49 protein-coding genes and 1 pseudogene (2 of these 50 running past the window's edge) are annotated in these 57,671 nt (G+C 48.2%); 42 read left to right on the top strand and 8 right to left on the bottom strand.

All coding sequences use genetic code 11. The annotated features are described in order from the left end of the window. Positions 1–724 carry the 5' portion of a multidrug efflux RND transporter subunit MdtA gene (gene mdtA, locus A1WG_RS20365; RefSeq protein ID WP_000679018.1) on the bottom strand. Its footprint begins 524 nt before the window's first position, so 724 of the gene's 1,248 nt are visible here — the first part of the coding sequence; it begins with the start codon at positions 722–724; the stop codon falls past the left edge of the window. A gap of 279 nt (positions 725–1,003) precedes the next feature. Between mdtA and A1WG_RS24445 the strand changes: the two genes are divergently transcribed. From A1WG_RS24445 to A1WG_RS20380, 4 genes are all read left to right on the top strand, one after another. After that, positions 1,004–1,060, top strand: a complete 57-nt coding sequence (locus A1WG_RS24445) for a type I toxin-antitoxin system Ibs family toxin (protein ID WP_106907789.1) — start codon at positions 1,004–1,006, stop codon at positions 1,058–1,060. Between the two features lie 217 nt (positions 1,061–1,277). Further along, positions 1,278–1,937, top strand: coding sequence for a vWA domain-containing protein (locus tag A1WG_RS20370; RefSeq protein WP_000003146.1), 660 nt, complete (start codon positions 1,278–1,280; stop codon positions 1,935–1,937). Continuing rightward, the gene (locus tag A1WG_RS20375; protein ID WP_032159402.1) at positions 1,934–2,695 is read left to right on the top strand and encodes a PP2C family serine/threonine-protein phosphatase; all 762 of its coding nucleotides are present in this window, start codon (positions 1,934–1,936) and stop codon (positions 2,693–2,695) included. The genes A1WG_RS20370 and A1WG_RS20375 overlap by 4 nt, the downstream gene beginning before the upstream one ends. Continuing rightward, positions 2,692–4,632, top strand: coding sequence for a helix-hairpin-helix domain-containing protein (locus A1WG_RS20380; protein ID WP_001516643.1), 1,941 nt, complete (start codon positions 2,692–2,694; stop codon positions 4,630–4,632). The genes A1WG_RS20375 and A1WG_RS20380 overlap by 4 nt, the downstream gene beginning before the upstream one ends. 12 nt (positions 4,633–4,644) lie before the next feature. Here A1WG_RS20380 and yegD read toward each other — a convergent pair whose 3' ends face one another. Beyond that, positions 4,645–5,997: a molecular chaperone gene (yegD, locus tag A1WG_RS20385; protein ID WP_016242517.1), complete on the bottom strand. Its 1,353-nt coding sequence runs from the start codon at positions 5,995–5,997 to the stop codon at positions 4,645–4,647. Positions 5,998–6,130: 133 nt separating this feature from the next. On the opposite strand from yegD, the gene alkA reads away from it, so the two are divergent. Continuing rightward, entirely contained in the window at positions 6,131–6,979 is an 849-nt protein-coding gene (gene alkA, locus A1WG_RS20390) for a DNA-3-methyladenine glycosylase 2 (protein WP_001516641.1), read from the top strand. 70 nt (positions 6,980–7,049) lie between these two features. Here the strand turns inward: alkA and A1WG_RS20395 are convergent, their stop codons facing one another. Next, positions 7,050–10,367 (bottom strand): diguanylate cyclase, encoded by a 3,318-nt coding sequence (locus A1WG_RS20395; RefSeq protein WP_001516640.1) that lies wholly within the window; start codon positions 10,365–10,367, stop codon positions 7,050–7,052. Positions 10,368–10,685: 318 nt separating this feature from the next. Between A1WG_RS20395 and udk the strand changes: the two genes are divergently transcribed. From udk to asmA, 3 genes are all read left to right on the top strand, one after another. Then, positions 10,686–11,327, top strand: coding sequence for a uridine kinase (gene udk / locus A1WG_RS20400; RefSeq protein WP_000132077.1), 642 nt, complete (start codon positions 10,686–10,688; stop codon positions 11,325–11,327). A gap of 91 nt (positions 11,328–11,418) precedes the next feature. Then, positions 11,419–12,000: a dCTP deaminase gene (dcd, locus tag A1WG_RS20405; protein WP_001234771.1), complete on the top strand. Its 582-nt coding sequence runs from the start codon at positions 11,419–11,421 to the stop codon at positions 11,998–12,000. A 21-nt stretch (positions 12,001–12,021) separates the two neighbouring features. Beyond that, on the top strand, positions 12,022–13,875 hold the full coding sequence (gene asmA, locus A1WG_RS20410) for an outer membrane assembly protein AsmA (RefSeq protein WP_001252379.1): 1,854 nt from the start codon (positions 12,022–12,024) through the stop codon (positions 13,873–13,875). Between the two features lie 459 nt (positions 13,876–14,334). On the opposite strand, the gene A1WG_RS20415 is transcribed toward asmA, so the two are convergent. Continuing rightward, the gene (locus A1WG_RS20415; protein ID WP_001516639.1) at positions 14,335–15,918 is read right to left on the bottom strand and encodes a TerC family protein; all 1,584 of its coding nucleotides are present in this window, start codon (positions 15,916–15,918) and stop codon (positions 14,335–14,337) included. A 669-nt stretch (positions 15,919–16,587) separates the two neighbouring features. Between A1WG_RS20415 and wza the strand changes: the two genes are divergently transcribed. The 34 genes and pseudogenes from wza to wzzB all read left to right on the top strand — a co-directional run bounded on the left by wza (position 16,588) and on the right by wzzB (position 55,310). Further along, positions 16,588–17,727: a polysaccharide export protein Wza gene (gene wza, locus A1WG_RS20420; RefSeq protein WP_000978108.1), complete on the top strand. Its 1,140-nt coding sequence runs from the start codon at positions 16,588–16,590 to the stop codon at positions 17,725–17,727. A gap of 5 nt (positions 17,728–17,732) precedes the next feature. After that, positions 17,733–18,176, top strand: coding sequence for a low molecular weight protein-tyrosine-phosphatase Wzb (gene wzb, locus A1WG_RS20425; RefSeq protein WP_000482894.1), 444 nt, complete (start codon positions 17,733–17,735; stop codon positions 18,174–18,176). A 2-nt stretch (positions 18,177–18,178) separates the two neighbouring features. Continuing rightward, entirely contained in the window at positions 18,179–20,341 is a 2,163-nt protein-coding gene (wzc, locus tag A1WG_RS20430) for a tyrosine-protein kinase Wzc (RefSeq protein WP_001516638.1), read from the top strand. Between the two features lie 106 nt (positions 20,342–20,447). Continuing rightward, on the top strand, positions 20,448–21,287 hold the full coding sequence (gene wcaA / locus A1WG_RS20435; RefSeq protein WP_001516637.1) for a colanic acid biosynthesis glycosyltransferase WcaA: 840 nt from the start codon (positions 20,448–20,450) through the stop codon (positions 21,285–21,287). 2 nt (positions 21,288–21,289) lie between these two features. Next, complete coding sequence (gene wcaB / locus A1WG_RS20440; protein WP_000888754.1) at positions 21,290–21,778, top strand: colanic acid biosynthesis acetyltransferase WcaB; 489 nt, start codon at positions 21,290–21,292, stop codon at positions 21,776–21,778. Then, entirely contained in the window at positions 21,775–22,992 is a 1,218-nt protein-coding gene (gene wcaC / locus A1WG_RS20445) for a colanic acid biosynthesis glycosyltransferase WcaC (RefSeq protein WP_001023865.1), read from the top strand. Before wcaB ends, wcaC begins: the two co-directional genes overlap by 4 nt. Beyond that, positions 22,967–24,187 (top strand): colanic acid polymerase WcaD, encoded by a 1,221-nt coding sequence (gene wcaD, locus A1WG_RS20450; protein WP_001516636.1) that lies wholly within the window; start codon positions 22,967–22,969, stop codon positions 24,185–24,187. Before wcaC ends, wcaD begins: the two co-directional genes overlap by 26 nt. Before the next feature lie 125 nt (positions 24,188–24,312). Beyond that, on the top strand, positions 24,313–25,059 hold the full coding sequence (gene wcaE, locus A1WG_RS20455) for a colanic acid biosynthesis glycosyltransferase WcaE (protein ID WP_001516635.1): 747 nt from the start codon (positions 24,313–24,315) through the stop codon (positions 25,057–25,059). A gap of 15 nt (positions 25,060–25,074) precedes the next feature. Beyond that, positions 25,075–25,623, top strand: a complete 549-nt coding sequence (gene wcaF / locus A1WG_RS20460; RefSeq protein WP_001516634.1) for a colanic acid biosynthesis acetyltransferase WcaF — start codon at positions 25,075–25,077, stop codon at positions 25,621–25,623. Between the two features lie 26 nt (positions 25,624–25,649). Then, positions 25,650–26,771 (top strand): GDP-mannose 4,6-dehydratase, encoded by a 1,122-nt coding sequence (gene gmd, locus A1WG_RS20465; protein WP_000048206.1) that lies wholly within the window; start codon positions 25,650–25,652, stop codon positions 26,769–26,771. Between the two features lie 2 nt (positions 26,772–26,773). Then, positions 26,774–27,739 (top strand): GDP-L-fucose synthase, encoded by a 966-nt coding sequence (fcl, locus tag A1WG_RS20470; RefSeq protein ID WP_000043582.1) that lies wholly within the window; start codon positions 26,774–26,776, stop codon positions 27,737–27,739. 2 nt (positions 27,740–27,741) lie between these two features. Then, positions 27,742–28,221 (top strand): GDP-mannose mannosyl hydrolase, encoded by a 480-nt coding sequence (gmm, locus tag A1WG_RS20475; protein ID WP_000479830.1) that lies wholly within the window; start codon positions 27,742–27,744, stop codon positions 28,219–28,221. Further along, entirely contained in the window at positions 28,218–29,441 is a 1,224-nt protein-coding gene (gene wcaI / locus A1WG_RS20480; RefSeq protein WP_001516632.1) for a colanic acid biosynthesis fucosyltransferase WcaI, read from the top strand. The genes gmm and wcaI overlap by 4 nt, the downstream gene beginning before the upstream one ends. 2 nt (positions 29,442–29,443) lie before the next feature. Next, complete coding sequence (cpsB, locus tag A1WG_RS20485; protein WP_001516631.1) at positions 29,444–30,880, top strand: mannose-1-phosphate guanyltransferase; 1,437 nt, start codon at positions 29,444–29,446, stop codon at positions 30,878–30,880. A gap of 156 nt (positions 30,881–31,036) precedes the next feature. Then, positions 31,037–32,407 (top strand): colanic acid biosynthesis phosphomannomutase CpsG, encoded by a 1,371-nt coding sequence (cpsG, locus tag A1WG_RS20490; RefSeq protein WP_001516630.1) that lies wholly within the window; start codon positions 31,037–31,039, stop codon positions 32,405–32,407. 54 nt (positions 32,408–32,461) lie between these two features. Further along, positions 32,462–33,856, top strand: coding sequence for an undecaprenyl-phosphate glucose phosphotransferase (gene wcaJ, locus A1WG_RS20495; protein WP_000183151.1), 1,395 nt, complete (start codon positions 32,462–32,464; stop codon positions 33,854–33,856). Position 33,857: 1 nt separating this feature from the next. Next, a complete protein-coding gene (gene wzxC / locus A1WG_RS20500) occupies positions 33,858–35,336 on the top strand; it encodes a colanic acid undecaprenyl disphosphate flippase WzxC (RefSeq protein WP_001516629.1) in 1,479 nt (492 codons plus the stop codon). Positions 35,337–35,506: 170 nt separating this feature from the next. Next, positions 35,507–36,787: a colanic acid biosynthesis pyruvyl transferase WcaK gene (gene wcaK, locus A1WG_RS20505; RefSeq protein WP_001516628.1), complete on the top strand. Its 1,281-nt coding sequence runs from the start codon at positions 35,507–35,509 to the stop codon at positions 36,785–36,787. Next, positions 36,784–38,004, top strand: coding sequence for a colanic acid biosynthesis glycosyltransferase WcaL (gene wcaL / locus A1WG_RS20510; protein ID WP_001516627.1), 1,221 nt, complete (start codon positions 36,784–36,786; stop codon positions 38,002–38,004). Before wcaK ends, wcaL begins: the two co-directional genes overlap by 4 nt. Positions 38,005–38,014: 10 nt before the next feature. Beyond that, complete coding sequence (gene wcaM / locus A1WG_RS20515) at positions 38,015–39,409, top strand: colanic acid biosynthesis protein WcaM (protein ID WP_001516626.1); 1,395 nt, start codon at positions 38,015–38,017, stop codon at positions 39,407–39,409. A 174-nt stretch (positions 39,410–39,583) separates the two neighbouring features. Next, positions 39,584–40,477: a UTP--glucose-1-phosphate uridylyltransferase GalF gene (galF, locus tag A1WG_RS20520; protein ID WP_000183053.1), complete on the top strand. Its 894-nt coding sequence runs from the start codon at positions 39,584–39,586 to the stop codon at positions 40,475–40,477. Positions 40,478–40,800: 323 nt separating this feature from the next. Continuing rightward, entirely contained in the window at positions 40,801–42,051 is a 1,251-nt protein-coding gene (locus tag A1WG_RS20525; RefSeq protein WP_228029476.1) for an oligosaccharide flippase family protein, read from the top strand. Then, on the top strand, positions 42,038–43,057 hold the full coding sequence (locus A1WG_RS20530) for a polysaccharide pyruvyl transferase family protein (RefSeq protein ID WP_001516624.1): 1,020 nt from the start codon (positions 42,038–42,040) through the stop codon (positions 43,055–43,057). The genes A1WG_RS20525 and A1WG_RS20530 overlap by 14 nt, the downstream gene beginning before the upstream one ends. After that, on the top strand, positions 43,033–44,151 hold the full coding sequence (locus tag A1WG_RS20535) for a glycosyltransferase (RefSeq protein ID WP_233432057.1): 1,119 nt from the start codon (positions 43,033–43,035) through the stop codon (positions 44,149–44,151). The genes A1WG_RS20530 and A1WG_RS20535 overlap by 25 nt, the downstream gene beginning before the upstream one ends. Beyond that, complete coding sequence (locus tag A1WG_RS20540) at positions 44,148–45,263, top strand: EpsG family protein (protein WP_001516622.1); 1,116 nt, start codon at positions 44,148–44,150, stop codon at positions 45,261–45,263. The genes A1WG_RS20535 and A1WG_RS20540 overlap by 4 nt, the downstream gene beginning before the upstream one ends. Next, on the top strand, positions 45,264–46,394 hold the full coding sequence (locus tag A1WG_RS20545) for a glycosyltransferase (protein ID WP_001516621.1): 1,131 nt from the start codon (positions 45,264–45,266) through the stop codon (positions 46,392–46,394). Beyond that, positions 46,381–47,416: pseudogene (fnlA, locus tag A1WG_RS20550) on the top strand (UDP-N-acetylglucosamine 4,6-dehydratase/5-epimerase). Before A1WG_RS20545 ends, fnlA begins: the two are co-directional and overlap by 14 nt. Position 47,417: 1 nt before the next feature. Continuing rightward, positions 47,418–48,524: a UDP-2-acetamido-2,6-beta-L-arabino-hexul-4-ose reductase gene (gene wbjC / locus A1WG_RS20555; protein ID WP_001516619.1), complete on the top strand. Its 1,107-nt coding sequence runs from the start codon at positions 47,418–47,420 to the stop codon at positions 48,522–48,524. After that, positions 48,521–49,651 (top strand): non-hydrolyzing UDP-N-acetylglucosamine 2-epimerase, encoded by a 1,131-nt coding sequence (gene wecB / locus A1WG_RS20560; RefSeq protein ID WP_001516618.1) that lies wholly within the window; start codon positions 48,521–48,523, stop codon positions 49,649–49,651. Before wbjC ends, wecB begins: the two co-directional genes overlap by 4 nt. Further along, the gene (locus tag A1WG_RS20565) at positions 49,651–50,859 is read left to right on the top strand and encodes a glycosyltransferase family 4 protein (RefSeq protein WP_001516617.1); all 1,209 of its coding nucleotides are present in this window, start codon (positions 49,651–49,653) and stop codon (positions 50,857–50,859) included. Before wecB ends, A1WG_RS20565 begins: the two co-directional genes overlap by 1 nt. After that, complete coding sequence (locus A1WG_RS20570; RefSeq protein ID WP_001516616.1) at positions 50,850–51,257, top strand: WbuC family cupin fold metalloprotein; 408 nt, start codon at positions 50,850–50,852, stop codon at positions 51,255–51,257. Before A1WG_RS20565 ends, A1WG_RS20570 begins: the two co-directional genes overlap by 10 nt. A 109-nt stretch (positions 51,258–51,366) precedes the next feature. Then, positions 51,367–52,773 (top strand): NADP-dependent phosphogluconate dehydrogenase, encoded by a 1,407-nt coding sequence (gene gndA / locus A1WG_RS20575; protein WP_001516615.1) that lies wholly within the window; start codon positions 51,367–51,369, stop codon positions 52,771–52,773. A gap of 247 nt (positions 52,774–53,020) precedes the next feature. Then, positions 53,021–54,187 carry a UDP-glucose 6-dehydrogenase gene (gene ugd / locus A1WG_RS20580; protein ID WP_001516614.1) on the top strand — a complete coding sequence of 389 codons (1,167 nt, stop codon included), beginning with the start codon at positions 53,021–53,023 and terminating at the stop codon, positions 54,185–54,187. Positions 54,188–54,332: 145 nt separating this feature from the next. Beyond that, a complete protein-coding gene (wzzB, locus tag A1WG_RS20585) occupies positions 54,333–55,310 on the top strand; it encodes an LPS O-antigen chain length determinant protein WzzB (protein ID WP_001516613.1) in 978 nt (325 codons plus the stop codon). A gap of 182 nt (positions 55,311–55,492) precedes the next feature. On the opposite strand, the gene hisIE is transcribed toward wzzB, so the two are convergent. The 4 genes in view from hisIE to hisH are tightly spaced (each overlapping or abutting the next) and all read right to left on the bottom strand, a layout consistent with a single transcriptional unit that may run on beyond the window. Beyond that, a complete protein-coding gene (gene hisIE / locus A1WG_RS20590) occupies positions 55,493–56,104 on the bottom strand; it encodes a bifunctional phosphoribosyl-AMP cyclohydrolase/phosphoribosyl-ATP diphosphatase HisIE (RefSeq protein WP_000954922.1) in 612 nt (203 codons plus the stop codon). After that, positions 56,098–56,874 (bottom strand): imidazole glycerol phosphate synthase subunit HisF, encoded by a 777-nt coding sequence (gene hisF / locus A1WG_RS20595; protein WP_000880156.1) that lies wholly within the window; start codon positions 56,872–56,874, stop codon positions 56,098–56,100. The genes hisIE and hisF overlap by 7 nt, the downstream gene beginning before the upstream one ends. Further along, on the bottom strand, positions 56,856–57,593 hold the full coding sequence (gene hisA, locus A1WG_RS20600; RefSeq protein ID WP_001516612.1) for a 1-(5-phosphoribosyl)-5-[(5-phosphoribosylamino)methylideneamino]imidazole-4-carboxamide isomerase: 738 nt from the start codon (positions 57,591–57,593) through the stop codon (positions 56,856–56,858). The genes hisF and hisA overlap by 19 nt, the downstream gene beginning before the upstream one ends. Further along, positions 57,593–57,671 carry the end of an imidazole glycerol phosphate synthase subunit HisH gene (gene hisH / locus A1WG_RS20605; protein ID WP_001516611.1) on the bottom strand. 512 nt of this gene lie beyond the right edge of the window, so the window shows 79 of its 591 coding nt (coding positions 513–591); the start codon falls outside the window, past its right edge — the gene reads right to left on this strand; it ends in the stop codon at positions 57,593–57,595. The genes hisA and hisH overlap by 1 nt, the downstream gene beginning before the upstream one ends.

Raw genomic sequence — 57,671 nt, 5'->3', positions numbered from 1 at the left:
CCGGTAGAGTAAATACCAGATCGATAGGATGCGTCTGGGTGATCACCACAATGCCAGTGGTATCGCCGCTGGAGATTTGGTTACCGACATCAACCTGTTTCAGGCCAACCCGACCATCGACTGGTGCGGTGATGCGACTCCAGTCGAGTTGCAGTTGTGCGCTGGCAACGCTGGCTTCATCCGCCTTAATGGTGCCTTCGGTTTCACTGACCAGTGCCTGTTGGGCATCCAGTTCCTGACGGGAAACGAGGTTGGTTTTTGCCAGTTGTTGATAACGCGCCAAATCACGGCGGGCATTGGCAAGTGTGGCTTTATCTTTTGCCAGTTGTCCTTGTGCCTGGGCCAGTGCAACTTTGAACTGGCTGGGATCAATCTCAGCCAGTAAATCCCCCGCTTTTACCTGCTGACCTTCCTGAAAATGCAACGCCATCAACTGGCCGTCAACGCGACTGCGCACTGTGACGGTGTTTGCAGCGGTAATGGTGCCAAGCCCGGTGAGATAACGCGGAACTGCCTGTTCAACGGCAGTTGCTGCCTGCACGGGAGCCAGCGGTCCGGAGCGCATACCACGACGGCCACCGGCTGGCGGCTGCTGCGCTTGCTTCGTCGCACCTGGCGCTGCGCTCTGGGATTCATTGCGGCCTTGCCAGAACCAGAATGCGGCGATGGCGGCGATAACCACCACGATTACGATTACCCAACGGGATTTATAACTGCCTTTCATCGTTAAGAGTTTCTCTTCCTGAAACGTTTCGCGGAATGATACTAGTGTAGCCAGCTAATCAGGGAGAAAAATGGAGGAATTATGAAACAGTTTCGCGAATCGTCTGAATGGTTGTGCACTTTGCGAGCGCGCATCCAGTAATAACATGTGAAACTATTTTATCTGCAGGTTAGCGATAGACTACGTGCATGGCGATAAGGAGGTAAGCCGACGATTTCAGCGGGATGCTGAAACGGGAAAGCCCCTCCCGAAGAAGGGACCTTAAAGAAGGAAAGGGTCATGATGAAATGGATCATCATCGTGGTGCTCTTAGTCATTAGCTTACCGGCTTACTAAGACTACCAGGGCGGGGGAAACCCCGCTCAACCCTCACTCCTGAAAGTATGTCACTCCCCCCTTACTGTCAATCTATAAGACCTCGTTCTTGCGAGGCGAATAGCAAAATTATCTACGCAGTTGGACTGAATTCTGAAAGTTGTTTCACCTGCTCTTAATTCATTATTGCAGTCGGTATGATACCGAACCTTAATAATTCTCTAAGAAAGGATCTCTTATGAGCGAACAAATCACCTTTGCCACCAGCGATTTTGCCAGTAATCCGGAACCACGTTGCCCCTGCATTTTGCTGCTGGATGTTTCTGGTTCGATGAACGGCAAACCCATTAATGAACTTAACGCCGGATTGGTTACCTTTCGCGATGAACTGCTTGCCGATCCGCTGGCATTAAAAAGAGTCGAACTGGGTATTGTGACTTTCGGCCCGGTGTATGTGGAACAACCATTTACCAGCGCCGCTAACTTTTTCCCGCCCATCCTGTTTGCTCAGGGCGATACACCCATGGGCGCAGCCATTACCAAAGCCTTGAATATGGTTGAGGAACGTAAGCGGGAGTATCGTGCCAATGGTATCTCCTATTATCGTCCGTGGATTTTCCTGATCACCGATGGCGCGCCAACCGATGAGTGGCAGACTGCCGCCCACAAAGTGTTTCAGGGGGAAGACGCTAAGAAGTTTGCCTTTTTCACCATTGGTGTTCAGGGGGCTGATATGAAGACCCTGGCACAAATCAGCGTCCGCCAGCCTTTGACACTGCAAGGATTACAATTCCGCGAATTGTTTAGTTGGTTATCCAGTTCGCTACGTTCGGTTTCCCGTTCCACGCCGGGAACGGAAGTTGTACTGGAAGCACCGAAAGGTTGGACGTCAGTGTGAGCTGGCGCCTGGTTTATGCATCTGCCGTCGGAACGTCGCACATCAGCTCTGGCTTGCCTTGCCAGGATGCCTGCCAGATGCAGGTTGTCTGGCTAAAAGACCAGCAGCCATTACTGGTGGTGTTTCTTGCTGATGGCGCAGGTAGCGTGTCGCTGGGTGGTGAAGGCGCGATGCTTGCTGTCAATGAAGCGATGGCTTATATGTTGCAGAAAGTGCAGGGCGGGGAATTAGGGCTTAATGACGTCCTCGCCACGGATATTGTGCTGTCTATTCGTCAGCGACTTTTTGCCGAGGCTGAAGCCAAAGAATTAGCGGTTCGCGATTTTGCCTGCACGTTTCTGGGATTGATTTCATCGGCTAACGGCACCTTGATTATGCAGATTGGCGATGGTGGCGTGGTGGTGGATTTTGGTCACGGCCTGCAACTGCCGCTCATGCCGATGGTGGGTGAATATGCCAATATGACGCACTTCGTTACCGATGAAGATGCCGTTTCCAGACTGGAAACTTACACCTGCACTGAACGGGCGGTAAAAGTGGCAACATTTACGGATGGCATTCAACGGCTGGCATTAAATATGCTGGATAACGTGCCCCATGGGCCTTTCTTTGCGCCATTTTTCAATGGACTCAAATCAGCTACGCCTGAACAATACGATTTACTGCCAGATTTATTGAAGCAATTTTTGTTCAGTGAGGCAGTAAATGAACGCACGGACGATGATAAAACGCTGGCGCTGGCTATTTGGTTACCATGAAATCAACCTTGTATACCGCTACTGGCGAGTGCGTTACGCCAGACCGTGAACTGGGCAAAGGTGGCGAAGGTGCGGTTTATGATATTGAGGAGTTTGTCGATAGCGTCGCCAAGATTTATCACACGCCGCCACCCGCCTTAAAACAGGACAAACTTGCCTTTATGGCGGCGACAGTTGATGCGCAGTTGCTGAATTATGTCGCCTGGCCGCAGGCAACGCTTCACGCCGGGCGCGGCGGAAAAACCATCGGTTTTATGATGCCAAAGGTTTCAGGTAAAGAACCGATTCATATGATCTATAGCCCGGCACATCGTCGCCAGAGTTACCCTCATTGTGCGTGGGATTTTCTACTCTATGTTGCGCGTAATATAGCTTCATCTTTTGCTACGATTCACGAGCACGGGCATGTCGTGGGTGACGTAAACCAGAATAGCTTTATGGTAGGCCGCGATAGCAAAGTTGTATTGATCGACAGTGATTCCTTTCAGATTAACGCCAATGGCACGCTGCATTTATGCGAAGTCGGCGTGTCGCATTTTACGCCGCCAGAACTGCAAAGCTTGCCGTCATTTGTTGGCTTTGAACGCACAGTGAATCACGATAATTTTGGCCTTGCGTTGCTGATTTTTCACGTCTTATTTGGTGGGCGTCATCCTTATTCCGGTGTGCCGCTTATACCTGAAGCGGGTAATGCGCTGGAGACGGATATTGCCCATTTCCGTTATGCCTACGCGTCGGACAGTCAGCAACGAGGATTAAAACCGCCGCCACGATCTATTCCGTTATCGATTCTACCAACCCATATTGAAGCGCTGTTTCAGCAGGCGTTCACCGAAAGTGGCGTGGCAACCGCGCGTCCGACGGCAAAAACATGGGTAGCGGCACTTGATTCTCTACGCCAACAGTTAAAGAAATGTACCGTTTCAGCAATGCATATTTACCCGGATCATTTAACTGACTGCCCGTGGTGTGTGCTCGATAATCAAGGCGTTATCTATTTTATTGATCCCGGTGAAGAGGTCATTACCACCGGCGGAAATTTTGTGCTGGCGAAAGTCTGGGCGATGGTAATGGCGTCAGTGCCACCGCCAGCATTACAGTTACCATTACCGGGACATTTCCAACTTACTGGCAGGCTGCTTCCTGTTGGGGTACTAAGGAGTAAATACATCATTCTGATTGAGATCGCGTTGTCAGCGTTATCGCTGTTACTTTGCGGTCTTCAGGCGGAACCGCGCTATATCATTTTGGTTCCCGTGCTGGCGGCTATCTGGATTATTGGCAGTCTGGCAAGCAAAGCGTACAAAGCAGAAGTCCAACGACGCCGTGAGGCGTTTAATAGCGCAAAAATGGACTATGACCATTTAGTTAACCAGATCCAGCAGGCAGGTGGGCTGGAAGGTTTTATCGCTAAACGGACGATGCTCGAAAAAATGAAGAGCGAGCTTCTCGGTCTGCCGGAAGAAGAAACGCAAGCGTTGGCAGCACTCCATGACACAGCACGGGAACGCCAGAAGCACAAATTCCTCGAAGGATTTTTTATTGATACCGCGTCGATTCCAGGCGTTGGCACGGCTCGTAAAGCGGCGTTACGTTCCTTTGGTATTGAAACGGCGGCGGATGTTACCCGACGCGGCGTTAAGCAAGTGAAAGGGTTTGGCGACCATCTGACCCAGGCTGTCATTGACTGGAAAGCGAGCTGCGAACGCCGATTTGTGTTCAGGCCGAATGAAGCGGTAACGCCAGCAGACAGGCAGGCGGTAATGGCGAAAATTGCCGCCAAACGACATCGACTGGAATCGGCGTTGACTGTCGGCGCGACAGAGTTGCAGCGTTTCCGTCTTCATGCTTCTGCACGGACTATGCCGTTGCTGGAACCGTTACGTCAGGCGGCGGAGAAACTGGCTCAGGTGCAGGCAGATTTAAGCCGTTGCTGAGCCATCCTTCATTTAACGAAATACCACTTCCGCCCAGCGTGCCAGTCCGGCGGTGACGGAGCCAAAGTCATCGCCGCCAGCAATCGGAATCCCCGGCAACTGTTCCGCCAGTGCCTTTTTAATCAGCGGCGAGCGGGCGCTACCACCAGTCAGATAGATGACGTCCGGTTTTTCCTGGGCGTTATCCAGCGCCAGTTGCACCTGTTCCAGAATCCGCGCCAACGGCTGGTTGAGGGCGCTCTCCAACCCTTGCTGGCTAATCAGCGTAGCCAGTTCGTCGCGGATAAATGGCAGCGACGCGCGAGTTTCAACTTCACTGGAAAGCGCAATTTTGCTCTCTTCTGCGCAGCGTACCAGGCGATAACTTAAACGTTGCCGCCAGACTTTCTGCAACAGGGCAACTTTTTCCGGTTCGCGGGCATCTCGTACTAAATCATTAAGCAGACGACCATTGGCGCTACTGTAGAAATCGCTTTGCGCAGGTACGTCGTTGATGGCGACCGCATTCCACCACGGCAGAATCGGCAGGGCGATACCTTTTTCTGTATCGCCACCCATGCCCAGCAGTGGCATCAGGTGTTTAAACGCCAGTGCGATATCCAGATCGTTACCGCCAATACGGCAGCCACTGTGACCAAGCAGACTGGCTTCACGATCCAGGCGCGAACGCCACTGGGGGCCCATAAGCAACAATGAACAGTCAGTCGTACCGCCACCGATATCCACCACCAGTACACGTTTTTCTTCCTGCAAGGTCGCTTCGTAATCCAGCCCGGCCGCCACCGGTTCGTACTGGAATACCACATCCTTGAACCCGGCACGCTTCGCCGCACGTTCGAGGATCCCCTGCGCCTGGGCGTTAGCTTCATCGCCACCCAGCCCCTGGAAGTTAATCGGACGGCCAATCACCGCTTGGGTAATCGCTTCAGGTAACTGCGCTTGTGCCTGTTGGCGAATGTGTAACATCATTGCGCAGACCAGATCTTCAAACAGCGCCACCTGCTGCGGTTTTAAACCGCTGGCTCCGAGGAACGATTTCGGTGATTTCACAAACCACACTTCTTCCGGATCATCAATGTACTGCGCCAGTGAGGAAAGACCGAACTGCACGCTTTTCGCCGTAACATCGATATCTTCTTCGCGGTTGTAACGAATCGCCCGACGCAGCAGCGCCTGCGTTTCATCGTCGTTTGCCGGAACATCATGATGGCGGTACAGCCATTCGCTTACCGCTTCACGCGTTGGTGCGCAAAGCATTGAAGGCAGCAGCGAGCTGTCATTTTCCATTTTCAGCAACTGTGGTTTACAGTCACGCATCACCGCTACTGAACAGTTTGCTGTACCGTAATCAAAACCAATAAACACGAAATAATCCCCATGCCGGTGAAGAAGGGGCGTGACTTTAGCGAAATGTTGTCGCCGCGACAACCGGAATATGAAAGCAAAGCGCTGCGTCTGAATAACGTTTATGCTGAAAGCGGATAAAAAAGGAGATGCGATGTATACCCTGAACTGGCAACCGCCGTATGACTGGTCGTGGATGTTGGGATTTCTTGCCACTCGTGCGGTGAGCGGTGTGGAAACGGTCGCTGACAATTATTATGCCCGCAGTCTGGCAGTGGGCGAACATCGGGGCATGATAACGGTGGTTCCTGATGTCGAAAATAATACGTTGCAAGTGAGCTTAAGTTCGGGATTAGAATCGGTGGCGACCGAGTGCCTGGCGAAAATAAGCCGCCTGTTTGATCTGCAATGTAATCCGCAGATTGTTAATGGGGCGTTAGGTGAGTTAGGCGCGGCGCGGCCGGGATTGCGTTTACCTGGCTGTGTTGATGCTTTTGAACAGGGCGTGCGCGCCATTTTAGGCCAACTGGTGAGCGTGGCGATGGCGGCGAAATTGACCGCCAAAGTGGTGCAGCTTTATGGCGAACGTCTGGATGATTTCCCGGATTATATCTGCTTTCCCACGCCTCAACGGCTGGCAGCAGCCGACTCGCAGGCGCTAAAAGCGTTGGGGATGCCGCTGAAACGTGCAGAGGCGTTGATCCATCTGGCAAATGCGGTACTGGATGGCTCCTTACCGATAACAATGCCCGGTGATGTTGAGCAGGCGATGAAAACGCTGCAAACCTTTCCTGGAATCGGGCGCTGGACGGCGAATTATTTCGCCTTGCGCGGCTGGCAAGCGAAAGATGTTTTTCTACCGGATGATTATTTAATTAAACAGCGATTTCCGGGAATGACACCGGCACAAATCCGCCGTTATGCCGAACGCTGGAAACCCTGGCGTTCTTATGCGCTGTTGCATATCTGGTATACGGAAGGCTGGCAACCAGATGAAGCATGATGCTGGTCGCCAGGCGGCCGACGAAATGGATGAATTGTAGACGCATCAGGCGATGGGGGCGGCAAAATACTCAGTTAATTGCGAAATAACTGCTATTAACCAGCAAATCCAGCGGTTGGGCATCGGCAATCACCTCGCCATAAATCAGATCGACGCCGATGCCAGAAAGCGTATCCATTACCAGCGGCAGCGTTACTGGCCCGGCGATGGTTTTCAATCCCAGCCGCCGGGCGTGACCCTGAATGATCGAAATCAGCATTTCATCCATCAAATTGCCTTGTACGCTGGCGCATAACTCGTCGTCGAGTAGCAGATAATCTGCCATATTCGCGTTCAGTGCGTTGAAGATTTGCAGGTCGCGTCCCACCTGACTGAGCACGATCCGGCAGCCCGCCAGCCGCAGTTTATGCATATTTTCTGCGTGGTCGAAAATGGTTTCTGCCGGAATAATCAGATGTAATAACCGTGGTTGTAGTGGGCTATTTTCCAGTTGTTCAAGCAGTTCATCCACCAGCGTGGTGTTGCTTAAACCGGTAACGGAAAGGGGAAGGGCGATGCTTAAGCCTTTACTGGCAACTGCGTTTGCTGCCTGTTGGAAAAATTCATGCAATACCCGGCGATCAAGGGCGAGATTGAGCATCGGATCACTGAAGCTACGGCGAAATGTCAGTTCGTTAATAACCTCGCCGTTACGACTCCAGAGCTTAAGCGAAATCAGCCACAGATTACGCGTTTCCGGAATTCGCGGAGAAGCGACGCCGTGGGCGATCAGCAGCAGATGATTCTCTTTAATCATCATCCACGGAGCATCGAGTGACATCGCTGCCTGTGCGCTATGTGCGGTAACTTGCTGTGGTTCGTAAACCGTCACCTGGCCGCGGCCCGCATTTTTTGAAGCATAACAGGCGATATCGGCCTGCGACATCACATCTGCCGCCTGATGATTGCTGTCATCGATCAGTGTAATTCCTGCGCTGGCTCCAACCCGATGCACACGGCCTTCCCACATAAAGTGGTAGTTATTAATCGTGCTGATAATGCGTGTCGCGATAAAGCGGGCACTTTCAACATTACAGTCAGGTAGTAAAAGACCAAATTCATCACCGCCGAGCCGCGCCAGCACGTCACTGGAGCGCAACAGGTTTAACATCAGCGATGCCAGTTCTCGCAGCAGGGCATCACCTGCCGCGTGCCCGGCGCTGTCATTTACGGCTTTAAAGCGATCAAGATCGATAAACACCAGTGCATGTCGTTGATGCGTACTACTTACCGTCTGCAAAAGTATCCGCAACTGCTTCTCAAAACTGGCACGGTTGGCGAGATGTGTCAGGGTATCATGGGAGGCGCTGTAGCTAAGCTGGCGCAGCATTTTGCGTGATTCGGTGACGTCCTGAATTACCAGCACCGAACCAATATTACTGCCATCAAGGGTACTTAGCGGCGTAATGCTGTAATGGACGTCGTAGCTGCCGCCGCTACGGCAGTGGAGAACGACATCTTGTTCGATAGCGGAACGCGACGTGTCGGCACTGTAAATGTTCTCCATTAAGGGACCATTATCACCAAATGTAATTTGCAACACCGTGAGTAGCGGAACACCCAACGCCTCTTCTTGCGTCCAGCCGCTCATCTTCTCGGCAACCGGATTCATAAAGGTGATTTTCATCGCCATATCAATACAGACCACGGCTTCACCGATGGAATCCAGCGTAATGTGCAGGCGCTCTTTTTCCTGAAACAGCGCCTCATTGAGCTGTTTCACTTCGGTCATATCAATATTAATGCCGAGCAGGCGCTCGACTTCGCCCTCTTTATTCAGCACACGATTGGCGAGGGCGCGAATATGGCGGATGCCATCTTTTACGGTAATGCGAAATTCCAGTTTAAAAGGCAAACGAGCCTGCAATGAATCGCGAATCACTTTCTCGGCGTGCCCGCGATCTTCTGGCAGCACACAGTCGTACCACACCTGCCAGTTCGGTTTGACATGTGACGGAATTTCATACAGCTCGAACATCCGCTTATCCCAACTGAAGATGTTAGGCTTCAGCTCCCACTCCCAGATGCCAATGCCACCGGCTTCGTTAGCCAGTGTTATCCGTTCCATCAGACGTTTGTTGATCTGTTCGGTGCGTTTGAGATCGTTTATGTCTTCAATCTGGGCAATAAAATAGAGTGGTGTGCCATCGGTGTGGCGTACCAGTGAGACGGCAAGCAACGCCCAGACAACGTCGCCATTACGGTTGTAGTAGCGTTTTTCCATTGAATAGGTGTTTATTTCACCGCTGATCAACTTCTCAACGTGTTGCAGATCTTTATTGAGATCTTCCGGCCAGGTAAGTTGTTGAAAGGTAATGGCACGCAGCTCTTCCTGGCTGTAACCAAGAAACTGGCATAGCGATTTGTTGGATTGCAGCCATTGCCCTTCGATACCCACTAACGCCATGCCGATGGCGGAATACTCCATCGCATTCCGAAAGCGGGTTTCGCTTTCGGAAATATGCTTGCGTTCAGCGCGAAAGGCATACATCACCATGGTCATGATATTGGCGGGCAGCAGGATCAGCAAAAATGGCAGCCACGGCATATGACTCATCAGGTAGGTTCGCGGCGTGGCGAGTAAAGCCGGATCGGCTGCCAACATCAGCGACACCATCATCACCGTGGCAAGAAAAATCAAAAAGGCTTCCATCCGTGGCAAACGCACGGCGCTCCACATCAGCAGCACAATAATGAAAGTAAAAGGCCACGGCAGATACCGCATCGAGAGCCAGCTTAACGCCAGCGTGATGGATAACGTTAACAGCGTCTCAAACAGCAACCGCGGGTCGCGATGGCGCAATAGATAGTGTGGCTTAAACAACAATCCCAGCGGGACTAGCGCCAGTGCGCCGATTGATTCGGAAAGCACCCAGATCAGAAATGCTTTAAGTGGATCGTCGTCTGGAACCAGCAAGACAACCAGCACGCCGCCCAATACAGGTGGCACGATAGCGCTGCCAAATGCCAGACGTAGCCAGTCAGCCAGATTTTGTAGTGGGTTATACCACGGTAATAATTTACGCAGCAGCACTGCGCCCACGACGGCCTCAATAATGTTGATGGTCGTCCAGGTCATATTGAGCGAACTGGTAGAAAAAAGCAGTACAGATGCGGCGACATTTCCCAGCGAGCAGGCCAATGCGATTCCCGGCCACATCCGCCCGGCATGGCGGTAAAACGCCACCATCATAATGGACGTCGGAAACCACAGCGGCGCAAGCTGGCTACCAAACTGCGAAAGTTCAAGTGAGAAGAGGGTAAAGATAAACGAGACTAAACCTAAACTGACAAGGTGAAGCAGTGGATGAGGCAGGGTAATTAAAACACGTTGTGATCGTTTACTCATTACCGCTCTATCCATATGGCCAGGTCGCCAGCATTAGTATCTGTGTTTATGCTAGTACAAAAGTTTTACATTTTATATGCGGTTTGTTCATAAAGTGACGTAATTGGCGGCAATTTGCACAACCGGACATAACATTTTTCACATTGCGTTAAAAGCAAACAATTAAATTTGCGTCAGGGAATGGATCGTCAACAATTAACTCTAAATGTGCGGCAACGCTATTCGACTGGTATCAGGCGGATGAAATCCCTATAATTGCCGCGTTTGGTGCTTCGGCACCCCCTTCCTAACATCCAGGTTAATCAGGTCGCTAAATTTATGACTGATCAGTCTCATCAGTGCGTCATTATCGGTATCGCTGGCGCATCGGCTTCCGGCAAGAGTCTCATTGCCAGTACCCTTTATCGTGAATTACGTGAACAAGTGGGTGATGAACACATCGGCGTTATTCCGGAAGACTGCTACTACAAAGATCAAAGCCATCTGTCGATGGAAGAACGCGTTAAGACCAACTACGACCATCCGAGTGCGATGGATCACAGTCTGCTGCTTGAGCATTTACAAGCGCTGAAACGTGGTTCGGCTATTGACCTGCCGGTTTACAGCTATGTTGAACATACGCGTATGAAAGAAACGGTGAAGGTTGAACCGAAGAAAGTCATCATTCTCGAAGGCATTTTGCTGCTGACGGATGCGCGTTTACGTGACGAACTCAACTTCTCCATTTTTGTTGATACCCCGCTGGATATCTGCCTGATGCGCCGCATCAAGCGCGATGTTAACGAGCGCGGGCGTTCGATGGATTCGGTGATGGCGCAATATCAAAAAACCGTGCGCCCAATGTTCCTGCAATTCATTGAACCTTCCAAACAATATGCCGACATTATCGTGCCGCGCGGCGGTAAAAACCGCATCGCGATCGATATATTGAAAGCGAAAATAAGTCAGTTCTTTGAATAAGCCTGGTAAATTGTGTACCGTTCAGTGATAACCTGGTATGCCCTTGACGTAAAAGGCGTTAAGGGAGTGATGCGCGAAAGGAGAAAATGCCATGCGTCTGTGTGACCGAGATATTGAAGCCTGGCTTGATGAAGGCCGTTTGTCGATCAACCCACGTCCGCCGGTGGAACGTATTAATGGCGCGACGGTGGATGTGCGCCTGGGCAATAAATTTCGTACCTTCCGGGGCCACACGGCAGCGTTTATCGATCTGAGCGGTCCTAAAGACGAAGTGAGCGCGGCCCTTGATCGCGTGATGAGCGATGAGATCGTGCTCGATGAAAACGAGGCGTTTTTTCTTCATCCAGGTGAGCTGGCGCTGGCGGTGACGCTGGAGTCGGTAACCTTGCCTGCTGATTTGGTGGGCTGGCTGGACGGGCGTTCTTCACTGGCGCGTTTAGGGCTGATGGTGCACGTCACCGCACACCGTATCGATCCGGGCTGGTCTGGCTGCATTGTGCTGGAGTTTTACAACTCCGGTAAACTGCCGTTGGCGCTGCGCCCGGGGATGTTAATTGGCGCGCTGAGCTTTGAGCCGCTTTCCGGCCCGGCAGCGCGTCCATACAACCGCCGTGAAGATGCGAAATATCGCAACCAGCAGGGCGCGGTCGCCAGTCGAATCGATAAAGACTAATTCAGGCCCATTGAGGATTCCATGAGACGATTTCTGACGACGCTGATGATACTCCTGGTCGTGCTGGTGGCCGGGTTATCTGCGCTAGTGTTGCTGGTGAATCCGAATGATTTCCGCGACTATATGGTCAAGCAGGTTGCTGCGCGTAGCGGCTATCAATTGCAGTTGGACGGGCCACTGCGTTGGCACGTCTGGCCGCAACTTAGTATTCTCTCCGGGCGCATGTCCCTTACCGCCCAGGGTGCCAGCCAGCCGCTGGTACGAGCCGATAATATGCGCCTTGATGTGGCGCTTTTACCGCTACTGAGCCATCAACTGAGCGTTAAGCAGGTGATGCTGAAAGGCGCAGTCATTCAACTGACACCGCAGACAGAAGCGGTGCGGAGTGAAGATGCCCCCGTTGCGCCGCGCGATAATACGTTGCCGGAGCTGTCAGAAGGTCGCGGCTGGTCGTTTGATATCTCCAGCCTGAAGGTAGCTGACAGTGTGCTGGTGTTCCAGCATGAAAATGACGAGCAGGTGACGATTCGCAATATCCGTCTGCAAATGGAGCAAGATCCCCAACATCGTGGCTCGTTTGAGTTCTCCGGGCGGGTTAATCGCGACCAGCGCGATCTCACGTTATCTCTCAAAGGCACGGTGGATGCCTCTGATTATCCGCAAGATTTAACGGCGGCTATTGAACAAATTAACTGGCAGTTGCAGGGCGCAGACTTGCCAAAACAAGGTATTCAGGGGCAGGGGAGTTTCCAGGCCCAGTGGCAAGAGCCACATAAACGTCTGTCATTTCATCAAATCAATTTGACCGCTAACGACAGTACGCTCAGTGGGCAAGCGCAGGTCACGCTGACAGAGAAGCCGGAATGGTTGTTAAGACTGCAATTCCCGCAGCTTAATCTCGATAACTTAATCCCGCTTAATGAAACAGTTAACGGTGAAATCGGTGCTGCGCAGCAGGGGCAGAATCAACCAACGTTACCACGTCCCGTTATTTCCTCGCGTATTGATGAGCCAGCCTACCAGGGGTTAAAAGGTTTTGCCGCCGATATATTGTTGCAGGCTGATAACGTGCGTTGGCGCGGAATGAATTTTACCGATGTCGCCACGCAAATGACCAACAAGTCGGGCTTGTTGGAGATTATCCAACTGCAAGGCAAACTCAACGGTGGGCAAGTTTCGCTGCCGGGCACGCTGGACTCGACGGTAAAAAATCCGCGGATATCCTTTCAACCCCGGCTGGAAAACGTTGAGATTGGCACTATTCTGAAGGCGTTTAACTATCCGATTTCGTTGACCGGCAAAATGTCGCTGGCCGGTGATTTCTCCGGTGCTGACATTGATGCGGAAGATTTCCGCCATAATTGGCAAGGGAAGGCGCATGTTGAAATGGCCGACACGCGCATGGAAGGGATGAACTTCCAGCAGATGATCCAGCAGGCGGTAGAACGTAACGGCGGTGATGTGAAGGCTGCTGAAAACTTCGATAATGTGACACGGCTTGACCGTTTTACGACGGATTTGACGCTAAATAATGGCGTCGTGACGTTAAACGACATGCAGGGTGAATCGCCAGTGCTGGCGCTGACAGGGGCTGGCACGTTGAATCTGGCAGAGCAAACCTGTGACACCCAGTTTGATATTCGTGTCGTTGGCGGCTGGAACGGAGAAAGCAAGCTGGTTGAATTCTTCAAAGAAACACCGGTTCCGCTGCGGGTTTATGGCAACTGGCAGCAACTCAATTACAGTCTGCAAGTGGATCAGTTGCTGCGTAAACAGTTACAGGACGAAGCCAAACGTCGCCTGAACGACTGGGCTGAGCGCAATAAAGACTCCCGCAATGGTAAAGATGTGAAGAAGTTGCTGGAGAAGATGTAAGTTTCCAGATGACATAATTTGTAGGCCTGATAAGACGCGTAAAGCGTCGCATCAGGCAATCACGTAGATTACTTTCAGCAAAGATGAATCATCAGTAAAAGTAAGGTATTTCAGCGAGGGTGTTGGTCCGGCTGTAAATCGCCGAATCGTTTCCTGTAGGCCGGGGCAGCCCACATGGATGTGGGCTGAGGGCGCGTTTTACAGGGATGTTACCTCGCGCCCGTACCCGATAGCCGAAAGGAATAAGATGAGGGGACCGCGCCAGCGGCGATTTACCGCCGGGAGCCCGGGTTGCCAGGGTGGTGGCGATTGAGCCACCCTGGCACGTTCACCGGCTTGAGCGTTCCAAAGTAGCGAGGAACATAAAGTGAACGGAACAGCCTTCAATGTCACATACTCTCCCGGTTGAATGAAACGCCTGATGCGACGCTTTACGCGTCTTATCAGGCCTACATGCCCTCACACCTCATACTCTATCTCGTCGTCCTTACGCAGCGGAATAATCTGCACCTTCTGCACGCGATGGCTCTCCACCTGCAACGTTTTGAGCAAATAATCCCCTACCTGTACTTCTTCGCCAGGTTGTGGAATGCGCTGCAAATATTCCATCAGCAGCCCGGCAATGGTGTGATATTCACGCTTCTCGTCCAGCGGCAGCGGCACATATTGCACCAGATCTTCCAGCGGCATATGGCCATTCGCCGTCCAGGAGCCGTCGGCGTTTTTCTGAATATCATGACGGGCGTCGATCTCTTCCACTTCGTTCGGCAGGTTCCCGGCGATGGTTTCGGTGACGTCACTTAATGTCACAATTCCTTCCACTGAGCCAAACTCATCCACCACAAAAGCAAAGTGCGTGCGAGCGTTACGGAACTGCTCGAGGGCAGGTAACAATGGCAAGGTTTCCGGAAATACCAGCGGCTGGCGAATTAACACCCGCAGGTTGAGCGGTTCACCGCGCAGCGACTGTTGCAGCAGGTCGATAACGTGAACAACACCGAGCAAATCTTCGGCGTCGTCACCGTCGGTAACGACCAGACGTGTGTGCTGATTTCGCTCCAGTAACCGGCGGATCTCTTCTTCCGGGGCGTTGAGATCAATATGCTCAATATCGTGACGTGAGGTCATAATGCTGCTGACGGTACGCTGGTTCAGATTGAGTACCCGCTCGATCATCCGCCGCTCCTGCGGATTAAAGATTTGCTGATTATCATGATCCACCAGCATTGACGCGGTTTCGGCATCCAGTTCTGCATCTTCTTTTTGCCCGCTTAACAGGCGCATCACTGCTTCGGTTGTGCGCTGACGCAGCGTCTGGTTGGCGGAAAGAAAACGGCGTCGGTTAAAGATGGCTAACTGGTTGAGCGCCTCGATCATCACTGAGAAACCAATAGCAGCGTACAAATACCCCTTCGGAATGGCGAATCCGAAACCTTCCGCGACCAGGCTAAAGCCAATCATCAACAGGAAACTTAAGCACAGTATAACGATGGTTGGGTGGCTATTAACGAACTGAGTTAACGGCTTGCTGGCCATCAGCATCAGACTGATAGCGATAACGACGGCGGCCATCATTACCAGTAAATGATCGACCATCCCAACGGCGGTAATCACCGAGTCGAGAGAGAAGATGGCGTCCAGCACGACTATCTGCGTCACCACGCCCCAGAACTTCGCTCCTTTGCGTTGTGTGGGGTTATTGCTGTCTTTCCCTTCCAGCCGCTCGTTCAGCTCCATCGTAGCTTTGAACAGCAGGAAGAAACCACCGAACAGCATGATTAAGTCGCGGGCGCTAAAGGTAAACGAGCGGAAGCTAAACAGCGGTTGGGTCAGAGTGACCAGCCAGGAGATTGACGCCAGCAGTAACAGGCGCATTAACATTGCCAGCAGTAGTCCGGTAACTCGTGCGCGGTCGCGCTGCTTCGGCGGTAGTTTTTCTGCGAGGATGGCAATAAAGACCAGGTTATCAATACCGAGGACCAGTTCGATCACTATCAGCGTGATTAACCCGGCCCAGATAGACGGATCGGCAATCCATTCCATAGTAAGTGCAATACCTATTCGTTGTATGACAAATGTCACAATTCGATCATGGATAATGATGCGCCAAATTGCAATGCTCAGGCATGACTTATCAGATTTTTATTCACAATGAATCCGGTAATCAATCCCCTTTATTTTGTGTTGAAAATAACTCTCTTACCGCAAATATATTTAAGAAATATCGCATATGGAGGTGGTATATTAAATATTGTCAACATAAAGAAACTCCTAAAAGATACAAAAAATAGCCTTCATATAATTCTTAAAAATAGTCAATTACCGATTTGTTACCTTGCCTGCTATTCCTTTAGCTGTAACACTTCTTCCTGAATTATTGGAGAGCAAGTATTTAATTACCATAATGCTATCTTATAGTCGGGGAAATAATTTCCGGAATAATGCTTTCACATAGACTGTTGCATGGTGAAAGGGTTAGAAAATTTGAATCAAATCAGTGTATTGGTAGCTAAAAAGCCAGGGGCGGTAGCGTGTCTGGATGCCTGAACGATGAGTCTGAATTATTCTGTCAATAGCCTGCGGATGAAATCAATTTTTTTAGGACTGATGCCAGTTAAATTTTTATTCAATTAACTGCAAGGTAAATGTGCATAGTGATATTGCGACGAATAATGCACAGGATAATGACTCTGCCAAAGTGATAAATAAACAATGATGAAATCCAAAATGAAATTGATGCCATTATTGGTGTCAGTAACCTTGATAAGCGGTTGCACAGTACTTCCGGGCAGCAATATGTCTACGATGGGTAAAGACGTCATCAAACAGCAGGACGCTGATTTCGATCTCGACAAAATGGTGAATGTTTATCCGCTTACCCCACGTCTGGTTGATCAATTACGCCCACGCCCCAACGTGGCGCGCCCTAATATGACGCTGGAAAGTGAGATTGCTAATTACCAGTATCGTGTTGGACCCGGCGATGTTCTTAACGTCACTGTCTGGGATCACCCTGAACTCACCACGCCTGCCGGTCAGTACCGCAGCTCCAGCGATGCCGGTAACTGGGTACAGCCTGACGGCACCATGTTCTATCCGTATATTGGCAAGGTTCACGTGGTGGGCAAAACTCTCGCTGAAATTCGCAGTGATATTACCCGCCGCTTAGCGACATACATCGCTGACCCGCAGGTGGACGTTAATATCGCCGCCTTCCGTTCGCAAAAAGCCTATATCTCCGGTCAGGTGAATAAATCCGGTCAGCAGGCCATTACCAACGTGCCGCTGACCATTCTCGATGCCATTAACGCCGCTGGTGGCCTGACCGACACCGCCGACTGGCGCAACGTCGTTCTGACACACAATGGCCGCGAAGAACGTATTTCTTTGCAGGCGCTGATGCAAAACGGCGATCTCAACCAGAACCGACTGCTTTATCCGGGCGATATTCTTTACGTGCCGCGTAATGACGATCTGAAAGTGTTCGTGATGGGCGAAGTGAAGAAACAGAGCACCCTGAAAATGGACTTTAGCGGCATGACCCTGACTGAAGCCCTGGGCAATGCCGAAGGTATTGATATGACCACCTCTAACGCCAGCGGCATCTTTGTCATTCGTCCGCTGAAAGGCGAGGGCGGGCGCGGCGGCAAGATTGCCAACATCTACCAGTTGGATATGTCCGATGCCACTTCGCTGGTGATGGCGACGGAATTCCGCCTCCAGCCTTACGACGTGGTGTATGTCACCACCGCCCCGGTTTCCCGCTGGAACCGCCTGATCAATCAGTTGCTGCCAACTATTAGCGGTGTCCGTTACATGACGGATACAGCCAGCGACATTCATAACTGGTAATCGTCATGTTTAACAACATCTTAGTTGTCTGCGTCGGTAATATTTGCCGCTCCCCGACGGCGGAGCGCTTACTACAACGTTATCACCCTGAGCTGAAAGTGGAGTCCGCTGGGCTCGGTGCGCTGGTAGGTAAAGGCGCTGATCCTACCGCCATCAGCGTCGCCGCAGAACATCAACTGTCTCTGGAAGGTCACTGCGCCCGGCAAATCAGCCGCCGCCTGTGTCGCAACTATGACCTGATTTTGACCATGGAAAAGCGCCATATCGCCCGTTTATGCGAGATAGCGCCGGAGATGCGCGGCAAAGTGATGCTGTTTGGTCACTGGGATAACGAATGTGAAATCCCCGACCCCTATCGCAAAAGTCGGGAAACGTTTGCAGCGGTGTACACATTACTTGAACGGTCTGCCCGCCAGTGGGCGCAGGCATTGAACGCAGAGCAGGTATAAGAATGACAGAAAAAGTAAAACAACATGCCGCTCCGGTAACGGGCAGTGATGAAATCGATATTGGTCGTCTGGTCGGCACCGTCATTGAAGCGCGCTGGTGGGTGCTTGTCATCACTGCCGTATTCGCCCTCTGTGCCGTGATTTACACCTTCTTCGCCACGCCGATTTACAGCGCCGATGCACTGGTTCAAATCGAACAAAGTGGCGGTAATTCGCTGGTGCAGGACATCGGTTCGGCGTTAGCCAACAAACCGCCAGCATCGGACGCCGAGATCCAGTTGATTCGATCGCGTCTGGTGCTCGGCAAAACGGTTGACGATCTCGACCTTGATATTGCGGTGAGCAAAAACACGTTCCCGATTTTCGGTGCGGGTTGGGATCGTCTGATGGGACGCCAGAACGAGACGGTGAAAGTGACCACCTTTAACCGTCCAAAAGAGATGGCGGATCAGGTGTTTACGCTTAACGTTCTGGACAACAAAAACTACACCCTGATCAGTGATGGTGGCTTTAGCGCCCGTGGGCAAGCAGGCCAGATGCTGAAAAAAGAGGGCGTCGCGCTGATGGTCGAAGCCATTCACGCCAGTCCGGGCAGTGCGTTTACGGTTACGAAATACTCCACGCTCGGGATGATTAATCAACTGCAAAATAGCCTGACGGTAACGGAGAACGGCAAAGACGCTGGTGTACTTAGCTTGACTTATACCGGTGAAGATCGCGAACAGATCCGCGACATTCTTAACAGCATCGCCCGTAACTATCAGGAACAAAATATTGAACGTAAGTCGGCAGAAGCGTCGAAAAGCCTCGCCTTCCTCGCACAGCAGTTGCCGGAAGTGCGCAGCCGCCTTGATGTCGCTGAAAACAAACTGAATGCCTTCCGTCAGGATAAAGATTCCGTCGATTTACCGCTGGAAGCAAAAGCAGTGCTCGATTCGATGGTCAACATCGACGCACAGCTTAACGAACTGACCTTTAAAGAGGCGGAAATCTCCAAACTGTATACCAAAGTCCACCCGGCCTACCGTACCTTGCTGGAGAAACGTCAGGCACTGGAAGACGAAAAAGCCAAACTTAACGGCCGGGTGACGGCGATGCCGAAAACTCAGCAAGAGATTGTGCGCCTGACCCGCGATGTGGAATCTGGTCAACAGGTCTATATGCAACTGCTGAATAAAGAGCAGGAGCTGAAAATTACTGAAGCCAGTACCGTCGGTGATGTACGTATTGTTGACCCGGCAATCACCCAGCCTGGTGTACTGAAACCGAAGAAAGGGTTGATTATTCTTGGTGCGATTATCCTCGGCCTGATGCTCTCCATTGTTGGCGTGTTGCTGCGCTCACTGTTTAATCGCGGTATTGAAAGCCCGCAGGTGCTGGAAGAACATGGCATCAGCGTTTACGCCAGCATTCCACTGTCGGAATGGCAGAAAGCACGCGATAGTGTCAAAACGATTAAAGGTATTAAACGCTACAAACAGAGCCAGTTGTTGGCGGTGGGGAATCCAACCGATCTGGCGATTGAAGCCGTCCGCAGTCTGCGTACCAGCCTGCACTTCGCGATGATGCAGGCGCAAAATAATGTGCTGATGCTGACCGGGGTTAGCCCGTCAATTGGTAAAACCTTTGTTTGTGCCAACCTTGCCGCGGTGATCAGTCAGACCAATAAACGGGTGTTGTTGATCGACTGCGATATGCGCAAAGGCTATACCCACGAGTTACTCGGCACCAATAACGTCAATGGCCTGTCGGAGCTTCTGATTGGCAAGGGTGATATTGCGGCCAGTGCCAAACCCACTTCGATTCCTAATTTTGACCTGATCCCGCGCGGTCAGGTGCCGCCGAATCCGTCTGAACTTCTGATGAGCGAACGCTTTGCCGAATTGGTGAGCTGGGCGAGTAAAAACTACGACCTGGTGTTGATTGATACGCCGCCGATTCTGGCGGTGACCGATGCGGCAATTGTCGGGCGTCATGTCGGAACCACCTTGATGGTGGCGCGTTATGCGGTCAACACCTTGAAAGAAGTGGAAACCAGCCTCAGCCGTTTTGAGCAAAACGGGATTACGGTGAAAGGGGTGATTCTGAACTCCATCTTCCGCCGCGCCAGTGCGTATCAGGATTATGGCTACTACGAATATGAATATAAGTCGGATGCAAAATAACGAGGTCGGTTTCCCGATACCTGCATTCGCACCGCCCCGTAGGCCGGATAAGGTGTTCACGCCGCATCCGGCAAGCAAACCAGCTCATAAGCCGGGAGAACAAACTATGAAAGAAAATCCGCTGATCTCAATCTATATGCCGACCTGGAACCGCCAACAACTGGCGATTCGGGCGATCAAATCGGTCCTGCGCCAGGACTACAGCAACTGGGAGATGATCATCGTTGATGATTGCTCTACGTCCTGGGAACAGTTGCAACAATACGTCACAGCCCTCAATGACCCACGCATCACCTACATTCACAACGATATTAACAACGGAGCCTGCGCGGTACGCAACCAGGCGATTATGCTGGCTCAAGGGGAATACATCACCGGGATCGATGACGATGACGAGTGGACACCCAACCGCCTGAGCGTCTTCCTCGCCCATAAACAGCAACTGGTCACTCACGCCTTTTTGTACGCTAACGACTACGTTTGCCAGGGCGAAGTCTATTCCCAACCGGCAAGCCTGCCGCTGTATCCCAAATCGCCGTATTCACGCCGCCTGTTCTACAAGCGCAACATCATCGGCAACCAGGTTTTTACCTGGGCGTGGCGTTTCAAAGAGTGTTTGTTCGATACCGAACTGAAAGCAGCACAGGATTACGACATCTTCCTGCGGATGGTGGTGGAGTATGGCGAACCGTGGAAAGTGGAAGAGGCGACGCAGATCCTGCATATCAATCACGGCGAAATGCAGATCACCTCGTCACCGAAAAAATTCTCCGGATACTTCCATTTTTACCGCAAGCACAAAGACAAATTCGACCGCGCCAGCAAAAAGTATCAACTGTTTACCCTCTATCAAATCCGCAATAAGCACATGACCTGGCGCACTTTGCTGACACTGTTGTCAGTGCGCAATGGTAAACGTCTGGCGGACGGGCTGCGGGGGCGCTAAGGATGCTGGAAGATCTGCGCGCCAATAGCTGGAGTCTCCGCCCGTGCTGCATGGTTCTCGCCTATCGCGTTGCCCATTTTTGCTCGGTGTGGCGCAAAAAGAACGTCCTCAACAATCTGTGGGCGGTTCCGCTGCTGGTGCTGTATCGCATTATCACTGAATGCTTTTTCGGTTATGAAATCCAGGCTGCCGCGACCATCGGACGTCGTTTTACCATCCATCACGGCTACGCGGTGGTGATCAATAAAAACGTGGTGGCGGGGGATGATTTCACCATTCGCCACGGCGTCACTATTGGCAATCGAGGAGCCGACAACATGGCGTGCCCCCAAATTGGCAACGGCGTCGAACTCGGTGCCAATGTCATTATTCTTGGCGATATCACCATTGGTCACAACGTGACTGTCGGCGCGGGCAGCGTGGTGCTCGATGCTGTCCCGGACAACGCGCTGGTGGTGGGAGAAAAAGCGCGAGTGAAGGTAATTAAATGAATATTTTGCAATTTAATGTGCGGCTGGCGGAGGGCGGGGCGGCAGGCGTGGCGTTAGATCTCCACCAGCGCGCACTGCAACAGGGGCTGGCGTCACATTTTGTCTACGGCTACGGCAAGGGCGGCAAAGAGAGTGTCAGCCATCAAAACTATCCGCAGGTGATTAAACACACCCCACGCCTGACGGCGATGGCGAATATCGCACTGTTTCCACTGTTTAACCGCGACGTGTTCGGCAATTTTAATGCGTTATATCGCACCATTACCCGCACGCAGGGGCCAGTGGTGCTGCATTTTCATGTCCTGCACAGTTACTGGTTGAATCTCAACAACGTGGTGAGATTTTGCGAAAAAGTGAAAAACCACAAGCCAGATGTCACTCTGCTCTGGACGCTGCACGACCACTGGAGTGTCACCGGACGCTGCGCCTTTACCGACGGTTGTGAAGGCTGGAAAACGGGCTGTCAGAAATGCCCGACTCTAAATAACTATCCGCCGGTGAAGGTTGATCGCGCGCACCAGCGAGTTACAGGCAAACGCCAGTTGTTCCGTGAGATGCTGGCGCTGGGCTGTCAGTTTATTTCCCCCAGCCAGCATGTGGCTGACGCTTTCAATAGTCTGTACGGGCCTGGGCGTTGCCGGATTATCAATAACGGGATTGACGTGGCAACCGAGGCAATTCTGGCGGAACTGCCACCGGTGCGCGAAACCCAGGGCAAGCCGAAAATCGCTGTGGTGGCGCATGACCTGCGTTATGACGGCAAAACTAACCAGCGACTGGTACGCGAAATGATGGCGCTGGGCGATAAAATCGAACTTCATACCTTCGGTAAGTTCTCGCCGTTTAGCGCAGGCAACGTGGTCAATCACGGTTTTGAAACCGACAAACGTAAGCTGATGAGCGCGCTTAATCAAATGGATGCGCTGGTATTTAGCTCTCGCGTCGATAACTACCCGCTGATTTTGTGTGAAGCGTTATCCATCGGTGTGCCGGTGATTGCCACTCACAGCGACGCGGCGTGGGAAGTGCTGCAAAAGTCTGGCGGTAAAACCGTCAGCGAAGAAGAAGTGCTGCAACTGGTGCAGTTAAGTAAACCAGAAATCGCGCAGGCGATATTTGGCACCACACTTACCGGGTTCAGCCAGCGCAGTCGCACCGCCTACAGTGGACAACAGATGCTGGAGGAGTATGTCAAGTTCTATCAGGATCTGTAGCTACCTGCTGTTGCCGCTGATTTACCTGCTGGTTAACGTCAAAATCGCCCAGCTTGGCGAAAGTTTTCCCATCACCATCGCCACCTTTTTGCCTGTCTTGTTGTTGCTGTTTTTAGAGCGCATCAGCGTTAAAAAATTGATGATAGCGTTAGGGATTGGTGCGGGACTCACGGCGTTTAACTACCTGTTTGGTCAGTCTTTGGATGCCAGCAAATACGTTACCTCGACGATGCTGTTTGTCTATATCGTGATCATTATTGGCATGGTGTGGAGCATTCGCTTTAAAACCATTTCGCCACACAACCACCGCAAGATATTACGCTTCTTTTATTTGGTGGTTGGGCTGGTGGTGGCGCTGGCGGCGGTGGAGATGGCGCAAATTATCCTTACTGGCGGCAGCAGTATTATGGAGTCGATTTCGAAATACCTGATTTACAGTAACAGCTATGTACTGAATTTCATTAAATTCGGTGGCAAGCGTACCACGGCACTTTATTTCGAACCGGCATTTTTCGCTCTGGCATTAATCTCAATTTGGCTCAGTATCAAACAGTTTGGTATCAAAACCCCTAAAACCGATGCTATGATTCTCGCAGGGATAATATTATCCGGATCGTTTTCAGGGGTTATGACCTTTATCCTGTTTTATTTGCTGGAGTGGGCATTTCAGTATCTGAATAAAGAGGCGATTAAGAAAAAATTACCGCTGGCATTGATTTCTTTGGCTGTATTCCTGGTTGGTGTGGTCATTGCGTTTCCTTATATTTCCACCCGTCTGGGAGATTTAGGTACGGAAGGATCGTCATCGTATTATCGTATTGTTGGTCCGCTGGTGATGGTCGGTTATTCTTTGACCCATATTGACGGTGTGGTCAGATTTGGCTCACTTTATGAATATGTCGCATCATTCGGAATATTTAACGGTGCGGATGTCGGAAAAACCATAGACAATGGTTTATATCTGCTGATTATTTATTTTTCCTGGTTCGCGGTGTTTTTATCGCTGTGGTACATGGGGAAAGTGATAAAAATGATGCTCAACGCTTTTGGTGATAACCGCAATTTTCGCGTGCAATTATATCTTTTTACTCCGGTGTCGCTGTTTTTTACCGGTTCAATATTTAGCCCGGAATATGCATTTTTAATCGTCTGTCCGTTTATTTTGCGAAAAGCGTTAAATATACACCCTAAATAATTCGAGTTGCAGGAAGTTGGTGACACAGCGAATCCCAGGAACGTACACGAGTACGTGACTGGGGGGAGCGAGGAAAACCAACGCACATGCAGCTTGAAGTATGACGGGTATTACGAGGTAAGAACATGTTGCTTAGCATAATCACCGTCGCGTTTCGTAATCTCGAAGGGATAGTTAAAACACACGCCTCCCTGACGCATCTGGCGCAGGCGGAGGATATCAGCTTCGAATGGATTGTTGTCGATGGCGGTTCGAACGACGGCAGCCGTGAGTATCTGGAAAATCTCAATGGTGTTCATAACTTACGCTTTGTCAGTGAGCCAGATAACGGCATCTACGACGCCATGAACAAAGGCATTGCGATGGCGCAAGGCAAATTTGCTTTGTTTCTCAACTCGGGCGATATCTTTCACCCGAATGCCGCGAATTTTGTGCGTAAGTTAAAAACACAACAAGATAACGTGATGGTCACTGGCGATGCGCTGCTGGATTTTGGCGATGGCCATAAAATTAAACGTAGCGCCAAACCTGGCTGGTATATTTATCACAGTCTGCCCGCCAGTCATCAGGCGATATTTTTCCCGGTTTCTGGTCTGAAAAAATGGCGTTATGATCTGGAATATAAAGTTTCTTCCGATTACGCGCTGGCGGCCAAAATGTATAAGGCCGGTTACGCATTTAAAAAACTCAATGGACTGGTGTCTGAATTTTCCATGGGCGGAATTTCTACCACCAATAATATGGAATTGTGTGCAGACGCCAAAAAAGTACAACGACAAATATTACATGTGCCTGGCTTCTGGGCTGAATTATCCTGGCATTTACGCCAGCGTACTACCTCAAAGACGAAAGCCTTATATAACAAAAGCTGAATATAAGGGAAAACGATGCAGGATTTAAGTGGGTTTTCGGTGCCGAAAGGGTTCCGGGGCGGCAACGCGATTAAAGTGCAATTATGGTGGACGGTACAGGCAACATTATTTGCCTGGTCACCGCAAGTATTGTATCGCTGGCGGGCATTTTTGTTACGTTTATTCGGCGCAAAAATAGGAAAAAACGTAGTTATTCGCCCGTCAGTAAAAATTACTTATCCGTGGAAATTAACTTTAGGTGATTACGCGTGGATCGGTGATGAGGTTAATTTATATACCCTTGGCGAAATTACCATTGGCGCTCATTCGGTAATTTCACAAAAAAGTTATTTGTGTACCGGCAGTCATGATCATGCAAGTGACTATTTCACTATTAACGCCTTGCCAATTGTGATTGGCGAGAAATGCTGGCTGGCGACGGATGTTTTTGTCGCGCCCGGCGTCACTATTGCCGACGGCACCGTCGTAGGTGCGCGAAGCAGTGTTTTTAAATCGCTTCCGGCAAATGTGGTTTGCCGGGGGAACCCCGCAGTGGTGATACGCAAACGCGTTGAAACTGAATAAATTCAAAAAATACAGAGGAATAAGACATGTCAAAAGTCGCTCTCATCACCGGCGTAACCGGACAAGATGGTTCTTACCTGGCAGAACTGCTGCTGGAGAAAGGTTACGAGGTGCATGGTATTAAGCGCCGCGCATCGTCATTCAATACCGAGCGCGTGGATCATATTTATCAGGATCCACACACCTGCAACCCGAAATTCCATCTGCATTATGGCGACCTGAGTGATACCTCCAACCTGACGCGCATTTTGCGTGAAGTACAGCCGGATGAAGTGTACAACCTGGGGGCGATGAGCCACGTTGCGGTTTCTTTTGAATCACCGGAATATACCGCAGACGTTGACGCGATGGGCACGCTGCGTCTGTTGGAGGCGATCCGCTTCCTCGGTCTGGAAAAGAAAACCCGTTTCTATCAGGCTTCCACCTCTGAACTGTACGGTCTGGTGCAGGAAATTCCACAGAAAGAGACTACGCCGTTCTACCCGCGCTCTCCGTATGCGGTCGCCAAACTGTACGCCTACTGGATAACCGTCAACTACCGCGAATCCTATGGCATGTACGCCTGCAACGGCATTCTGTTTAATCATGAATCGCCGCGCCGTGGCGAAACCTTCGTCACCCGCAAAATTACCCGCGCAATCGCCAACATCGCTCAGGGGCTGGAGTCCTGCCTGTACCTCGGCAATATGGATTCCCTGCGTGACTGGGGTCATGCCAAAGATTACGTAAAAATGCAGTGGATGATGCTGCAACAGGAACAGCCAGAAGATTTCGTTATCGCTACCGGCGTTCAGTACTCCGTGCGCCAGTTTGTGGAAATGGCGGCGGCACAACTGGGTATCAAACTGCGCTTTGAAGGCACGGGCGTTGAAGAGAAGGGCATAGTGGTTTCCGTCACCGGGCATGACGCACCAGGCGTAAAACCGGGTGATGTAATTATCGCCGTTGACCCACGTTACTTCCGTCCGGCTGAAGTTGAAACGCTGCTCGGTGATCCGACCAAAGCGCACGAAAAACTGGGCTGGAAACCGGAAATCACCCTCAAAGAGATGGTCTCTGAAATGGTGGCTAACGACCTTGAGGCAGCGAAAAAACACTCTCTGCTGAAATCTCACGGCTACGACGTGGCGATCGCGCTGGAGTCTTAAGCATGAGTAAACAACGTATTTTTATCGCTGGCCATCGCGGGATGGTCGGTTCCGCCATCAAGCGCCAGCTCGAACAGCGCGGCGATGTGGAACTGGTATTGCTTACCCGCGACGAACTGAACCTGCTGGACAGCCGCGCGGTGGATGATTTCTTTGCCAGTGAGCGCATTGACCAGGTGTATCTGGCGGCGGCGAAAGTGGGCGGCATTGTTGCCAACAATACTTATCCGGCGGATTTCATCTACCAGAACATGATGATTGAGAGCAACATCATTCACGCCGCGCATCAGAACGACGTGAACAAACTGCTCTTTCTCGGTTCGTCCTGCATCTACCCAAAACTGGCAAAACAGCCGATGGCAGAAAGCGAGTTGTTACAGGGGACGCTGGAGCCGACCAATGAGCCCTACGCGATTGCCAAAATCGCCGGGATCAAACTGTGCGAATCATACAACCGCCAATATGGACGCGATTACCGCTCGGTCATGCCGACCAACCTGTACGGGCCACATGACAACTTCCACCCGAGTCACTCGCACGTGATCCCTGCATTGCTGCGCCGCTTCCACGAGGCGACAGCACAGAATGCACCGGACGTGGTGGTGTGGGGCAGCGGCACACCGATGCGCGAATTTCTGCATGTCGATGATATGGCGGCGGCGAGCATTCATGTGATGGAGCTGGCGCACGAAGTCTGGTTGGAGAACACCCAGCCGATGCTGTCGCACATTAATGTCGGCACCGGCGTTGACTGCACCATCCGCGAGCTGGCGCAAACTATCGCTAAAGTGGTGGGCTACAAAGGTCGGGTAGTTTTCGACGCCAGCAAACCGGACGGCACGCCGCGCAAACTGTTGGATGTGACACGCCTGCATCAACTTGGCTGGTATCACGAAATCTCACTGGAGGCGGGGCTTGCCAGCACCTACCAGTGGTTTCTTGAGAATCAAGAGCGTTTTCGGGGGTAATGATGTTTTTACGTCAGGAAGACTTTGCCACAGTAGTGCGCTCGACCCCGCTTGTCTCTCTCGACTTTATTGTCGAGAACAGCCGCGGCGAGTTCCTGCTTGGCAAAAGAACCAACCGCCCGGCGCAGGGTTACTGGTTTGTGCCGGGAGGGCGCGTGCAGAAGGATGAAACGCTGGAAGCCGCATTTGAGCGGCTGACGCTGGCGGAACTGGGGCTGCGACTGCCGATGAAAGCAGGCCAGTTTTACGGCGTCTGGCAGCATTTTTATGACGATAACTTCTCCGGTACAGATTTCACCACCCACTATGTGGTGCTCGGTTTTCGCTTCAGGGTAGCGGAAGAAGAGCTGTTGCTGCCGGACGAACAGCATGACGATTACCGCTGGTTGACGGCGGACGCGCTGCTGGCCAGTGACGATGTTCATGCGAACAGCCGCGCCTATTTTCTCGCTGAGAAGCGTGCCGGAGTGCCTGGCTTATGAAAATTCTGGTCTACGGCATTAACTACTCGCCAGAGCTAACCGGTATCGGCAAATACACTGGCGAGATGGTGGAATGGCTGGCAGCACAAGGTCATGAAGTGCGGGTCATTACCGCGCCGCCTTACTATCCGCAGTGGCAGGTGGGCGAGAACTATTCCGCCTGGCGGTACAAACGGGAAGAGGGCGCAGCCACGGTGTGGCGCTGCCCGCTGTATGTGCCAGAACAGCCCAGTACCCTGAAACGCCTTTTGCATCTTGGCAGTTTTGCCGTCAGTAGTTTCTTCCCGCTGATGGCGCAACGCCGCTGGAGGCCGGATCGCATTATCGGCGTGGTGCCAACGCTGTTTTGCACGCCGGGAATGCGCCTGCTGGCAAAACTCTCTGGCGCGCGTACCGTGCTGCATATTCAGGATTACGAAGTGGACGCCATGCTGGGGCTGGGTCTTGCCGGAAAAGGCAACGGCGGCAAAGTGGCCCGCCTGGCAACAGCGTTCGAACGTAGCGGGCTGCACAACGTTGATAATGTCTCCACGATTTCACGCTCGATGATGAATAAAGCCATCGAAAAAGGCGTGGCGGCGGAAAAAGTCATCTTCTTCCCCAACTGGTCGGAAATCGCCCGTTTTCAGCACGTTGCACAGGCCGATGTAGACGCCCTTCGTAACCAGCTTGGTCTACCGGATAACAAAAAAATCATTCTTTACTCCGGCAATATTGGCGAAAAGCAGGGGCTGGAAAACGTTATTGAAGCCGCCGATCGCCTGCGCGATGAACCGTTGATTTTTGCCATTGTCGGGCAGGGCGGCGGCAAAGCGCGGCTGGAAAAAATGGCGCAGCAGCGTGGGCTGCGCAACATGCAATTTTTCCCGCTGCAATCGTATAAAGCCTTGCCCGCGCTGCTGAAGATGGGCGATTGCCATCTGGTAGTGCAAAAACGCGGCGTGGCAGATGCCGTATTGCCGTCGAAACTGACCAATATTCTGGCGGCAGGCGGTAACGCGGTGATTACCGCAGAAGCCCACACAGAACTGGGGCAGCTTTGTGCCACCTTTCCAGGTATTGCGGTTTGCGTAGAACCGGAATCGGTAGAGGCGCTGGTGGCGGGGATCCGCCAGGCGCTCCTGCTGCCCAGACACAACACGGTGGCACGTGAATATGCCGAACGCACGCTCGATAAAGAGAACGTGTTACGTCAATTTATAAATGATATTCGGGGATAATTATGGCGCAGTCGAAACTCTATCCTGTGGTGATGGCAGGTGGCTCCGGTAGCCGCTTATGGCCACTTTCCCGCGTACTTTACCCCAAGCAGTTTTTATGCCTGAAAGGTGATCTCACCATGCTGCAAACCACCATCTGCCGCCTGAACGGCGTGGAGTGCGAAAGCCCGGTGGTGATTTGCAATGAACAACATCGTTTTATTGTCGCGGAGCAATTGCGTCAACTAAACAAACTCACCGAGAACATTATTCTCGAACCGGTAGGGCGCAACACCGCGCCCGCCATTGCGCTGGCGGCACTGGCGACAAAACGCCATAGCCCCGAGAGCGACCCGTTAATGCTGGTGCTGGCGGCGGATCATGTGATTGCCGATGAGGACGCTTTTCGCAGCGCCGTGCGTAATGCCATGCCGTATGCCGAAGCGGGCAAGCTGGTGACCTTCGGCATTGTGCCGGATCTACCTGAAACCGGTTATGGCTATATTCGTCGCGGCGACGTTTCCCCCGGCGAGCAGGATATGGTGGCCTTTGAAGTGGCGCAGTTTGTCGAAAAACCGAATCTGGAAACCGCGCAGGGCTATGTGGCAAACGGCGATTATTACTGGAACAGCGGCATGTTCCTGTTCCGCGCCGGACGCTATCTCGAAGAACTGAAAAAATATCGTCCGGATATTCTCGACGCCTGTGAAAAAGCGATGAGCGCCATCGATCCGGATCTCGATTTTATTCGTGTGGATGAAGAAGCGTTTCTCGCCTGCCCGGAAGAGTCGGTGGATTACGCGGTCATGGAACGCACGGCAGATGCCGTTGTGGTGCCGATGGATGCGGGCTGGAGCGATGTCGGTTCCTGGTCCTCATTATGGGAGATCAGCGCACACACCGCCGAGGGCAATGTTTGCCACGGCGACGTGATTAATCACAAAACCGAAAACAGCTATGTGTATGCCGAATCTGGCCTGGTGACCACCGTTGGGGTGAAAGATCTGGTCGTGGTGCAGACCAAAGACGCGGTGTTGATTGCCGATCGGAACGCGGTGCAGGATGTGAAAAAAGTGGTCGAGCAGATCAAAGCTGATGGTCGTCATGAGCATCGGGTGCATCGCGAAGTGTACCGCCCGTGGGGCAAATATGACTCTATCGACGCAGGCGACCGCTACCAGGTGAAACGCATCACCGTGAAACCGGGCGAGGGGTTGTCGGTACAGATGCACCATCACCGGGCAGAACACTGGGTGGTGGTGGCGGGAACGGCAAAAGTCACCATTGACGGTGATATCAAACTGCTTGGTGAAAACGAGTCCATTTATATTCCGCTGGGGGCGACGCATTGCCTGGAAAATCCGGGGAAAATTCCGCTCTATTTAATTGAAGTGCGCTCCGGCTCTTATCTCGAAGAGGATGATGTGGTGCGTTTTTCGGATCGCTACGGACGGGTGTAAACGCCTTATCCGACCTGTGGTTCGGGTTTTGTAGGCCTGATAAGGCGCGGTAGCGTCGCATCAGGCAATGAATGCCGAATCGCGATGTAAATAACGACAAAAACAAAATTGGCCGCTTCGGTCAGGGCCAACTATTGCCTGAAAAAGGGTATCGACATGAAAAAATTAACCTGCTTTAAAGCCTACGATATTCGCGGAAAATTAGGCGAAGAACTGAATGAAGATATTGCCTGGCGTATTGGTCGCGCCTATGGCGAATTTCTTAAACCGAAAACCATTGTATTAGGTGGTGATGTCCGCCTCACCAGTGAAACCTTAAAACTGGCGCTGGCAAAAGGTTTACAGGACGCGGGCGTCGATGTGCTGGATATCGGCATGTCAGGCACCGAAGAGATCTATTTTGCCACGTTCCATCTCGGCGTAGATGGCGGTATCGAAGTCACCGCCAGCCATAATCCGATGGATTACAACGGCATGAAACTGGTGCGCGAAGGGGCTCGCCCGATCAGCGGCGATACCGGACTGCGCGACGTCCAGCGTCTGGCGGAAGCCAATGACTTTCCGCCTGTCGATGAAACAACACGTGGTCGCTATCAGCAAATCAACCTGCGTGACGCTTACGTTGATCACCTGTTCGGTTATATCAACCACAAAAACCTCACGCCGCTCAAGCTGGTGATCAACGCCGGTAACGGCGCTGCGGGGCCGGTGGTGGGTGCTATCGAAGCCCGTCTGAAAGCACTCGACGCCCCCGTGGAATTAATCAAGGTGCACAACACGCCAGACGGCAATTTCCCCAACGGTATTCCTAATCCGCTGCTGCCGGAATGCCGCGACGATACGCGTAATGCGGTTATCAAACACGGTGCGGACATGGGTATTGCCTTTGATGGCGATTTCGACCGCTGCTTCCTGTTCGACGAAAAAGGGCAGTTTATCGAGGGCTACTACATCGTCGGCCTGCTGGCAGAAGCGTTCCTCGAAAAAAATCCTGGCGCGAAGATCATCCACGATCCGCGTCTCTCCTGGAACACTGTCGATGTGGTGACCGCTGCAGGCGGTACGCCGGTGATGTCGAAAACCGGACACGCCTTTATTAAAGAACGTATGCGCAAGGAAGACGCCATCTACGGTGGCGAAATGAGCGCCCATCACTATTTCCGTGATTTTGCTTATTGCGACAGCGGCATGATCCCGTGGCTGTTGGTAGCCGAACTGGTGTGCCTGAAAGGGAAAACACTGGGTGAACTGGTGCGTGATCGCATGACGGCATTTCCGGCAAGTGGGGAGATCAACAGCAAGCTGGCGCAACCCGCTGAGGCAATTAACCGCGTCGAACAGCACTTTAGCCGCGAGGCGCTGGCGGTGGATCGCACCGACGGTATCAGCATGACCTTTGCCGACTGGCGTTTCAATCTGCGCTCTTCCAACACCGAACCGGTGGTGCGGCTGAATGTGGAATCGCGCGGCGATGTGTCGCTGATGGAAGCGCGAACGCGCACTCTGCTGACGTTGCTGAACGAGTAATGTCTGTTTTTCCCTTACCCCATTGCGGGTAAGGGGCTAATAACAGGAACAACGATGACAAATCTAAAAAAGCGCGAGCGAGCGAAAACCAATGCATCGTTAATCTCTATGGTGCAACGCTTTTCAGATATCACCATCATGTTTGCCGGGCTATGGCTGGTTTGCGAAGTGAGCGGGCGGTCATTCTTCTACATGCATCTGTTGGTGGCGCTGATTACGCTGGTGGTGTTCCAGATGTTGGGCGGCATCACCGATTTTTATCGCTCCTGGCGCGGTGTTCGGGCAACGACAGAATTTGCCCTGCTGCTACAAAACTGGACGCTAAGCGTGATTTTTAGCGCCGGACTGGTGGCGTTTAATAATGATTTCGATACGCAACTGAAGGTCTGGCTGGCGTGGTATCTGCTGACCAGCATCGGACTGGTGGTTTGCCGTTCATGCATTCGTATCGGTGCGGGATGGTTGCGTAATCATGGCTATAACAAACGCATGGTCGCGGTGGCGGGGGACTTAGCCGCCGGACAAATGCTGATCGAGAGCTTCCGTAATCAGCCGTGGCTGGGGTTTGAAGTGGTGGGCGTATACCACGATCCGAAGCCGGGCGGCGTTTCTAATGACTGGGCAGGCAACCTGCAACAACTGGTTGAGGACGCTAAAGCGGGCAAGATTCATAACGTCTATATCGCCATGCAGATGTGCGACGGCGCGCGAGTGAAAAAGCTGGTACATGCGTTGGCAGACACCACCTGTTCGGTGCTGCTGATCCCCGATGTATTTACTTTCAACATTCTCCATTCACGTATCGAAGAGATGAACGGCGTACCGGTGGTGCCGCTGTACGACACGCCGCTTTCTGGGGTTAACCGCCTGATCAAACGCGCTGAAGATATTGTGCTGGCTACCTTGATCTTACTGCTGATCTCCCCGGTGCTGTGCTGCATTGCCCTGGCAGTGAAACTGAGTTCCCCTGGGCCAATAATTTTCCGCCAGACCCGCTATGGCATGGATGGCAAGCCGATCAAAGTGTGGAAGTTTCGCTCTATGAAAGTGATGGAAAATGACAACGTCGTGACCCAGGCGACACAAAACGATCCGCGTGTGACCAGAGTGGGGAACTTTCTACGTCGAACCTCGCTGGATGAACTGCCGCAATTTATCAATGTGCTGACGGGAGGAATGTCGATTGTTGGTCCGCGCCCGCACGCGGTGGCGCATAACGAACAATATCGCCAGCTCATTGAAGGCTACATGCTGCGCCATAAAGTGAAACCAGGCATTACCGGTTGGGCGCAGATTAACGGCTGGCGCGGCGAGACCGACACGCTGGAGAAAATGGAAAAACGCGTCGAGTTTGACCTTGAGTATATCCGCGAATGGAGCGTCTGGTTCGATATCCGGATCGTTTTCCTGACGGTGTTCAAGGGCTTCGTTAACAAAGCGGCATATTGATATGAGCTTACGTGAAAAAACCATCAGTGGCGCGAAGTGGTCAGCGATTGCCACGGTGATCATCATCGGCCTGGGACTGGTACAGATGACCGTGTTGGCGCGGATTATCGATAACCATCAGTTCGGCCTGCTTACCGTGTCGCTGGTGATCATTACGCTGGCAGATACGCTTTCTGACTTCGGCATCGCCAACTCCATTATTCAGCGGAAAGAAATCAGTCACCTTGAACTCACCACGCTGTACTGGCTGAACGTTGGGCTGGGGATCGTGGTGTGCGCGGCGGTGTTTTTGTTGAGTGACGCCATTGGTGGCGTGCTGAATAACCCGGATTTGGTGCCGTTGATTAAAACATTGTCGCTGGCGTTTGTGGTGATCCCCCACGGGCAACAGTTCCGCGCGTTGATGCAGAAGGAACTGGAGTTCAACAAGATCGGCATGATCGAAACCAGCGCCGTGCTGGCGGGCTTTACCTTTACGGTGGTTAGCGCTCATTTCTGGCCACTGGCGATGACCGCAATCCTTGGTTATCTGGTCAATAGTGCGGTGAGAACGCTGCTGTTTGGCTACTTTGGCCGTAAAATTTATCGTCCCGGCCTGCATTTTTCGCTGGCGTCGGTGGCACCAAACTTACGCTTTGGTGCCTGGCTGACGGCGGACAGCATCATCAACTATCTCAACACCAACCTTTCAACGCTGGTGCTGGCGCGTATTCTCGGCGCGGGCGTGGCTGGGGGATACAACCTGGCGTATAACGTGGCCGTTGTGCCACCGATGAAGCTGAACCCGATAATCACCCGCGTGCTGTTTCCAGCGTTCGCCAAAATTCAGGACGACACCGAAAAGCTGCGCGTCAACTTCTACAAGCTGCTGTCGGTGGTGGGGATTATCAACTTTCCAGCGCTGTTGGGATTGATGGTGGTAGCCAATAATTTTGTGCCGCTGGTATTTGGTGAGAAATGGAACAGCATCATTCCGGTGCTGCAATTGCTGTGCGTGGTGGGGCTACTGCGTTCAGTGGGTAACCCGATTGGTTCGCTGCTGATGGCGAAAGCGCGGGTCGATATCAGCTTTAAATTCAATGTATTCAAAACATTTCTGTTTATTCCGGCGATTGTTATTGGTGGGCAGACGGCGGGCGCAATCGGCGTCACGCTGGGCTTCCTGCTGGTGCAGATTATCAACACTGTGCTGAGTTATTTCGTGATGATTAAACCGGTGCTCGGCTCCAGTTATCGGCAGTACATCCTGAGCTTGTGGCTACCGTTTTATCTCTCATTACCGACGCTGGTGATCAGTTATGTGCTGGGCGTGGTGCTGAAAGGGCAACTGGCACTGGGGACGCTGCTGGCGGTGCAAATTACCGCAGGCGCACTGGCGTTTATGGTGATGATTGTGCTGTCGCGCCATCCGCTGGTGGTGGAAGTGAAGCGTCAGTTTTGTCGCAGCGAAAAAATGAAAATGCTTTTACGGGCGGGGTGAGTTGTTGTTTTCGGTTCCGGCAACGGTTGCCGGATGCGGCGTAAAACGCCTTATCCGGCCTACGGTTCAGTGCCCGGATCTTGTAGGCCTGATAAGACGCGTCAGCGTCGCATCAGGCAAAAAGCGGCAACGAACACAACCTCACCTGGCATCAAATTTATGAGGAAAAAATGAAATTACTTATTCTGGGCAACCACACTTGCGGCAACCGCGGCGACAGCGCCATTTTGCGCGGCTTACTTGATGCCATCAACGTCCTCAATCCACACGCAGAAGTGGACGTGATGAGCCGCTATCCGGTCAGTTCTTCCTGGCTGCTTAACCGCCCGGTAATGGGCGATCCGCTGTTCCTGCAAATGAAACGACACAACAGCGCGGCGGGCGTTGTCGGGCGCGTAAAAAAAGTCCTTCGTCGCCGCTACCAACACCAGGTATTGCTCTCTCGCGTCACCGACACCGGCAAGCTGCGTAATATTGCCATCGCCCAGGGATTTACCGACTTCGTGCGCTTGCTTTCAGGTTACGACGCCATTATTCAGGTCGGCGGTTCGTTTTTTGTCGATCTCTACGGCGTACCGCAATTTGAACACGCTCTGTGCACCTTTATGGCGAAAAAGCCGCTGTTTATGATTGGTCACAGCGTCGGCCCGTTCCAGGATGAGCAATTTAACCAACTGGCTAACTACGTTTTTGGTCACTGCGATGCATTGATCCTGCGCGAATCGGTCAGCCTTGAGCTGATGAAACGCAGCAATATCACTACCGCAAAAGTCGAACACGGCGTCGATACCGCCTGGCTGGTCGATCATCACACTGAAGATTACACCGCCAGCTACGCCGTCCAACACTGGCTGGGCGTCGCATCCCAACAGAAAACCGTGGCAATTACTCTGCGCGAACTGGCACCGTTCGATAGACGCCTCGGCACTACTCAACAAGCGTATGAACAAGCCTTTGCCGGGGTGGTCAATCGCATTCTCGACGAAGGGTATCAGGTCATTGCGCTTTCCACCTGTACGGGCATCGACAGCTACAACAAAGATGACCGCATGGTGGCGCTCAACCTGCGCCAGCACATCAGCGATCCTTCCCGTTACCACGTGGTGATGGATGAACTTAACGATCTGGAAATGGGCAAAATTCTCGCTGCCTGTGAACTCACTGTCGGTACGCGCCTGCACTCCGCCATTATCTCTATGAACTTTGCCACTCCGGCAATTGCTATCAACTACGAACATAAATCCGCCGGGATTATGCAACAACTGGGGCTGCCGGAGATGGCGATGGATATTCGTCATTTATTAGACGGCAGCCTGCAAGCGATGGTTGCGGATACCTTAGGCCAGCTTCCGGCGCTGAACTCGCGACTTAGCGAAGCCGTCAGTCGCGAACGTCAGGCAGGAATGCAGATGGTGCAGTCCGTACTGGAACGCATCGGGGAGGCGAAATGAAGGTCGGCTTCTTTTTACTGAAATTTCCGCTGTCGTCGGAAACCTTCGTCCTCAACCAAATTACTGCGTTTATTGATATGGGCTTTGAGGTGGAGATTGTCGCGCTGCAAAAAGGCGATACGCAAAACACCCATGCGGCATGGGCGCAATACAACCTTGCCGCTAAAACTCGCTGGTTACAGGACGAACCTCAGGGCAAAGTAGCGAAACTACGCCATCGTGCCAGCCAGACCTTACGCGGCATTCATCGTAAAAACACCTGGCAGGCGCTCAACCTCAAACGCTATGGTGCCGAGTCGCGGAACCTGATTTTGTCTGCCATTTGTGGTCAGGTCGCAACACCGTTTCGCGCCGATGTGTTCATCGCTCATTTTGGCCCTGCGGGGGTAACCGCAGCCAAATTGCGTGAACTGGGTGTCATTCACGGCAAAATCGCTACTATCTTCCACGGCATTGATATCTCCAGTCGGGAAGTGCTCAACCACTACACCCCCGAATATCAACAACTGTTTCGCCGTGGCGACCTGATGTTACCGATAAGCGATCTGTGGGCCGGAAGGCTGCAAAAAATGGGCTGCCCCAGAGAAAAAATCGCCGTATCGCGTATGGGCGTGGACATGACGCGCTTTAGCCCGCGTCCGGTGAAAGCACCCGCAACGCCGCTGGAAATCATTTCCGTCGCACGCTTAACCGAGAAAAAAGGCCTGCATGTGGCGATCGAAGCCTGCCGTCAGTTGAAAGAGCAGGGTGTGGCGTTTCGCTATCGCATCCTCGGCATCGGCCCGTGGGAGCGGCGTTTACGCACGCTCATCGAACAGTATCAACTGGAAGATATGGTGGAGATGCCGGGGTTTAAACCGAGCCACGAAGTGAAGGCGATGCTCGACGACGCGGATGTCTTCCTGCTGCCATCGGTTACGGGCGCGGACGGCGATATGGAAGGTATTCCGGTGGCGCTAATGGAAGCGATGGCCGTTGGCATTCCGGTGGTTTCTACTCTGCATAGCGGAATACCGGAACTGGTGGAGGCCGATAAATCCGGCTGGCTGGTGCCTGAGAACGATGCTCGCGCACTGGCGCAACGACTGGCGGCGTTTAGCCAACTGGACACCGACGAACTGGCTCCGGTTATCAAACGTGCGCGCGAAAAAGTCGAACATGATTTTAACCAGCAGGTGATTAACCGAGAACTCGCCAGCTTGTTGCAGGCTTTATAGAGGAGAACGTATGCCATTTAAAAAACTCTCCCGACGCACCTTCCTGACGGCAGGCTCCGCGCTTGCTTTCCTCCATACTCCTTTTGCCCGTGCAATTCCCGCCCGACAAAGCGTTAACATCAATGACTACAATTCCAAAGACTGGATAGCCTCGTTTAAACAGGCTTTCAGCGAAGGGCAAACGGTCGTCGTGCCTGGCGGATTTGTTTGCGACAACATCAACACCGGCATCTTTATCCCTCCCGGTAAAACGTTACGCATCCTTGGAAGCCTGCGCGGCAACGGCAGAGGGCGATTTGTCTTACAGGACGGCAGCCAGGTGACAGGGGGGAAGGGCGGTAGTATGCATAACATCACCCTGGATGTGCGCGGTTCTGATTGCGTCATTAAAGACCTGGCGATGAGCGGTTTTGGCCCGGTGACGCAGATCTATATTGGCGGCAAAAACAAGCGGGTCATGCGCAATCTGGTCATTGACAACCTCACGGTCAGCCACGCCAACTACGCCATCTTACGCCAGGGATTTCATAACCAGATTATCGGTGCCAACATCACCCATTGTAAGTTCAGCGATTTACAGGGCGACGCCATCGAATGGAATGTGGCGATTAACGACCGCGATATTTTAATTTCCGACCACGTAATAGAACGCATCAACTGTACTAATGGCAAAATCAACTGGGGTATTGGCATAGGCCTTGCGGGAAGTACTTACGATAACAACTATCCGGAAGACCAGGTAGTGAAAAACTTTGTCGTAGCGAATATCACTGGCTCTGATTGTCGGCAACTAATTCATGTTGAAAATGGCAAGCATTTCATTATCCGTAATATCAAAGCGCGTAATATTACGCCGGATTTCAGTAAGAAAGCGGGTATTGATAATGCCACAGTTGCGATATATGGATGTGATAACTTTGTTATTGACCAGATAGAAATGGTTAATAGTGCCGGAATGTTAATCGGCTACGGTGTCATTAAAGGCAGGTATCTCTCCATACCGCAAAATTTCAAACTGAATAATATTCACCTTGATAATACTCACCTTGCCTGGAAATTGCGCGGAATACAAATTTCGGCAGGCAATGCAACTTCTTTTGTGGCGCTGACCAACATTGAAATGAAGTGTGCGTCGCTGGAACTGCACAACAAACCGCAACATCTTTTTATGCGAAATATCAAAGTGATGCAGGAATCCTCTGTGGGGTCAGCATTGACCATGAACTTCGACTTGCGTAAAGACGTTCGTGGCACATTTATGGCAAAGAGCGAGACCTTACTGTCACTGGTAAATGTTCATTCGGTGAATGAAAAAGGACAAAGTTCAGTCGATATCGACAGGATTAATTACCACATTGTTAATGTGGAAAAGATTAACTTTCGATTGCCGGAACGGGGGAAGTAGAATTGCGACCATTCCTGGAAAAATGGAGCCATACTTAAGAATAACGCTACTGCAATCCTGAGCGAAGCGGCGTAACATCGGAAGTAAATCAGTCATCAGTTCAGGGTAATTGATGCTGGCGAAAAAAATCGAACAAGCTATAATTCAGCAACCATTTTACAGGTGGATGAAATAATGACGAATTTAAAAGCAGTTATTCCTGTAGCGGGTCTTGGGATGCATATGTTGCCTGCCACTAAGGCGATTCCCAAAGAGATGCTACCGATCGTCGACAAGCCAATGATTCAGTACATTGTTGACGAGATTGTGGCTGCAGGGATCAAAGAAATCCTCCTGGTAACTCATGCGTCCAAGAACGCGGTCGAAAACCACTTCGACACCTCATATGAATTAGAATCTCTCCTTGAACAGCGCGTGAAGCGTCAACTGCTGGCGGAAGTGCAGTCCATCTGTCCGCCGGGCGTGACCATTATGAACGTGCGTCAGGGTGAACCTTTAGGTTTAGGCCACTCCATTTTGTGCGCGCGACCTGCCATTGGCGACAATCCGTTTGTCGTAGTGTTGCCAGACGTTGTTATTGACGACGCCAGCGCCGATCCGCTGCGTTACAACCTTGCTGCCATGATTGCGCGCTTTAACGAAACGGGCCGCAGCCAGGTACTGGCAAAACGTATGCCGGGCGACCTCTCTGAATACTCCGTCATCCAGACCAAAGAGCCGCTGGACCGTGAAGGCAAAGTTAGCCGTATTGTTGAATTTATTGAAAAACCGGATCAGCCGCAGACGCTGGACTCAGACATAATGGCTGTTGGTCGTTATGTGCTTTCTGCCGATATTTGGCCTGAACTGGAACGCACTCAGCCTGGTGCATGGGGACGTATACAGTTGACAGATGCCATTGCTGAACTGGCTAAAAAACAAGCCGTTGATGCCATGTTAATGACCGGTGACAGCTACGACTGCGGTAAAAAAATGGGCTATATGCAGGCGTTTGTGAAGTATGGGCTGCGTAACCTGAAAGAAGGGGCGAAGTTCCGCAAAGGTATTGAGAAGCTGTTAAGCGAATAATGAAAATCTGACCGGATGTAACGGTTAATAAGAAAATCATAACGGCAGTGAAGATTTGTGGCGAAAGTAATTTGTTGCGAATCTTCCTGCCGTTGTTGCTTTATAAACTTTCAGAATAACAACTACTTAGCAATAGGATTTTAGTCAAACTTTTCCAGGATTTTCCTTGTTTCCAGAGCGGATTGGTAAGACAATTAGCGTTTGAATTTTTCGGGTTTAGCGCGAGTGGGTAACGCTCGTCACATCGTAGGCATGTATGCAGTGCTCTGGTAGCTGTAAAGCCAGGGGCGGTAGCGTGGGTAATCAAATAATTAAGCGATGATATGCAGAGATTATTTTTTAAGAGAAAAGTTCCTGCCAGTTTTTTTTATATGCTTGAAAAATATACGAATGTCGTTTTTCTGGCATTATTCACATTTTTAATGGCAAAAATTATATCTACTGAAGATTTCGGTGTTATTAGTAATGCTGATGCAATAATAGCAATTGTTTCGATCTTTTCTTTTCAGGGGTTGGAGCAATTAGTTCAAAGGGAAATTGTTAATGAGCGAAAAGACGAACCAAACATAATAGGAGCTGCTCTGTTATTTAAAATTCCAGGAATTATCTTAGGACTTATAATTGCTTGGATATGGTCTATGTGGATAGATGATTCACGGCTCAGTGCATGCATATTAATATTTAGTGGATTAATTATCGCGCGGTCATTAACAGTTTTTTCCTCTTCTTTTATTGCAAAAGATAAATATTTAAATTTCACTCTAATAGGAATATGTACATATGTCTTATTTTTCTTTATTAAGATGTTTGTATTATATTACGCACCTTCTCTTTTTTACATAGCAATTGTCACTGTTACAGAAAATTTGTTCTTAATTTTATTATATTACATATATGGATGTGATAAAATAAGTTTTACAAATAAACTTGTAAAAAAATATATTAAAATTTTTTATTACGAAGGATTTTATTTAATACTGTCTGGGGCAATGGTTGTAATTTACACAAAGACAGACCAACTATATATTGCGAAGTTTATGTCTTATACAGTATTGGCTAATTATGCAATAGCTCTTAAATTTTTAATGCTGTATATAGTACCTAGTTCAATTTTTACATTGAGTTTTGTGCCAAAGTTAAATAAAAACAATAAAGAATACGCTAAAAACGTACGTGCTATGTTATTAGGTTCATTGTTTTTTGGTGTTGCATTTGGTTGTATTTGTGCATTGACTACACCTTTTTTGATAGAATTAATGTATGGGGAAAAATATAACTTGGCAGAGAGTTATATCATTGGTCTAAGCCTTGTCATTCCATTTTGTTTTATATTAAACTCGACTGGCCGCTATTTTGTAAATGAGGGGCTGGGTAAAATTGTATTTCAAAGAAATTTAATTGCGCTATTGTATAATATTATGGGGGGGTATTTTCTGATCAAATATGGTGGAGCTTGGGGGGGAGTGGTTGCAATTGTATCAAGCTACGCTATCAGTGCGTTGATTGTTGTTCTTTGTGGTAGAAAATCTCGTAAGGTTTTATTAAGAGCGTTTATAGAAAATGAAAATAAATAATTTAATAATGCGGTTTGGTTTGAATAAATATTTTGGCACTTTTACGGATTATGAAAATGTTATTTGTTTATATAATACAAGTATATCATCATTGAATGTCGGTGATGAAATTATAAATGCATCGGGTTTAGAACAGATTAAAACCATATTTGCTACAGAGCAAGTCTATCATATATCTACACATGTTGGTTCAAAATCAATAGGAATCCATCATGCAAATTTATGTAAAGAAAGAATTGTTTGTGGTTCAAATCTTTTATGTGACACGATGTTCAGAAGTGCAAATTGGGAGTTAAGCCCCCTCGATATATTAAAAATGAAAAAAGTAGTACTTATGGGAGTCGGTTGGAATAAATATGGATCTCGTACATCTCGGTTTACCGCTAAATATTACAGGAAGCTTCTTTCAGATTCTGAAAGAATACATTCAGTTCGGGATGATTACACAAGGAAAAAATTAAATGAAATAGGGGTTAATAATGTTATTAACACTGGTTGTCCGACCATGTGGATGCTCACTGGTGAGCATTGCGCAGCTATTAGAAAAGTAAAAGCAGATAAAGTTGTTTTTACTTTAACAGATTATGACAAAGATTATAAAAATGACAGGTTATTAATTGAAATTCTAAAAAGGAAATATGATAAAGTATATTTTTGGCCGCAAGGATCAGGGGATCTTAATTATTTTCGTGAAATGAAAATCAATAATATTGAAGTAGTTCCACCTAGGCTTGATGAGTATGATGCTTTATTATCAAATAATGATATAGATTTTATCGGTACTCGATTACATGGTGGAATTAGAGCGCTGCAGTATAAAAACCGAGCTCTAATTGTGGCTTTTGATAACAGAGCTATAGAAAAAGCCAAAGACTTTAATTTGCCTATTATAAATCGAAATTCTTTAGCAGAAAACTTATCAACCATGATAGACAATAATTATATAATTGATATCAAAATTAACGAGGAAAATATTCACAAGTGGAAGAGGCAATTCCAAAAATGAGAATTACACAAGTTATACCAACTCTTTCAACAGGAGGAGCTGAGCAATTTGTAATATCCTTATCTAATGAATTAAGTAAAAAAAATGATGTGACTTTAATCACCCTTTTTAAAATAAAAGATAATATAATTAGAAAAAGGTTATCAGATAAAGTAACTCTTATCGAATTGAATGGTGAAATTAATAATAAAATATCGATTTTATTTAAGTTGAATGCAGTGCTCTTGAAAACTAAGCACGATGTAATACATACTCATTTGAGTATTCCTTTTTATATATTGCCATTTGCATTTTTTTGCAAAGATAAATATAGAGTGATACATACTATTCATAATATAGCGAGATATGATGCACCGAGAAAATTGGCTAAATACATTAACAAAGCATACTTCAAGATATGTAAAGCGATACCGGTTTCAATTTCAGATATAGTATCTGAATCAGTTAAAAATTATTATAATCTTCGATATACAGAGATTATAAAAAATGGAACAGAGACTATAAGTGAAACTGTTAAATATGAGGGGGTTAAAAGGAGAGTAAAGGAACTCAGAAAACAATATACTAATGTTTTTTGTCATATAGCTAGAATGGATCCACAGAAAAATCATCGCTTATTAATAGATGTTTTAAAAAAAAATAAAGAATGTTACGTTATTTCCATGGGGGCAATTACACAAGATAATATAAAGTATGCTAAACATATAATGGATTATTCCAAAAAAATATCAAATTTTGAATATATAGGCGTTGTGGATAATGTGTCTGATTTTATAAAGTCTTCAGATGGGATTATTTTTAGCTCAGTGTATGAAGGTTTGCCTATATCTTTAATCGAAGGTATGTCTGTGGGGAAAATATGTATATCAACTCCAGCTGGAGGGATTGCTGATATATTAGATGATGAGTGTGGAGTATTAGCTAATGATTTTTCTGAAGCACAACTTGATATAGCAATAAAGAAGTTTATGTCATTTAGTGAATGTAAAAAAAGACATATGGAATATAATATTCGTAATAGATTTAAGAATGAGTTTTCAATCTCTATTTGCGCAGAAAAATATAGTCAAATATATGAGAACAATAAATCATGATATTTTATTATATTCCTCTTTGTCCATTAATTTTTGGTTTGTTATATAACAATAAAGATGTTTTTATCAGCAATTATTATTTATTTAAAAGTGAACGATTATTTCTTTGTGTATTCTTATTATTCGTGATGATTTTAACTGGATTTAAAGGATATATTGATCCAGATTATGTCAACTATAAATTTTATTTTGATCTGATTCCAGAGTTAAGATATTTAGATAGTGCGAATCTATCTAGAATTAAATTGTTAACCTCGGATGTTGAACTGTCAGTCATATATGGTATGGCAATCCTGAAAAGTTTAGGATTGGGATTTCAATACTATTACATTTTTAATTCATTACTTTTTGTCTTTTTAATAGCTAAATTATCAAGTTATTTCAAAGGTTATGAATGTATTGTGGGTTTGGTGATATATTGTTTCTATATCCAACCTTTATTTATTCAGGTAAGATATCTAGTAGGTGTATTGTGTGGTTTAATTTGTTTAATGAATGTATACAAAAAAAATAAGGTAACATTAAGATCTTTGATGTATTTTTTTGTTGGATTTTTATTTCATAAAGTAATAATATTTATCGTTCCATTAGTATTGTTAAGGTTTATTTGGAAATATGTGGTGAGACATTTGTTCATCGCATTTTTATTACCATGTGTTTTCATTATTATCCCTATTGATTCTCTATTGCAATATACTTCTTTAATAAGTGATAGATATGTAAACTACTTGGCATCCAGCAGTGATCAAAAGGAACTAGGAAGTGTTCTATCATTTATTGTACGAGAAGCACTAGCGGTTGCTATGCTACTATTATTATTTGTGACGAATAACTACTCATTTGATAAAATCATCCAAACAAATCAATCTAAAGTATTGATTATGATACTGCTGGCAATGTTGAGTACATGGGCTTTAGCATGGCAGTTTGGTATGTTATATAGAATTGCGCTATTATTTGAGTTTGGTTGGGTATTTTTTCTGATTCAAAAGAATGATCGGTCAATAAATTTTGCGATATTTTTAATACTATTCATATATATGATTATACGTCTGGTTACTGGAATATCAGAACTGAAACCATATGAATTTGCAGATGGTTGGGCATACTAAATGAGAATATTAATTGATGCTTCTAACTTGAAGGTTGGAGGAGCAATACAAGTAAGTCTGAGTGTTATTAAGCAACTCTCTAGTGACAAATATCAAGACTTGGACATTTATTATGTCGTAAGTGAAAATGTGTATAAGCATGCAAAACAATTTTTAAAAAAAGATAATTTTGAAATCATTACTACAGATATAAAAACTATAATTCCATGGAATAAAGGCAGGAAAAGAATTAAAGAATTGTCTGAGAGTTATGATGTAATATTTACCATTTTTGGGCCAACATATTGGGGAACTTGTGGAGCAAGACACTTAATAGGTTTTGCTAATCCTTGGATTGTTTCTCAGCATAGTATTGCTTATAAAAAATTAAATGTAATTAGAAGAACGCTTACGAAAATAAAGGTAGGGATACAAAGTTACTTATTATGGGATCCGTTTAGTTATTATGTTACAGAAACCGAAGCAATAAGGAAGTTATTCATAAAAAAATTCAACTGTGGCAATGATAAAATAAAAGTTGTTCCCAATTGTTTAAATTATGTTTTTAATGATCTTCATGCTGAAGAGATTAATGATAAATTTAATCTACGATCTCTTAAATGCATAAAGTTTGTCACGATAACCCATAATTACCCACATAAAAATTTATCAGTTATCCCAGAGGTCTACACTGAACTTCAAAAGTTAGGCGTAAACTGCAAATTTATAATCACCATTAACGAAAATGATTATGAAAAACAATCAGATATTTTTAAATCGGCTACGTTAAATTTAGGACCGGTTAGTATAAATGATTGTCCAGCTATATATAAATATTGTGATATTTTATTCTTACCAACATTGTTGGAATGCTTTACTGCAAGTTATCTTGAGTCAATGAAAATGCAACTCCCAATTTGTACAAGTGATTTAGATTTTGCTAGAACGCTTTGTGGAAATGCGGCTGTTTATTTCAATCCATTAGATGCGAAAGATATTGCACACAAATTAAATAAAGTGATCAATGATGATTATTTGAAAGATAAATTATTACGAGCAGGGGATGAAATAATAAAACAATTCCCTGACCATATTTCAAGAGTAGAAAGTTACATATCAATTATTAATGGGATGAATTATGTTCAAAAATAAAAAATTACTCATCACTGGCGGTACTGGATCATTTGGAAATGCTGTCCTCAATCGCTTCTTAGACACTGATATTTCTGAAATTAGGATTTTTTCTCGCGATGAAAAAAAAACAAGATGATATGCGAAAAAAATATAATAATCAAAAAATTAAATTCTACATTGGCGATGTTCGTGATTATAGGAGTATTCTAAATGCATCTCGTGGAGTCGATTATATTTATCACGCAGCAGCATTAAAACAAGTTCCCTCATGTGAATTTCACCCTATGGAGGCAGTAAAAACAAATGTGTTAGGAACTGAGAATGTACTGGAAGCTGCGATAGCTAATGAAGTTAAACGAGTCGTTTGTTTAAGCACTGACAAAGCAGTATATCCCATCAATGCAATGGGAATCTCAAAAGCGATGATGGAAAAAGTAATGGTGGCCAAGTCACGTAATTTAGATAGCTCTAAAACCATCATTTGCGGAACTCGCTACGGTAATGTTATGGCATCTCGTGGTTCTGTTATTCCTCTTTTTGTTGATTTAATAAAAGCTGGAAAACCACTAACCGTTACCGATCCTAATATGACCCGGTTTATGATGACTCTTGAAGATGCTGTAGACCTGGTTCTTTATGCATTTGAACATGGTAATAATGGTGATATTTTTGTACAGAAGGCACCAGCAGCGACTATTGAAACGTTAGCAATTGCTCTGAAGGATTTATTGGATGTTAATGAGCACCCTGTTGCTATTATCGGCACTAGGCACGGTGAAAAGTTATACGAGGCGCTATTGAGTCGTGAGGAAATGATCGCTGCAGTGGATATGGGAGATTATTACCGTGTCCCACCAGATCTACGTGACCTCAACTATGGTAAATATGTTGAGCATGGCGATTGTAGAATTTCAGAAATTGAAGACTATAACTCACATAATACAGAAAGATTAGATGTCAATGGAATGAAAGAATTATTACTCAAATTGCCTTTTATTCGAGCTTTGAGGGCTGGTGAGGCCTTTGAATTGGATTTATGAGATGAAAATATTAATTACTGGTTCTAAAGGGTTTATTGCTCGTAATTTAATTTATCGTTTGCTGGAGGCCGGCTTTAAAGATCTGATAACTATCGACCGCAAATCATCTTTGCAAGAGTTAGAACAAGGAATTAAAGTTGCTGATTTTATTTATCATCTTGCTGGTGTAAATAGACCAAAGGAGGAGTATGAGTATCAAGAAGGAAATACAGACCTTACAAAATTAATTGTTGACTTTCTGCTTAGTAATGCAAAAAAGACTCCTATTATGTTTAGTTCCTCCATTCAGGCTGAATGTGATAACGCGTATGGAAAAAGCAAGGCATCGGCGGAAAAAATTATTCAACATTATGGTCATATTAGTGGCGCAGAATATTATATCTACCGATTACCAAATGTGTTCGGTAAGTGGTGTCGACCAAATTACAACTCTTTTGTTGCAACTTTTTGTTATAGGATAGCTAACGATCAAGATATCACCATTCATGATCCGACAGCAGAGGTCGAGCTTGTTTATATTGATGATTTTTGTACAGATGCTATCAACTTATTAAATAACAAGTACGCGCCAGGTTTTAAAAATATAAAGCCCACGTATTTAGTAACAGTGGGTGAGGTAGCAAATCAAATTTATAAATTTAAAGAAAGTAGACATACTCTTATTACGGAAAATGTTGGTAAGGGGTTTACGCGAGCGTTATATTCAACTTGGCTTAGTTACTTGCAACCAGAGCAGTTCGTGTATGCAGTGCCTTCCTATAGTGATGAAAGAGGAGTGTTCTGCGAGGTTTTAAAAACCCATTCCGCTGGACAATTTTCATTTTTTACCGCGCTTCCAGGAGTAACACGTGGAGGGCACTATCATCATACAAAGAATGAAAAATTTATCGTTATTCGTGGTAAAGCATGTTTTAGGTTTAAAAATGTTTTAACAGGAGAACGATATGAGATTAATGTTGCGTCAGATGAATATAAAATTGTAGAAACTGTGCCAGGCTGGTCCCATGATATTACTAATACGGGTCATGATGAATTAATCGTAATATTGTGGGCGAATGAAGTATTTAATCGTGATCAACCTGATACTATAGCGAGTGTTTTATCGTGAAAAAATTGAAAGTCATGTCGGTTGTTGGGACTCGTCCAGAAATTATTCGACTCTCGCGCGTTCTTGCAAAATTAGATGAATATTGTGACCACCTTATTGTTCATACTGGGCAAAATTATGATTATGAATTGAATGAAGTCTTTTTCAAAGATTTGGGTGTTCGCAAGCCTGATTATTTTCTTAATGCCGCAGGTAAAAATGCAGCAGAGACTATTGGGCAGGTTATCATTAAAGTTGATGAGGTCCTTGAACAGGAAAAACCAGAAGCAATGTTAGTTCTTGGCGATACTAACTCCTGTATCTCAGCTATACCAGCAAAGCGTCGAAGAATTCCAATCTTCCATATGGAGGCTGGGAATCGTTGTTTTGACCAACGCGTACCGGAGGAAACTAACAGAAAAATAGTTGATCATACTGCTGATATCAATATGACGTATAGTGATATCGCTCGTGAATATCTTTTAGCTGAAGGTGTACCAGCCGATAGGATTATTAAAACCGGTAGCCCAATGTTTGAGGTGCTTACTCATTATATGCCGCAAATTGATGGTTCCGATGTGCTTTCTCGTCTGAATTTAATATCTGGAAATTTCTTTGTGGTAAGTGCTCACAGAGAAGAAAATGTTGATACTCCTAAACAACTTGCGAAACTAGCGAATATACTTAATACTGTGGCTGAAAAACATGACATCCCGGTAGTTGTTTCTACTCATCCACGTACTCGTAACCGCATCAATGAAAACGGTATTCAATTCCATAAAAATATCTTACTCCTTAAGCCATTAGGATTTCACGATTACAACAATCTGCAAAAAAATGCACGCGCAGTTTTATCGGATAGTGGAACTATTACCGAAGAATCCTCCATTATGAATTTCCCCGCACTTAATATACGAGAAGCGCACGAACGCCCGGAAGGCTTCGAAGAGGGGGCTGTAATGATGGTTGGTCTCGAGACTGAACGAGTTTTGCAAGCATTAGAAATTATTGTAACACAGCCTCGAGGAGAAACACGTTTACTTCGTCAGGTCAGTGACTACAGTATGCCAAACGTTTCAGATAAAGTTGTGCGTATTATTCATTCATATACTGATTACGTTAAACGGGTTGTCTGGAAACAATACTAATGAAACTTGCATTAATCATTGATGATTATTTGCCCTATAGCACGCGTGTTGGGGCTAAAATGTTTCATGAGTTAGGTCAGGAATTGCTGCGAAGGGGACATGATGTAACGGTAATTACGCCTGACATCACAATACAAACAATCTATTCTGTTAGCATGATTGACGGTGTAAAGGTATGGCGTTTCAAAAGTGGACCATTAAAGGATATAGGTAAGGCTAAGCGTGCCATAAATGAAACACTTTTATCTTTTCGTGCATGGCACGCATTAAAGCACCGCATCCAACATGATACATTTGATGGTATCGTTTATTATTCTCCATCTATTTTTTGGGGAGGCTTGGTTAAAAAAATTAAACAGCGATGCCAGTGCCCAAGCTATCTGGTCCTAAGGGATATGTTTCCACAGTGGATCATTGATGCTGGTATGTTGAAAGCCGGTTCGCCAATTGAAAAATATTTCAGGTATTTTGAAAAAAAATCATATCAACAGGCTGACTGGATTGGGTTAATGTCTGATAAGAATCTTGAGATATTTCGTCAGGCCAATAAAGGTTATCCGTGTGAAGTTTTACGTAATTGGGCCTCAATGACTCCTGTGTCTGCCGGCGATGATTATCATTCACTTCGTCAAAAATACGATCTAAAAGATAAAGTCATTTTTTTCTATGGCGGTAATATTGGGCATGCTCAGGATATGGCAAACTTAATGCGCCTTGCGCGTAATATGATGCGTCATCATGATGCTCATTTCCTGTTTATAGGGCAGGGTGATGAAGTTGACCTGATTAATTCTCTTGCTGCAGAGTGGAATTTAACTAATTTCACTCATCTACCTTCAGTGAACCAGGAAGAGTTTAAATTAATTTTATCTGAAGTTGATGTTGGCCTGTTCTCCCTTTCGTCTCGCCATTCTTCACATAATTTCCCCGGGAAATTACTAGGGTATATGGTTCAATCAATCCCGATCCTTGGGAGTGTGAATGGCGGTAATGATCTAATGGATGTAATTAATAAGCACGGGGCTGGGTTCATTCATGTTAATGGTGAAGATGATAAACTGTTTGAATCTGCACAATTGCTTCTTACGGATTTGGCTTTAAGAAAGCAGTTAGGTCAGAACGCTAATGTGTTGTTAAAATCTCAATTTTCGGTTGAATCGGCGGCACATACTATCGAAGTCCGACTGGAGGCAGGAGAATGCGTTTAGTTGATGACAATATTTTGGATGAACTTTTTCGCACTGCAGCAAATTCTGAACGTTTGCGCGCTCATTATTTATTGCACGCATCTCATCAGGAGAAGGTTCAACGTTTACTTATTGCATTTGTACGCGACAGTTATGTTGAACCCCATTGGCATGAGTTACCGCATCAGTGGGAAATGTTTGTCGTCGTGCAAGGGCAATTAGAAGTGTGTTTATATGGAAAAAATGGTGAGATCCAAAAACAGTTTGTTGTTGGAGACGGTACGGGAATAAGCGTCGTGGAATTTTCCCCAGGTGATATACATAGTGTCAAATGCCTGTCACCGAAAGCCCTTATGTTGGAGATAAAGGAGGGTCCATTTGACCCACTGAAAGCTAAGGCTTTTTCTAAGTGGTTATAGGGCGATACACCACCGTTTATTCTTCTATCTTATTCTATACATGCTGGGTTACCATCTTAGTTTCTTCAAGCCGCACACCCCGCGGTGATCCCCCTGACAGGAGTAAACAATGTCAAAGCAACAGATCGGCGTCGTCGGTATGGCAGTGATGGGACGCAACCTTGCGCTCAACATCGAAAGCCGTGGTTATACCGTCTCTATTTTCAACCGTTCCCGTGAAAAGACGGAAGAAGTGATTGCTGAAAATCCAGGCAAGAAACTGGTTCCTTACTATACGGTGAAAGAGTTTGTTGAATCTCTTGAAACGCCTCGTCGCATCCTGTTAATGGTGAAAGCAGGTGCAGGCACGGATGCTGCTATTGATTCCCTCAAGCCATATCTCGATAAAGGTGACATCATTATTGATGGTGGTAACACCTTCTTCCAGGACACTATTCGTCGCAACCGTGAGCTTTCCGCAGAAGGGTTTAACTTCATCGGTACGGGTGTTTCCGGTGGTGAAGAGGGTGCGCTGAAAGGTCCTTCCATTATGCCGGGTGGGCAGAAGGAAGCCTATGAACTGGTTGCGCCAATCCTTACCAAAATCGCCGCCGTGGCTGAAGATGGTGAACCGTGCGTTACCTATATTGGTGCCGATGGCGCAGGTCACTATGTGAAGATGGTTCACAACGGTATTGAATACGGTGATATGCAACTGATTGCGGAAGCCTATTCTCTGCTGAAAGGTGGCCTGAACCTCTCCAACGAAGAACTGGCACAGACCTTTACCGAGTGGAATAACGGTGAACTGAGCAGCTACCTGATCGACATCACTAAAGATATCTTCACCAAAAAAGATGAAGACGGTAACTACCTGGTTGATGTGATCCTGGATGAAGCAGCAAACAAAGGTACTGGTAAGTGGACCAGCCAGAGTGCACTGGATCTCGGTGAGCCTCTGTCGCTGATCACTGAATCAGTGTTTGCACGTTATATCTCTTCTCTGAAAGATCAGCGCGTTGCCGCGTCTAAAGTACTGTCTGGCCCACAAGCACAGCCAGCAGGTAACAAAGCTGAATTCATCGAGAAAGTTCGCCGTGCGCTGTATCTGGGCAAAATTGTTTCTTACGCTCAGGGCTTCTCTCAACTGCGTGCCGCGTCTGAAGAGTACAACTGGGATCTGAACTACGGCGAAATCGCGAAGATTTTCCGTGCTGGCTGCATCATCCGTGCGCAGTTCCTGCAGAAAATCACCGATGCATATGCCGAAAATCCGCAGATCGCTAACCTGCTGCTGGCTCCGTACTTCAAGCAAATTGCCGATGACTACCAGCAGGCGCTGCGTGATGTCGTTGCTTATGCAGTACAGAACGGTATCCCGGTTCCAACCTTCGCCGCTGCGGTTGCCTATTATGACAGCTACCGTGCCGCTGTTCTGCCTGCGAACCTGATCCAGGCACAGCGTGATTATTTCGGTGCACATACTTATAAGCGCATCGATAAAGAAGGTGTGTTCCATACCGAATGGCTGGATTAATCTGATCTAACCAACAATAAATTGAGGCCCGGCGTATATTGCGCCGGGCTTTTTTTTACCAATTATCTTATAGACTAAATTTTACTGCTTAATATTAACCTAATAAATATCAGCTACTCTCATAAAGAAAATCTGAATTGTTTTTCGTTGCGTTGACCAGTCATCATCGTAGCGTTAAAACTTTTAACTCTTATCAGGATGCTAAAAACATCATGATTCACAGTTAAGTTAATTCTGAGAGCATGAAATGAAAATCACCATTTCCGGTACTGGCTATGTAGGCTTGTCAAACGGGCTTCTAATCGCACAAAATCATGAGGTTGTGGCATTAGATATTTTACCGTCACGCGTTGCTATGCTGAATGATAAGATATCTCCTATTGTTGATAAAGAAATTCAGCAATTTTTGCAATCAGACAAAATACGTTTTAATGCCACATTAGATAAAAAAGAAGCCTACCGGAATGCTGATTACGTAATCATCGCAACCCCGACTGATTATGATCCTAAAACCAATTATTTCAATACATCTAGCGTAGAATCTGTAATTAAAGATGTTACAGAAATAAACCCTTATGCAGTAATGGTTATCAAGTCCACGGTTCCGGTAGGTTTTACGGTCACGATGCAAAAAAAATTCAATACTGAGAACATCATTTTCTCCCCAGAATTCCTCCGGGAAGGTAAAGCCCTTTACGATAATCTTCATCCGTCACGTATTGTCATCGGTGAGCGTTCAGAACGTGCAGAACGTTTTGCTGAGTTATTACAGGAAGGGGCCATTAAGCAAAATATCCCGACTCTGTTTACCGACTCCACTGAGGCAGAAGCGATTAAACTTTTCGCTAATACCTACCTGGCAATGCGTGTGGCGTACTTTAACGAGCTGGATAGCTATGCAGAAAGTTTAGGTCTGAATACACGCCAAATTATTGAAGGCGTTTGTCTTGATCCGCGTATTGGCAACCATTACAACAACCCGTCGTTTGGCTATGGTGGTTATTGTCTGCCGAAAGATACTAAACAGTTACTGGCGAACTACCAGTCTGTGCCGAATAACCTGATCTCGGCAATTGTTGATGCTAACCGCACGCGTAAGGACTTTATTGCGGATGCTATCTTGTCGCGTAAACCTAAAGTAGTAGGAATATATCGTCTGATTATGAAGAGCGGTTCAGATAACTTCCGCGCGTCTTCCATTCAGGGGATTATGAAGCGTATCAAGGCGAAAGGTGTGGAGGTGATCATTTATGAGCCGGTGATGAAAGAAGACTCATTCTTCAACTCTCGCCTGGAACGTGATCTCGCCACCTTCAAACAACAAGCCGACGTCATTATTTCCAACCGAATGGCAGAAGAGCTTAAGGATGTGGCAGACAAGGTCTACACCCGCGATTTGTTTGGCAGCGACTAACCTTCTGTAATCAGGGCGATTTTCGCCCTGATTGTCTTTTGTTACCCACGTAATAATTCATTATTTTTATCACTTATCCTATAGCATTCATGAAGATTATCGCTACACTATGCGAACCTGAAATTTTCCGTCAGTTAGGGTAATGATGAGAGTTGAAAATAATAATATTCCTGGGCAAAACCATGACCCGGAACAGATTGATTTGATTGATTTACTGGTGCAGTTGTGGCGTGGCAAGATGACTATCATCATCTCTGTCATTGTAGCGATTGCCCTGGCAATAGGGTATCTGGCCGTTGCCAAAGAAAAATGGACTTCCACAGCTATCGTTACTCAACCTGATGTGGGACAAATCGCGGGTTATAACAATGCCATGAATGTGATTTATGGTACGGCTGCGCCGAAAGTGTCTGATATCCAGGCGACGTTAGTTGGTCGTTTCAGTACGACATTTTCTGCATTAGCAGAAACGCTGGATAATCAGGAAGAACCCGAAAAACTGACTATCGAACCTTCTGTTAAAAACCAGCCATTACCCCTGGTTGTTTCTTATGTCGGGCAAACGCCTGAAGGTGCGCAGAAACAGCTAGCTCAATATATTCAGCAAGTTGATGAACAGGTGAATGAAGAGCTGGAAAAAGACCTGAAAGACAACATCGCACTGCGTGTGAAAAACTTGCAGGATTCTTTGAAGACGCAGGAAGTGGTGGCACAGGAGCAGAAAGATCTGCGTATCCGTCAGATTCAGGAAGCGTTGCAGTATGCGAATCAGGCGCAGGTCGCAAAGCCGCAGATTCAACAGACGCAGGACGTGACCCAGGACACTATGTTCCTTTTGGGGAGTGATGCACTGGAGTCGATGGTTAAGCACGAAGCGAGCCGTCCGTTGGTGTTCTCGTCAAACTATTATCAGACTCGTCAAAACCTGCTGGATATTGAAAGTCTGAAGGTTGATGATCTTGATATTCATGCTTATCGCTATGTTATGAAACCGACGTTACCTGTGCGTCGCGATAGTCCGAAAAAGGCTATTACCTTGATTCTGGCTGTGCTGCTGGGCGGTATGGTTGGCGCGGGGATTGTGCTGGGACGTAATGCGCTGCGTAATTACAACGCGAAGTAATCTTTTCGGTTTTAAACAAAATGGGCAGGGTGGTGACACCTTGCCCATTTTTTTGCCGAATGTGATGCTGGCGCATCTTATCCAGCCTGCGTGTGCAGAGAGAATGTGTAGGCACGATAAGCTTGCGCATCGGGCAATGGCTCCGGATGCGACAACAATATCGCATCCGCTAACCCCGTAACTCACTGATGCCGTTTGCGCAGGTTTTCAATCACCGTCGTTAAATCCAGATCCTGATCCTGCAACAACACCAGCAGGTGATACATCAAGTCAGACGCCTCGTTAGTCAGCTCAAAGCGGTCATGTACTGTCGCGGCCAGTGCGGTTTCCACGCCTTCTTCTCCTACTTTCTGCGCGATGCGTTTGGTGCCACTGGCATACAGTTTGGCGGTGTAGGAGGTTTCCGGATCGGCAGATTTGCGTTCAGCGAGCAGTTGTTCAAGCTGGTAGAGAAACAACCACTGGTGAGCGGTATCGCCAAAACAACTGCTGGTGCCTTTGTGGCAGGTTGGGCCGATGGGATTCGCCAGCACCAGCAGGGTGTCGTTGTCGCAGTCCGGTGCAATGCTGACTACGTTGAGGAAGTTCCCCGACGTTTCACCTTTAGTCCACAGTCGCTGTTTGGTGCGTGAGAAAAAAGTGACTTTGCCGCTTTCGATGGTTTTATCCAGCGCTTGCGGGTTCATGTAGCCCAGCATTAACACTTCGCCAGATACCGCGTGTTGCACAATCACTGGCATCAGTCCGTCGGTTTTTTCCCAGTCCAGTTCGCGGCGTTGTTGTTCTGTTAACATATCCTGATCTCCACGCCCTGTGTTGCCAGGTACGCTTTTAATTCACCAATATTGATTATTTGTTTGTGGAATACGGAAGCTGCCAGCGCGCCGTCAACGTCGGCATCGCGGAAGGCTTCAAGGAAGTGTTCCATAGTGCCTGCGCCACCGGAGGCAATCAGCGGGACGTGGCAAACTTCACGCACTTTTTTCAGTTGTTCGAGGTCGTAACCGTTACGCACGCCGTCCTGATTCATCATGTTGAGGACGATTTCTCCGGCTCCGCGTTTTTGCACTTCCTGTACCCAGTCGAGCGTTTCCCACTGCGTAACGCGGGTACGGCTTTCATCGCCGGTATATTGATTAACGTGATATTTGCCGGTTTCGGCGTCGTACCAGGTATCAATACCGACCACAATACACTGCACGCCAAAACGATCTGCCAGACGGGTGATCAATGTCGGATCGGCCAGTGCAGGGGAGTTGATGGAGATTTTATCCGCACCAAAGGAAAGAATTTTCGCGGCGTCATCCAGCGACTTAATCCCACCCGCCACGCAGAACGGAATGTCGATCACTTCCGCGACGCGAGATACCCAGCTTTTATCTACCACGCGGCCATCGCTGGAAGCGGTGATATCGTAGAACACCAGTTCGTCTGCACCTTCTTCGGCGTAGCGTTTTGCCAGCGGCACAATATCGCCAATGATTTCATGGTTGCGAAACTGTACGCCTTTCACCACCTGACCATCACGAACGTCAAGACACGGAATTATGCGTTTTGCCAGCATGCGATGGCCTCCTTCACGGTGAATTTACCTTCCAGTAATGCCCGGCCAACTATTACGCCGCGCACGCCAGTGCCACGCAGGGCAGCGACATCTTCAATGTTGCCAATACCGCCGGAGGACTGAAACGCCACCTGCGGATATCTGGCGCACACTTCTTCATATAAAGAGACGTTAGAACCTGCCAGCGTGCCGTCGCGCGAGATATCGGTACACAGCACATGTTTCAGGCCGACGGGCAGATAGGTTTCCACCAGTTGTTCCAGCGAAACGCCTGAGTTCTCTTGCCAGCCGCTGACTGCCACCTGTTTGTTGCCTTGCTCGTCAATACGGACATCCAGCGCCAGCACTAAGGCATCGGCACCAAAACGTTCAAACCAGCCTTTCACCATTTCTGGTGACTTCACCGCGGTGGAGCCAACCACCACGCGCGCAACGCCTGCTTCCAGTAACGCCGCCACGTCTTCTTCGCTACGCACGCCGCCGCCAACCTGCACCGGAACGTTAACGCCCGCGACCAGGGTTTTAATCAGCGGGATTTGACGTTTAGCCGGATCTTTTGCCCCGGTCAGATCCACCAGGTGCAGCACTTCAGCACCTTGGGCGGCGTAATCCTGTAAGCGCGGCAGCGGGTCGTTGCCATAATCACGCTGCTTGCCGTAATCGCCCTGATGGAGACGCACCACGGTGCCGTCGATTAAATCTAATGCCGGAATAATCATTACATCTCCAGGAAGTTTTTCAGCAACTTAGCGCCAGCGGCACCGGAGCGTTCCGGGTGGAACTGCACGCCATAGAAG

This window comes from Escherichia sp. KTE96, assembly GCF_000408525.1.
GTDB classification, from domain to species: Bacteria; Pseudomonadota; Gammaproteobacteria; order Enterobacterales; family Enterobacteriaceae; genus Escherichia; species Escherichia marmotae.
This window is presented reverse-complemented; position numbering and strand designations above follow the sequence as displayed.

What these genes read in the sequence shown, in the direction of transcription:
- A1WG_RS20370 (WP_000003146.1), top strand. Translation starts at nt 1,278, where the DNA reads ATGAGCGAACAAATCACCTTTGCCACCAGCGATTTTGCCAGTAATCCG.
- A1WG_RS20565 (WP_001516617.1), top strand. Translation starts at nt 49,651, where the DNA reads ATGAAACTTGCATTAATCATTGATGATTATTTGCCCTATAGCACGCGT.
- hisA (WP_001516612.1), bottom strand. Translation starts at nt 57,593, where the DNA reads ATGATTATTCCGGCATTAGATTTAATCGACGGCACCGTGGTGCGTCTC.
- A1WG_RS20570 (WP_001516616.1), top strand. Translation starts at nt 50,850, where the DNA reads ATGCGTTTAGTTGATGACAATATTTTGGATGAACTTTTTCGCACTGCA.
- dcd (WP_001234771.1), top strand. Translation starts at nt 11,419, where the DNA reads ATGCGTCTGTGTGACCGAGATATTGAAGCCTGGCTTGATGAAGGCCGT.
- wbjC (WP_001516619.1), top strand. Translation starts at nt 47,418, where the DNA reads ATGAAAATATTAATTACTGGTTCTAAAGGGTTTATTGCTCGTAATTTA.
- wcaC (WP_001023865.1), top strand. Translation starts at nt 21,775, where the DNA reads ATGAATATTTTGCAATTTAATGTGCGGCTGGCGGAGGGCGGGGCGGCA.
- ugd (WP_001516614.1), top strand. Translation starts at nt 53,021, where the DNA reads ATGAAAATCACCATTTCCGGTACTGGCTATGTAGGCTTGTCAAACGGG.
- wcaB (WP_000888754.1), top strand. Translation starts at nt 21,290, where the DNA reads ATGCTGGAAGATCTGCGCGCCAATAGCTGGAGTCTCCGCCCGTGCTGC.
- galF (WP_000183053.1), top strand. Translation starts at nt 39,584, where the DNA reads ATGACGAATTTAAAAGCAGTTATTCCTGTAGCGGGTCTTGGGATGCAT.
- wcaD (WP_001516636.1), top strand. Translation starts at nt 22,967, where the DNA reads ATGTCAAGTTCTATCAGGATCTGTAGCTACCTGCTGTTGCCGCTGATT.
- A1WG_RS20525 (WP_228029476.1), top strand. Translation starts at nt 40,801, where the DNA reads ATGCAGAGATTATTTTTTAAGAGAAAAGTTCCTGCCAGTTTTTTTTAT.
- wcaK (WP_001516628.1), top strand. Translation starts at nt 35,507, where the DNA reads ATGAAATTACTTATTCTGGGCAACCACACTTGCGGCAACCGCGGCGAC.
- fcl (WP_000043582.1), top strand. Translation starts at nt 26,774, where the DNA reads ATGAGTAAACAACGTATTTTTATCGCTGGCCATCGCGGGATGGTCGGT.
- asmA (WP_001252379.1), top strand. Translation starts at nt 12,022, where the DNA reads ATGAGACGATTTCTGACGACGCTGATGATACTCCTGGTCGTGCTGGTG.
- wcaJ (WP_000183151.1), top strand. Translation starts at nt 32,462, where the DNA reads ATGACAAATCTAAAAAAGCGCGAGCGAGCGAAAACCAATGCATCGTTA.
- wcaM (WP_001516626.1), top strand. Translation starts at nt 38,015, where the DNA reads ATGCCATTTAAAAAACTCTCCCGACGCACCTTCCTGACGGCAGGCTCC.
- wzb (WP_000482894.1), top strand. Translation starts at nt 17,733, where the DNA reads ATGTTTAACAACATCTTAGTTGTCTGCGTCGGTAATATTTGCCGCTCC.
- wzxC (WP_001516629.1), top strand. Translation starts at nt 33,858, where the DNA reads ATGAGCTTACGTGAAAAAACCATCAGTGGCGCGAAGTGGTCAGCGATT.
- alkA (WP_001516641.1), top strand. Translation starts at nt 6,131, where the DNA reads ATGTATACCCTGAACTGGCAACCGCCGTATGACTGGTCGTGGATGTTG.
- hisF (WP_000880156.1), bottom strand. Translation starts at nt 56,874, where the DNA reads ATGCTGGCAAAACGCATAATTCCGTGTCTTGACGTTCGTGATGGTCAG.
- cpsB (WP_001516631.1), top strand. Translation starts at nt 29,444, where the DNA reads ATGGCGCAGTCGAAACTCTATCCTGTGGTGATGGCAGGTGGCTCCGGT.
- wza (WP_000978108.1), top strand. Translation starts at nt 16,588, where the DNA reads ATGATGAAATCCAAAATGAAATTGATGCCATTATTGGTGTCAGTAACC.
- wzc (WP_001516638.1), top strand. Translation starts at nt 18,179, where the DNA reads ATGACAGAAAAAGTAAAACAACATGCCGCTCCGGTAACGGGCAGTGAT.
- A1WG_RS20545 (WP_001516621.1), top strand. Translation starts at nt 45,264, where the DNA reads ATGAGAATATTAATTGATGCTTCTAACTTGAAGGTTGGAGGAGCAATA.
- gndA (WP_001516615.1), top strand. Translation starts at nt 51,367, where the DNA reads ATGTCAAAGCAACAGATCGGCGTCGTCGGTATGGCAGTGATGGGACGC.
- wcaI (WP_001516632.1), top strand. Translation starts at nt 28,218, where the DNA reads ATGAAAATTCTGGTCTACGGCATTAACTACTCGCCAGAGCTAACCGGT.
- gmd (WP_000048206.1), top strand. Translation starts at nt 25,650, where the DNA reads ATGTCAAAAGTCGCTCTCATCACCGGCGTAACCGGACAAGATGGTTCT.
- udk (WP_000132077.1), top strand. Translation starts at nt 10,686, where the DNA reads ATGACTGATCAGTCTCATCAGTGCGTCATTATCGGTATCGCTGGCGCA.
- A1WG_RS20415 (WP_001516639.1), bottom strand. Translation starts at nt 15,918, where the DNA reads ATGGAATGGATTGCCGATCCGTCTATCTGGGCCGGGTTAATCACGCTG.
- A1WG_RS20540 (WP_001516622.1), top strand. Translation starts at nt 44,148, where the DNA reads ATGATATTTTATTATATTCCTCTTTGTCCATTAATTTTTGGTTTGTTA.
- A1WG_RS20530 (WP_001516624.1), top strand. Translation starts at nt 42,038, where the DNA reads ATGAAAATAAATAATTTAATAATGCGGTTTGGTTTGAATAAATATTTT.
- wcaF (WP_001516634.1), top strand. Translation starts at nt 25,075, where the DNA reads ATGCAGGATTTAAGTGGGTTTTCGGTGCCGAAAGGGTTCCGGGGCGGC.
- A1WG_RS20395 (WP_001516640.1), bottom strand. Translation starts at nt 10,367, where the DNA reads ATGAGTAAACGATCACAACGTGTTTTAATTACCCTGCCTCATCCACTG.
- wcaA (WP_001516637.1), top strand. Translation starts at nt 20,448, where the DNA reads ATGAAAGAAAATCCGCTGATCTCAATCTATATGCCGACCTGGAACCGC.
- A1WG_RS20380 (WP_001516643.1), top strand. Translation starts at nt 2,692, where the DNA reads ATGAAATCAACCTTGTATACCGCTACTGGCGAGTGCGTTACGCCAGAC.
- gmm (WP_000479830.1), top strand. Translation starts at nt 27,742, where the DNA reads ATGTTTTTACGTCAGGAAGACTTTGCCACAGTAGTGCGCTCGACCCCG.
- hisIE (WP_000954922.1), bottom strand. Translation starts at nt 56,104, where the DNA reads ATGTTAACAGAACAACAACGCCGCGAACTGGACTGGGAAAAAACCGAC.
- wcaE (WP_001516635.1), top strand. Translation starts at nt 24,313, where the DNA reads ATGTTGCTTAGCATAATCACCGTCGCGTTTCGTAATCTCGAAGGGATA.
- wcaL (WP_001516627.1), top strand. Translation starts at nt 36,784, where the DNA reads ATGAAGGTCGGCTTCTTTTTACTGAAATTTCCGCTGTCGTCGGAAACC.
- cpsG (WP_001516630.1), top strand. Translation starts at nt 31,037, where the DNA reads ATGAAAAAATTAACCTGCTTTAAAGCCTACGATATTCGCGGAAAATTA.
- wzzB (WP_001516613.1), top strand. Translation starts at nt 54,333, where the DNA reads ATGAGAGTTGAAAATAATAATATTCCTGGGCAAAACCATGACCCGGAA.